This is a genomic window from Streptococcus sp. E29BA, from assembly GCF_041807805.1.
In the GTDB taxonomy this organism is placed as follows: domain Bacteria; phylum Bacillota; class Bacilli; order Lactobacillales; family Streptococcaceae; genus Streptococcus; species Streptococcus entericus.
The window spans coordinates 1-57671 of record NZ_JBGTZA010000001.1; the positions used below are offsets into that span (position 1 = coordinate 1).

A 57671-nucleotide genomic window follows, 5' to 3' on the forward strand; every position below is an offset into this window, starting at 1 on the left:
AACACCTATGGTTAAGCGAGTTATCGCTTAACAAAAACACTTTATAAAAATTGTACAGAAAAGGGGTGCCTTTTCACAACATCCAAGTCTGTCTCCCTGTCAAAGAAAGGACGACCGCTCAAATGGTTCCACATCGCGTTGCGAACTGCACCAGCTGCCAGCCAGCAGTCTGGCAAACGGAGCTCGGCTATTGCCTGCAAAACACACCTCATCTCTTCATCTGATAAGAGGAGTGCTGCTAATTCTGTCGGTGTCATCAGTCTTTCTCCATGGTAGCACCTTCTTCTCCTAAAGGTGATTGTAGTGCCAATCATTATCTTCGTGATAAAAATAAAGCTCCGATACCTGATCATCCTCAAAAATCGGTAACATCTCTGCAAAACCATCTGCCAGCGAATGCTGCATCAGCTCTGAACGCTCTAGCCAGAAAACCTCTCCCTCATCAGACGAGCACAAGTCGCCTGAAAAGGTACTGGTCCTGTAAAGAAAGACAATATAGCGATACAACTCCTCGCTATGGGTCAACTGCTTGATCCCACAAAGTTGCAAATCCGAAACCGTCAATCCCGTTTCTTCAAAGACTTCACGGATAGCGGACGAAACAAAAGGCTCATTAGGATCGATTTTTCCCTCTTATGTCAAGTAACTGACACTATTTATTTGCTAGATTACACATTAATTATACCACAAAGCAACCTATCGAGAAAGAGACTTGATAGGATTCAAGTCTCTTCCTCAACTATTTATAGATAACTGTAAAAAATCCGAGGCAGTCAACAACTACTTTTTCAATGTGAGTGTTAACTATTTCTTTGGTCAACCTATTCTTAGTCGACAACTGAACCTTATTAGCTTCGTTCAGCTGTTCTTCTAAATTCTTAACAGTTTCGTCTATGTCCATTTTCTTAGCAATGTAATCTTTCCTGGTCACCAGGTTATCCTTGTAATCTTGGTAAAAGGATAGTTTTTGTTTCTTCAACCGTTCAATTTCTCTAAGCAATCTAGTCTTAGAAGTAATTTGACAGGGCTTAACCACCTCTTGTCCAAGCTTCTCCTTGATTGATTGCTCAATCCTATCTACTCGGCAGGACTTCATTTTTTCACCTTGTCCTTTACAATAACGACAGGAAAAATATTGGTAACCTTGATGATTGTAGTGCCCAATTAAAGAATGGTCACAGTGTTCACAACGAATCAGGCCTGTCAAAATACTAGGAATTTTAGGAGGCTGAAAGTGTTTTTTCTGAATAACCTTCTTAGCTTTTAATCGAGCAACTTGTTCAAATCGGTCTGGTGAAATAATCGCTTCGTGATTGTTCTCAATTCGCTCCCACTCTGATTCTGGTAGAGAAACATGCTTCCCCCTTATGTAGGTTCGAGTATTATAGAGATAAGTTCCCTTATAGGCTTCATTCTTCAAAATTTGAGCAACGTTTATAACGCTCCAAACATTCCTCTCTTGCTCTCTTGTTAATCGGAGTGACTTTTCGTAACGTGCCTGACTGATTTGCATTTTTCGTTCTGCTGGGGTAATGACTTGTTCTTCATTCAAGATTCGAGCAATCGTTTGGTAACTATTACCTTCAAGGTACAAGGTAAAAATACGTCTGACAATTGGTGCAACTGCCTCATCAATGATAATCTTGAATCGGTCTTCTGGATTCTTGATGTAGCCAAATGGTGGCAACCAACTCATGTTTTTTCCAGAGCGTTTCATGCTGTTCATCGCACTCTTAACCTTTTCAGAAACATCCTTGGCATAGAAATCATTGAGGAGGTTTCTAAACGGAACATCAATATCCAGTCCATTTTGTTCAGATGTCAAACTATCATATTGGTCATTTATAGCTATGAAGCGAACTCCGAGAAAAGGGAAAATATTTTCTAAATAATTCCCTAGTTCCAGATAATCACGCATAAAACGAGACAAATCCTTAACAATGATATGACGGATAATTCCCGACTTTACATCAGCCATTAAGCGTTGGAAAGCAGGTCGATTAAGACTTGTTCCTGAAAAACCATCGTCCACAAACTCCAAGCGTTCCCAATGATTAAAGTCTGATGACTGATCAAGGTACTGATTCAAAAGATAGCGTTGGTTGGTAATAGAGTTACTTTCGTCTGTCCCGTCCTCATCGACGGAAAGACGAAGGTATAAAGCCATTTTAGACATGGTCATCACCTCCCATCAGGCAGGTAAAAGTTACTGTCACAGACTTATCCACTTCAACATCTATCCGTTCTATCACTTCATTAAGCAGTTCTGCCGTTAAAACTGATTGATTTTGGCATTTAGCAAGATGTTTAACCCAACTGACCTGCTGACTGTGTTTCTCCTCAATTTTCATCGCTAAAGCCTCATAATGGGCTATTTCTGTTGAGAGGGTTTCAATTTTTGAGGTAATTGTCGCCTTTTGAGACAAATAAGTCTCTCGTTCCTGAGCCTCAAGGCGATAATTCAGATAAAGCTCGCCTTGCTCAGCTTGTAGACTAGCCAAGGTCCTTTGAAGATTTTTTGTTCTCTTTTGGCAGTCTCTAAGACATTCATCCCTCTTCATTTCTAATTTGGGCAATAAGTTGTTAACCGTGCCAAGCCGATTCATCTCTATCTGAATCAAGCTCAACACAATCTTATCTAAGGCTTGTTCACTGATATAGACAGTTTGTTTCTCTGAAGCTTCTGAACCATGAAGATAGTCCATAAAGTAATAGTAATCATACTCTGATTTGGAATTTGAGAAATGCTTACAGTACCTTCGCATTTGAGTTGATTGCCCCTTGACATAGATAAGCCCCTTATAACGATTAATAGTACGAGGTTGAGTCTGTTTTCTTATGGAACGACGTTCCCTGATTAGTTTTTGAAGGGTTTGATATTCTTCTTTAGTAATATAAGCTTCATGACAATCATCTACTTGAACATAATCTTTCTCAGTTAAGGTTTTATTATGCCGACGTTGAATGAGACTACCATAAAACGCAGGATTTTGAACAAGCCGCTGAAGGTTCGCACCTTGCCACTGTCGTGTATCATTCTCTGTTCTATACATTTCTCCTGTTTGGCGATAGGCCATTGGCGTAGCAACTTTCTCCTGATTAAGGTATTTTGTCACCTGATTGATAGATTGGCCAGCCATTAACTTTTCAAAGACATCTACCATAACAGATTGAACTATCGCATCAATGACTAAACGATTACCACCCTCTCTTCTTTCTAACTTATATCCATAGGGAGCAAAGCCAGCGATGAAATAACCTTGCTTTGCTTTCTGAATATGACTAGCGGTAACTTTCTTGGAAATGTCCTTTGAATAGAGGTCATTGACCAAATTCTTAATTTCCACCTCAAAGGATTTCTTTTCTTCTAGTACTTTGAGAGTGTCTAAGTTATCATTGATTGAAATAAACCGAACCCCCATAAAGGGAAACACCTTATCAATCAGTCGACCCATTTCAATGTAGTTTCGACCCAAGCGTGACAGGTCTCGAATGATAATACAGTTTATGACACCATTTTTAATGTCTTCCATCATGTCCTGATAGGCAGGTCGATTAAAGGTTTTACCAGAATACTCATAGTCAATATAGCACTTGGCTACAATTATCCCCTTTTCCTTGGCGAAGCTCCTAGCCAGACTTTCTTGCGTTTCTAAGGAGTGCGATTTGTTTCGCCAACTTTCTGTACGTTCATTCGACAAACGAATGTAAATGCCTGTCCGATAGGTTTGGAGGGATAACTCTTCCACCGTTTCTTTACGGTAGCGGTTCTTGGTACGTGCCATTAGACCACCTCCGTCACTTTTTGAGATAACTGTTGGAGGATTTCTAATTCTGCCATATTATGAAACACCAGGGTCAACTCCTGATTTTCGTGAACGACAATTCGGTCAAGTAAGGTAACTAGAGTGATACGATTGACTTCTTTGTTTTTTTGCATCTCACTCAACTGGTCTAGCCACTTTTTCTTATCCTGGAGTTTATCATACAAGGTTTGGGCTAACTCTCTCTTTTGAATGATAGTATCTTCAATTTTCTTTAACTTCTGGCGATAGCTTCGCTGAAACTCTCGGTATTCTGTATCATTGATTAGGCCATCGTCTAAATCTAAATACAAAGACTGGAGCAACTGTTCATACTTCTTTCGATTGGCAAACAGCGAAGTAAAGTCAACTTCCAAAAACTGTGCTTTATTCAAATAATCAGGAACAGTTTTAATTAAATAAGATTTCCAGTCAAGGTGTTGATAGATGAGCGTCGAAACCAAGTCAAGTAACATATCTTGCTTAATCGCATGGCGACTACAGCCTCGTCCGTTATTATAAGTGCTACAAATATACTGAACAGTCTCTTTGTCCTTGTAATGGAGTTTTCGCTGCAACAGCTGCGACTGACAATCACCACAGAACAATAACCCTGCAAAGAGGTCAGGTAACATCTTCCCATGTTTGACATCTCTAAGTAAGAGGTTATTAGCTACTTCAAAAGTGCTCTTGGAGATAATCCCCTCATGTGTATCATCAACCCGTACCCAATCTGCTGGATTCACAGCCACAGACTTTTGTGACTTGTAATTGATTTTGGTTTGCTTCCCCTGTTCCAAACTACCAGTATAGACACGATTTGTCAAAATACGATTGACCATTTTCGTATCCCACTTGTAGCGATGGCCATAAAAGCCTTTAATCTTTTCCTGACAGGCTTTTTTACGTTGCAACGGAGTTTCTATCCCTGCTTGGTTAAGAAAGCCTGCGATAGCGTTTGACGAATATCCCTCTAGTTTAAGAGCAAAGATTTTCTCAATAGTAGGGCGTACATTCTCATCAACCACTAGATGATTCCGTTGCTTGACATCTTTGCGATAGCCATAAGGGGCAAAAGCTCCAATAAACTCGCCCTTTTGTCGTTTAGCTTTTTGAGTGCTTCGAACTTTGGTTGAAATGTCTCGACAGTAGCTATCGTTAATTAGACTTTTAATCGGCATGACCAAGTGTGTTTCATTGGTATCAGCCGTCAGGCTATCATAGTGGTCATTGACAGAGATAAACCTAACTCCCATAGCAGGAAAAATTCGCTGGAGGTATTTTCCAGTTTCAATGTAATCCCGACCAAATCGTGACAAGTCTTTGACAATTATAGTATCAATGATCTTATCATTCACCATAGCCATCATACGATTAAAGTCAGGACGATTAAATGTTAATCCACTAATACCATCATCAACAAATTCTTCTAAAATGGTAAAATCATGATTTCTGGCATAGTCTCGCAGGAGCGAGCGTTGGTTGATGATGGAATTGCTTTCCACATTGTCCCCATCATCTCGTGATAGGCGTAAATAAATACAGGCTTGTGTCATGTTTATCTCCTTAATCAGTGTTTAGGTGCTTACCAATTAAGGACTGAGGTTCTACTATTCTATTTTACATAATTTATAAAGACTTGTCCGCTAAAAACTCAAATTTTTTCAAGCTGTCGCCCCAGCAAATCATCTAAAATGTCTGTAAGACTTATTGGTTGATCACTTACTTGTACCGTAATCTTATATCCCTCAATCACAATCTGCGGTAATTCCGCACCTGTTTGTATTTTTTCCATAAACGTTTTTTCCTTTACTTAAAATTTTGACCTCTGTAGGTAGAACCGGTTAAGTTCTTCATGGGAGTTTCACCCGCTGTCCTTTCTCGATGGCAGCCTGAACGTTCAGAAGTATCATTATCCTCATTTGTCTCATGGCAGATAGGTGACCAACCTATTTTATAGCCGATAAGTCTCGCTCATATCACAGCGTACCCAACTAAGTTGCTTTACAAATGATTAACGTCCAACTTTGGTCTATTCAGTTGTCAAAGAGCAATAACAGGAACTTTAGTTCCCCTTCACTATATAGAGTGAAAATGTGACAATTTTTACCACCTTACTCCAATAACTTTTTGAGATGCTTCAAAATTTTATCTCTCCGTCTAGCAACAGTTGTAATAGAAACTTTTGAGGACTGAGAAATTTCATTCAACGTTTTATCCTCGAAAAACAAGTTTTTAACAAGAGCAAACTCATCATCATTAAGGGTAAGCAAAGCATCATAAAGCAAATGAAAGATCTCCCTTGTTTCAAGTATCTTTTCAACATCCATTTTCTCATCAGCCATATAGCTTGTTAATTGTCCATCAACATAATCTGAAAATGGCCTAACATGATATTGGATTTCTAATCGATTGAGGTAATTTTCCCGATTTGTCAACCTCCAATACTCACGGTAAATTTCTTTGGTAACAGGAACTTTCAGGCCACCCACATAGATAAAATAATTCATCTTATTCCTCCTTATATAAATTTGATATAGGAGGAAATGGCGGTGAACGACTTTTCATAAGACACTCTCAATTTCTAGACTTCATTAATAAGAGTGAAAAAACACTAAAATTTCTCGCTGTTTTCACAAAAAAATTAAAATCGATAATGTTGAAAAGCCTGGGATAAAAATATTTTGAGTTTTCGAAATCACATACCATCATCACCTGTTGGAATAATAAAAGCAAAAAAGACGAACAAAGAAAGATTCTGTTTTCAGAAATTCTTCTTTGTTCATCTTAAATATTGGAGTTTAGATTTTTGTTCCAGCCTCGTGTTATGGCTAAAAAAGAATTCGATTCACTAGTATTCTCCTAAAAACTAATTACAGGTTTTTGAAAAGTACATCCTAAGTTCGTTCTTGCACTCAAAAGCATCGGGAAAATCCATTTTTATTCCAAGAAAATTTCAGACTCTTTAAACATCCTAGAGTAAGCAACATATCTGAGATGGCTTTCAAAGAACAATATGCCCATTTCGGAATAGAAAATACTGTTTAAATACTTTAAGATCTCTCCTCAAAAAGTAAGAAAAGTTCACTTTATCATGTTATTGAGCGACAAAAAGAGTCGTATCCAGTGCCCTGTCTCTATGACTATTTCTATTTTCCAAGAACTTCTTACTACATCTGGTTGAATAATCGGAAACCAATTATAAGTAATTCGAGACTCAGTTGTCACAGTTCATTACAGCTATTTGTTATCAGCTTCGAGGGTACTTACAGCTTTTCAGTAACCCTAAGACAGTCTTTCGTTAAAAGCAGTAACTAGGCCTAAGATCTTCTTTTAAAGAAGTATCCTCTTATACACAAAGGAAATAAATGAAAAGGCAAGACACGTCAACTAAAACGTGCTTGCCTAAACTTTTAAGTGGAACCCCTATCCAAAAATTAATAACAGTTATCAACTATGTTTGCCATTCTAATTCTGGGTAAGAGATATTACTATGATAATGACTCACGTGAAATATTCTCTGCTCAGTTTAATTTTGAATCCTTGAAACTCTATCCAGAAGAGGCTAGAGATCCCATTATAAAGTAAATTACGAAGTACATTGATTGGTACACGCTGGAAAATTATAAGAATTCGATTTATCATAATATGTGAATTAATCTAAATAATTATGGCCATCCTAATATGCGTTGCTCAATTAAACGACCTAATCTATAACCAGATACTGTACCGTTTGCAAAACCGAATATAGCTCCCGCAATACCACCAATCGCTGCACCTGAAACTGTGCCAATATAAGGAATAAACGATGCAGCTGCACTACCAGCGGCAGCTCCTTTTAATGCAAAGAAGATTGTTCCTGCAACAGCTCCACCTACAGCAAAGGAATCTGCAATCCAACCCTCGCCTTCAAGGTACATCACTTCTTCAAGTTCTAGTTCAACAAAATTATTTGGCAATATTAATTCCATGATTTTCTCCTTTTATTTTAGATTTCTATAATTTGGTTATGTATTTTTCAAATACTTCTTTTAATGATAATTTATGCTTTCTGCAAAGACGGAACATCATAATCGAACAAATAAGAGTTACTATAGCAGCTATTACAAGCAATAGAAACTGTAGAATCTCATATTTGTTTGGTAAAAAAGTAGTAAGTAGTGTAATAATTATAACTAGATTATAAAGTTTTAATACTTTATCAAAGTCTTTTCTTGCTTTATCCATCAAGATTACCTCCATCCCAATATACGTGTTTCTATTATCCTTCCAAAACTATAACCTGTCGGTAAGGAATCGCATTACTAAATGTAAAAGCGCCTAGTAATACCAATGTAAGCAATTTGTGAATTCCACTATGTTTATTCATGTTGCGAAACCCCTTTCTTTTTTCTCGCCCTCAGTTTAACATAAATATAATTATTTTTCAAGTATTTTTATGCTTTTGAGGCTTTTTTTATATATTATTACCTTGGATGATTTTATTTCTTTTGATTTTGCTTCTTTGAACTAAAATATTGTATAATGGAAGAAAACAAATCGGAGGTAATCTTGTTTTTATGAGTACATTGGCCGAAAAATTCAGATTAAAAAGAAAAGAACTAGGACTCTCCCAACAAACCCTGGCAGAAGGAATTTGTGAACAAAGCCAGATTAGTAAAATTGAGAGAGGACATTTCATACCTTCTGCTGACCTTTTGTTTAAACTCTCTCAACGACTTGAGGTCCCATTAGATTACTTTTTCAATGAACAAATTGAAGTAAAGTCTAGCCTCTCTAATTTCAAGCATTTATCTGCTCGCTTATTGGATGATAGAAATTATAACGATTTAGAATATCTTTATAAAATAGAAATAGAGCGAGGCCACTTTCTAACACTAGAAGATCGAGCTTACATTGAATGGGTTAAAGCTATTATTGACTTCTATCAATATAATCTGCAGTTTGAAGCCATCTCTCACTTGGAAAATATATTGTCCAAAATATCCACAACTACTCTGATTTACTTAAAAGTATTAAACACACTGTCTAATTTCTACTCCCTTGTTGGTCGTGAACAAGAATATGAAATAAACTATTCTCGTTTAGTGGAATTGTATCAGACAAAAAATCTAAATCATCAAGAGTTTTTATTTGGCTACATCAGGGTTCGTTATAACTACGCTCACTATTTAGTGTCTAAGGAAAAATATAGCGATGCCATCCAGGAAGCTCTTGAGACTATCGAACTCTGTAAAGAAAGACAGACAAGTTACCAACTGGCTCCCCTACTCATTCTCGTCGGAAACGCTGGAGCTCACTTTTTAGACAAAGAACAGGTCAAAAATTATTACATAGAAGCAAGAGAGTTATGCAAGATTTATAATAATCTTTTAATGCTGATGAAGATAGAAAATTATTTGAAGGAATTAGATACTGTTTAGTTTATCTTGATATTGGAGTTCTACTTAAGTGTTAAATAACCTGTAAGACTGATAGTTAGATTAGTACTATCAGTCTTATAATCTTTCCAGAGTACCTCAAGCAACTAGATTAATTTAGTTTCCTGTTCTAAATTGGCGATATTTTGATTCCTTGTGTTATCAAGTATGCTTACAAAATTCTCTAACCTCCTAACCTTATATTCGTAGTCATCTATCCATTTCGTCATGGAGTTTTGATTTTCTGCCATCTCCTTCTCCACCTCCTCCAGTTTAATAGCTGAAGTCAGATTCATCTTGCCATAGTCATACCTGGCTAGCCGTCTGTTTTCTGGGTCAGAGTTACTAAGATTGAGCAGGACTTCTGCTACTTTGTTGAGATGAGCAACCTTATCCTGCAACTCCGTGATGGTCAAATCCATCTGGGCGATGTCCTTTATTAACTCGTCTTTGACTTCCTGATAAGATTTGTTGTTGATGTCTAATTCAATAAGAAGATTGAGCTCTGCTATTTTCTCTTTGAGGCTGGTTATGGTCGGTCGTCTGCGTTTAGGGATATGCTTGCTGTCGTGAGTGAGTTGGCGGATTAACTCCCGTCCTCGCATGTAGCGGTTGAGGTCAGAGTTCTCTTTATTGTAGATGAAAAATTGAGCAGTCTCTCGGATAAAGACATGGTAGGACTTGCCCTGCTCGCTCTCATGAATGTCCAAGTTACGGTTTGGGATAAAGACCAAGCCGTCTTTTTTGATGCCGTAAGTCATCTTGATGAAGATACCGTCCTTGACCAACTTGTCAATCTGGTGGTCTGCTAAAACAACTTCAAACTCTTGAATCTTATCTCGTTTCTCCTTGAAATCCTTGTAGGCTGCCAAGAGTTCCTCACTAGGGAGTTTATCCTTATCCTGCTCTTCTTGGTAGGTTTCAAAGTCTGAGACCAGGTTAGTCAAGTCAGGGTCTGGCAGGACTTCTTTTTGGTCAAAATAACCCTCAAAAAACTGGACATCGTAGAGGTGTTTGGTGCTGACCTTTTTATTCTCAATGGAGATGGTTCGGCCCTCCTCGACCAAGGTAAAGGTCACATGTTTTTTCTTCGGAGAGATTTTCAGATTTAACTGCTCTGCTATTTCCAAAAGATGAGACAGGTCACGTGCTCTGGGCAAGAGAAAATCCAGTCGTTGCTCAATGGCTCGTTTGGCAAACTGCTCTCTAAAATAGTCCTCGGTGTAGGGCTGTCGCTTATCCAGCTGATGGCCGCGAATGACCTGCTTCATGTCTCGGTCGGTCATGAAAAATCTGGCGTGCTTGCGAGAGAAATCCACCTCCACGTGTAGAGCTGGAGCTTTGGCCATAAAGTCCTCAAAGCTCTTGCTGTTCTCCATGAGAAAATAGAGCCGCTGCTTGAGTTCAAACTTGTGATTAGTCTTTCGGTAAGTTTCAAACTTCTCATGCGAATAGCGATGGGGCGGAATAATCTTTGCACCTGCTTCCTTGGCCAAGCGGTCAGAAATCAGGCGAAGATTTCTCTCCTGGGCATAGTCCCATTTAAGCTTCTTGTCAGAATGTAGGTCAACAGAGTTTATCAGGATATGATTATGCACATGGTCTCTGTCTGTGTGGGTTGCGACGATGAAACGAAAGTTGCCCCCTGTCAGTTCCTTGATGGTCTCGTAGCCAATGCTGTTAATCTCTTCAGGTGTCAGATTATCTTCAGGAGAAAAGGACTGAATCAAGTGATGGGCGTGGATTTTGGTCTGCTTGATTTGCTGGCGGTCGTTCCTGGAATCATAGAGCCGATCATTGTTGGTCAAGTTGGCCTGATACATCTCCACCAACTCCTCATACGTGGGAAAGTTCAGGTAGTTGCTCATGCCAAAATCAGAGACCAGCTTCAGTTGCTTCGTCTTTTCTGGATTGAGAATGTACTTGATGAGGCTCTTGCGGTACTTGGTGCTATGCACCGCAAAATGTTTAGTGACGACCATAAAACTCCTTCAGCTGCTGGCACTTGATGTTAAAGTCCTTCTCCACTTCCTTTATGAGTTGGCCAATGCCTTGCACCAAAAATTCACGGTCGCTTGGTGTTAAAATCTGAGTCTGGTTGACGGTCCGTGCAATTTGATTGAGGTTGTTTCCGATACGTTTCAGTTCAAAGACCAGCTCTTCATAGTTACTGGTATCAATGATCAAGAAAGTCATGTTGGGATTGAGCAGAACCTTTCTGGCATAAGCAGAGAAATTTTTACAGTCACTCTGTCCGATACGGTCGTTCAAAGTTGCCAACTCCTGGTCTGTCAGAAAGACTTTTTTGAGGTTAGTGCGGTAGCGATTTTCCATATCTAGCCTCCCATGTACTTGTCACGAAAGTCTGGACTGAGTGGGATAGCCTTCTCGACTTCTGCCATCAACTCCTGCACACAGGTTAGAATAATTCGCAAGTGCTCTGCCGTGACCTGCTGGGTCTGTTCGGCCATGATAGTCACCTGTAAAATGTCTCGACTGATTTGTTCAATCTTCTGGGACTGCCAGAGGGTAAACCAGTCAGCTACCGACTGCCTCCCTTCGACTAAATCCATCAGCTTTTGACGAACAAAGGGTGAAAACTGGTCAGCGTGTTCTTTCTTCATTAGTTCCTGAATCCGCTCCAGTTCCTCTGGTGTCAGATTGATTTCCTTACGGATAATGCGATAGTGGTCTGTCATCTCGTTATACTCCTTCTCTACTTGCCTCTATCGGGTCAGCCCCGATACCGTATGGGATACGGGTGCTTCCTAAAAGCCTCAACGCTTCGCTTTTCGGCTTTTGCGAGCTCAGTTATTGTGTCCACAATAACCCAAAATCTAATCGCCAGCTGAACCAAAACCTTACAGGTTTGTCAGCCGACGATAAGAAACTATGGTGGCTTCGCCCCCAAACCCCCAATCAAAAATCAAGGGTTGATTTTCTAAACCTAGATAGAGTGTAACAAGACAGAGCTGGAAAAATTATCACAGGAAAAGAAAAAGAGCCAAATGGCTCTTGGAAAAGAATACTTATCCTTGTAACTCTCTTACATTTTTATAATCAATGTCAACTTGTGAATTTGAATTGACAAATTTATACCCCATAAATAGCGCATTGTAATCACTATAAGTTGATAAGATAATTTGATACTTATCAATAATGCCATGACGTAAAATCTCAATAAACGATAGTACATTCATTGCGTCCATATCTTGAATTGGATCATCTATCATTAAGAAATTCAAGTTATCGGACAACTTAAACATCGTATTTAATGACAGAGTAAACGCAAGTGATACAACAGCCAACTGCCCTGTACTTAGTTGATTCATGACATCATGATCATTATTCGGGTCAGATTTAAATCTAATAATTGCAGTCTTTTCATCACTACTATCCGTCGCTTTTCTATAGGTCAAGAAAATCCCCATGCCTTGCTGATAATTTTGTAACATTTTTGCAGAATAGATAAAGAATGGAATGCGTAGCTTTTTAACAATACTTATTTTGAACTGTTTCACTTCTTCTTTATATATAGTATTAATATGTTCTAATAGTTCCTTCGTTGTTCTCAATATTTCTATCTGACTTGATAAATCTTGGAACTGCTGATTTTGAATCAGTTTATACTGTTTATCTAGATAGAGTTTCTTCTCTTCTAAATCTTTAATACGAACATCCTCTAATACTGCCACTGTACTTTGAAAATATGTAGGAAATATATTTTCAGCATCTACTATCAGATTCTCGTTAATGGCATACTTTTCGTCAATTGCTAAGTGGATAGCCTTTTTTAATTCATGCAATCGACTCTCAATTATATCTATATTTATCTTCGAATATGAATTTGATTCTAATTGGTATGTTTCAAACTGCAATTCAGGAAATTCTACTCTTAAATCGCCCAGTTCTCTCTTCATATTTTCCAGATTGTTAATATCTAGTACTCTATAAACATCATCATCAACCACCAATTTAGATCGAAATTCTTGCAAGTTAAACCGGTACTGCTGGTTATAGCCATCAAATGCTAAACTCCCCAACTCATAAGATACCATAGTTGTGTATGACTGAATAAATGTTTTAAAAACTTCAACATTTTTAGAATATCTTTGATACGAACTGCGTAATTCTTGTAATTTATCTAATAACTTTTCATCTACATCCGTAGAAAAACTATTTATTTCATCAGTGATTTTCTGCTTCAGTTGCTGGATTGATTCATTCAGCCATAATTGAACTTCTTGTAACCGCTGACTATCTCTAGATGAAATTTCAGACAGATAAGTCCCGTAACTATCATAAGCCCTCTTTAAGTCATTGAAAGAAGCAAACTGTGTGTTACAAAATGGACATCCATTTTCATCAACATGATTATGTTGTCTTAGCTGATTAAATTTTTTACCTAGTTCTCTCCGTAACTGTTGTAAATCACTTAAGTTTTTGTCCGTTTGTCCAATACTTTCTCTTAGTGTCTGGTAACGTGTAAATTGAGATTTAAGTGATTCAAAATCATTTGAGAGGCGATCATTTTGAATATACTGAAAAGACTGTGCTGTCATTTGATTGATATCATTAGATAGAACGGCCCAGTATTGATTTAATTGTTGTCTGCGTCTATAATCACGACTTACAGACTCAAATGTTTGAAGATAATTTTCTAAAAGTACATATTCAAATAATATTGGATTCTCTAATGTATATTTTTCCCACTGCCATTGATAATTGGGTCTTTGAACAAGTGGAGATAAAATATAGAAACGTAAAGCATTATCAAGTATGCTGATGTCTTTCTTGCGCTTATCTCTTTCCAATTGTCGTTGATATTCAGGAATTGAAAAATTCTGCTTAAATTCAATAATATTCTGAACTATAGCTTTCAAATCTTCTAACTGATCGAGATTCTCTATAGAAAATGGACTCTCTGTATCAAATGGGAATACCTGATGATTGAACAATCTTTGATAAGGGATGTTAGCTAATTGTTGCTGAGTAAAGCTATTTTTTTCTTTTTCAAGATTACTTAATTTACTAGTAACTTCACTAGTGACTCTATCAATCTTTTCTGTTTTTTCATCTATCTTGTCAGTTTTTACCAAAAAAGATAGATGATTACTTCGTTGTTGCTCATTTTGTTTTAAGAAAAATGTCGTCTCTTCTTGCTGAATATAGTTAAATAGATTGAATATCTTAGCAATGTCATATTTCCCATTTATATTTAGAAATTTATCAATTGTATCTTGATTTATGGTAGATAACTTCACATTATCTACGTTTTTAAAATTTTCATCCGTTGTTTCATCTTGGCGGAATAACTCAAATTGACTAATAGACTTTTTTGGAGCAAATACTTTTCCACTAGCAAGCTTAGTATTAGTCAACTGTCTAACAACAACTAACTGTTCACCATTTCTTTTTTTCAACCATAATTTTATACAAACTGATTCATTTTTATCATTTTGAAAAAAAGGTTTATTATATGCAATATTTTCTCCTGTTACTTTATTTACTCGAGAAATATTGCCTGTCAAACCTAACTCTACTGCATCAAAAATAGTTGTCTTTCCAAAACCATTCGGTCCAACTAAAAAAGTGATCTGGTCGCTAAAATCAATAACCGTTTCATGTCTAAAATTCTTAAAATTATAAAGTAAAATCTTCTTTATTTTCACAAACTAAATCCTCCAAAATGTGTCGCAAACCATCTATTATGGTAGTATCTTCAAGTTGTGAACCGATATTATCATCATGAAACAACTCTAAAATCTCATCCACCTGCTTCTCTTTTTTTACTAGCCCTAAAGAGTGGATTCGTGATTTAATTTTATCATCAATTATTTCAAAGTGGTCTCCTGAATGAGGCAGAGAAATAAATGGTAGCTTAATAATCAATTGCATGGCAATAAAGTAAGTATCATCAAAAAACATATTTCTTTCAAATTTATCAAATAAATTTTCTCCGCCTGAATCTCCCTCATTGTTCTGAATATAATCCAATAAATATTGAACAGATGGTTCAAGTTTTTCAAGACCTTCCTCAGTATAGAAAATAACATACTTCCTAAAATAGTACTCATCTTCTTCAATAGTCACTGTTGTGTTTAAAAACTGATTATAAAATCCATGCATATCATTCACTTTAACTAAAACAAATAGGGAAGTGTTCTTTTGGATTTTATCGTCTTTTAATTCTTGAAACTTTGAAATCAAATCATCCAGACTATCGCTATTAAAAAATTTTTCAAATTCTTTGACTTCAAAATTTTGGATAAGAAAAAATTCATATCCATTGCCAAACAACTTCAATTTGGTATTTTCAATCAAATTGTATCCGCTAGAATCCATAATACTAGCTAAAAAATTATTCATTTTTCTCTCCTCTTAATTTCTCGACCGTATTCTCAATATCAATAAATTCAAGATAATTTGAAAATAGATTATCCTGCATGGAAGGTTGTTGTCCATATGGTGATATAATATCCACATTTTGTAGGTCGTGTTCAAGTAATGGCGAGTTTATTCTCCCATTTACAAGATAATCTACTTCAAAACTTGCTTTTAGAAACCCCCTATTATTTCTAATAGTTTGAATAAGGTTACCCACTTCTCCCTTTTTATACTTTTTGTTGATTAAACTTAATCTGTAACTTGATTTCGTTGAATTATAACGTAGCTCATAAATATTAAAAAATTTCTGATTGATTTCTTTATAAAATTCATAAAATATTTCTTCAAAAACGTCTTCATCAAGTAATGAATCTAGCAACTGTTCTTCTTTCAAAGCATTTATGCTCTTGTGCGGATGTAAGTCGATTATAAAAGATTTAAATTGCTCGGGTGATAAGTTTAAAATTTCATTAAATAAATACGAATCAATATTTTCATCAAAATTTTTATTCCAATAGATTTCAAATAGTCTTTTTAATCTTCGAATTGACTGTTTTTCGCGTTTTTCGGTAGAAGTAACAATCTTATAAATCTCTGAAAATAAAATTACTGGATTTGATCCTCCTCCAGCTTCATGCGCCTCTCTTATTTTTGCACACAGTAAATCCTTCAATTCAAATAAAGTTTCACTAATATGGTCATCATCATCTTTAAGGCTATGACTGCATTCCATAAGAATACTTTTTATTTCTATCTTACAAAAATTATCTATTTTAGATTCACTAACATTAGTCAATTCACAGTACTGGTTACCATCAGGATATTGATACAGTTTTACATTACGAAACTGTATCTGTGGTGTCTTACCTTTTTGCTTATCTTTATACTCTTCAAATCCATCAATTCTACAAATTGTATGCAAATACATTGAATTTTCATCAACACCTTGATTATTAAAATTTACCAATACATCCCTGTAAGAACTAGGAACTTTTCCACTTGTTTTCGCCTTTACTTGATGCCTTGAAATAACTATCTTATTTTGAACGATATCTACATCTTCACCATCCTTTTTTTCAAATTCTATAGAGTAGCCATTATAATCTTCGCCTTTTTGAAGTAGCTCACGCAGTTCCTTCAGAGCTAAAAAAATACCAACCTGTCCTTGATGATTATAGCCGCTCCAACTAGATGTCGCATTATTCTTTCCACCTGCCACTTTCAACAATCTCCTCTAAATTCTTAACTCCCTCAACCGCTCTTGCCCCACCCTCAGCATCTCTTCCTCCACCTTGCTCCACTTTCCGAAGAGACATTCTTGTAGCACTTCTGCTGCTGAACCTTCATCTGTTTCAGAATCATAGACACAGGTTCTATCCCTCTGATATATTTGAATCTGGTCAAAGAGTTTACTAGTCTCTAATTCTCGTAAGTTATCAACTAGACGCTCTACAATACCATCGTGATGCTTTTTAGGGGTTGCTCTAGCTTGGCTTGGATTCACCGCATAGACTTCCTCGTAACGAATTAAGGTGCTGAGATAGGACAATTCAGGCTTAGTTGCTATCAATGCTAGTGAGACTTGATATCCCCTTGATTTCAATAGCTGTGCTGTTTTTCGTGGGACTTCTGTCGTTCTCAAAGTTCCTTCAATTAACAAATGATAGCCTTGTTTGCTCAATTCTTTTACTAGGTGTTCAACCATTTTCCCTGCAAAAACTTTAGTGTAATCAACACTATCTTTACCATATTTTTCTTGTAAAGCAAGGTAATTGGGGTGAAAAGAACGATAGCTATCTCCATCGATAATGATGATATTACCTTGAAATTCTTTCTGCTTGATACGGTGTATCGTTGTTTTACCTGCTCCGCTTTGCCCACCAAGCAAAATTGCTATTGGATTAACTGATGTCGTTTTACCACGAGTTAATGAGCGAACAATCCGTTTTAAGGCTAAGTCAAAATCATCTTGGCCAAATTTTTCTAACCGCATTAAGCCACCACCTGATGACGAGCAAGATCCAACATACGCTCAATACCATCCAAATAACCATTGTAGCGCTCTACTTCATCAAACGTGTTAACCAGGTAAATCCTAGTATTGATAAGATCCGACAAGTCATCACTCATCAAAATCCAAGGATTAGTCTCATCGTCAAAAGCTATTCCTTGACTATCTTGATAGCTATATAGTTGGGATAAAATCGCTGCTCCACGCTCTTTAATAACTTCTATTTTTAGCGTCAATTGATAATCTTCTACTGGAGTTAACATCTTTTCTTCTCCTACAATATCCAAATAAGAGACATTAAATTGATGACAAATGCGATCAATCAGTTCAGTTGATACAGAGCTAATACCGTTCTCGTAACGGCTCAGGCTATTACGGGAAATACCGATCTTCTCCGCAAATTCTGATTGAGATAATTGTTGCTCTTGGCGGAGTGCCTTAATATTTGCTTGAATCATGGGTAACCTCATTTCTATTTTCAACTCTATTATAGCACAAACGCAAAGAACTTGCACCATTTTTGGTGCAAGTTCTATTTCTTACTCTGCTTAAACTGCTCTATCCGATTTTCCAACTCTTCTGTCTTTAACCTTGCTCTGGATGTCTCAATACGGTCATCTAAACTCTCTTCCTGAACAACAAGGCTCGTTGGTTCAGGATAACTTGCTGGCGCTTCTTGCTCCTCTTGGCTAAAAACTAAATTGATTAACTTTTCAACCTTGTCTAACTCTGTATCCGTCATGGCTGATAAGGTATGAATCAAAGACTTGAAACGGTCTGATGATGGTGAAACGTTCTTCTCTTTAGGTTTGAATAGATCTCTTAACATGCTGCTCCTTTCGCAAAAAACAGAGAGTGGGACAAAAATCGGTAACTCGTAGGGTTCGATTTTGTCGTCCCACCTCCGCACAGTTGAGTAGGGCTATAAAAGCTGATGCAATCAGCGTATTAGAGTCCACTCAACCACTGCGTCTTGCAAGTTATACGTTGTCAAACGTTGAAAATGGTGACTTTTTTTGTCTTAGATTCGCTTAGACAAGTGTATCCATCGCCTTTAGAATGGCGGTGATGGTTTTAATGGTGTTACCTTTCTCGTTCACCAATCCCTGCAAACGGTCAAGCTCCAACTGGTAGTTGCTCATGTCTGCTTCATGACTGGTGAGCTGTTTCTGAAGGTGCTCCTTGTAAAGCGTGGTTGGGTCTTTGTCCAAAGTAGGGCTGGGAAGTGCTACTACTGCTGGTGACATTTCGGTATTTTCCTGCGAGGCTTGCTGCTTGTCACCAGCCTTTAGCTTCTGGAATTCTGCCTGATAATCAATACTTTCTGTCGTTGACCCTGCTTCACCCTTACCAAAAAGTGCCGCAATCTTAGCGCGTTCTTGGTCAGGTGTCGTTGGTGTTGCTTGGTCTAGTGAACCATCATAGCTCCAATCTGTTTGTGTCGTCATTCTGTTCTCCTTGTGTCATTAGGTTCTTGTGGGGTATGTGGTTTGGACAGTTTTCCAAAAGCTCGCTCTAAAGCCTCGTCAAAGCGCATATGACTGCTAGCTTGACAAGTGACAAAGGTCGAGTACATGGCTTCCTGGAGTTGATCCTGATAGATTTTGAGGCGCTCTTCCTCCTTGGCCACTTTCTCAGCCTGTTTGCTGACTTTTTCTTCTAGGCGAGCCACTTGGCTCAAACTCATAGGCATTCCTCCTTCTTTGGGTTTGGGTCTAGCTTATCAGAGGACAGTTGATTTTTTCATCACAAGTCAAGAGCGGGAGTTCTAGGAGAATAGACAGCCTGAGAACGCTTCTCATGAAACTGACAGAGCCAATCGTCCAAACTAGGTTCCAGCTTTCGCCTGATTAACTCCTCATTCCAATCAGCTTTGCTATTCAATACATCTAACGGTGGTAAATCCTGCTCAAGGGGAAATCCCTCCTCTATTAGCTTGTCAATAAAGTCTCGTCCTGCCTTATCATGATCGACAGCCAAGGTAATCAACTGCTCATGGGTCTGAAAATGAGTGGTGCTTCGTAAAATCATATCCAAATAGTTTGTTAGTCTTCCCTTGTCCAACTCATCAAGAAAGCTAAAATCTCCCTTTTCCTCCGAAGCTAGACGGATCACATGATAGGCAATAACGCTTTTCTTTAATCCTTCCATCGATACCAGACGGACATCCGATAGCTCTTCCTTATGGCATTCATAATAACTCATCAAATCAATGGCAGATTCCGCAAAGACAAGTCGCTTGGGTTTACCTATAGTCAAACTAATCCCTGCATAACCATGAGATCCTTTCATGATTTTCTTGAGCCGTCCTCGGTCATATCGGTCTGGGTGTTCTTCAATCCCCTGAAGGCTAGCTCCCACCAATCGCCCATGATGGTCCTTACTCTTAAACACAACCACAGGCTCGGTATGGTTGTCGCTCTGCCATTTCCCTTGGGCAAGAAGTCCTTGCCGGCCAAAGGTGTTAATGGTCTCATCAGATAAGTGACGGATGGTCTTGAGATAGGTGCGAGCAGAACCAAAGTCCTTACTTTCAGGAAGATAATAACGAAACGGTTCCAGTTTGAACACCTGCACCTCCTGCTCTGGAAAATCTCCCTTGTCCAAAAAGTGAATGGCTTCCTTGAAACTAACTCCTGCCATCAGCTGCACAAAGTCTATGACATCGCCCTGAATATCCCGCGAAAACCATTTGAAGGTATTGGTGTTGGTAAAAATCTTGAAAGAATCGTGTTCCACCTGCTCATAAAGGGTGTTGGATAAGCGTTTCAAAGGGATACCCAAGGCCCCTGCCACGTCAACGATGGGCTTCTTCTTAATCATCTCTAATGCAATCATCTCATTCTCCTATATGAAAATAAGCAGAAGGCCAGCCTTCTGCTTAGGGTGTTGTGGTTGAAACTGGCAATTCAGGAATCGCTTCTGGCTCTGGTGTCGTCTTTTGTGCTTGAGTAAGAGCTTCTGATAAATCTGTCGAATAGGTTTGAAGATGGTTGACCAAGAGCTTATCTCCCAGTTTAGTGTAGGTCAAGCGTAAGAGGCGTTTCTCCACTTGATTGGTCTGAGCCTTGTCTTTTTGTTCCAAGTCTGGAACGTAGGTCACTGTATAAGACACCTCGGCTAAGACCTCATTTGAAGCATGATTGAGGTAAATATCAGCCTCCTGATACTGATAGTCCAAGATATAGTCCTTGTAGACCTCCTGGAGGGTGTCTTCTTGGCGAGTCAATTCTTCACTGTAGGCTGAATCCGTCAAATAAGGCTTGATACGCTTGTTATTTTCGCCAAGTTGTTTCTTGGTGAAGTAGTGACGGAGAAACGCCTCAACGCTCTCTTGAGATAGCTGACTGGCTTTCTCTTTTTTTGTCTGTTCATCTTGTAGTTTCTTAGCCTCCTGCTTGATAGCCGCCCTGGTCTCATTGGTCACACTTTGCTTACCTAAGCTATAGCCCATAGTCGAGACAAAGGCTAGTAAAGCAAGACTGGCCACACTCACTAGGACAATCTGCTTGGTTTTATCAATCATCTATTTTTCCTCTTTTCTATAGTGATAGACCAAGCATACCATGAGGAGATTGGGGATTTTATCACAGAAAAAAGGACACCCGAAGGTGTCCAAATGTGGGGTTAAGCGAGGCGTTTTGTAAATCGTTTGCTTATTTTTTTAACCAATAATCCAGCCAATAAGACATTTATCCCGACAAAAAAGGTCGGAAAACTGAGCCAGCCATTGGTCTGAAAATCTCTGACAAAGAGGTCTGTTTCAGTAAACAACAGGTAAAGACCATAAACCTCCATAAAGGCTAGAAAGAGACCTCCTCCAATGAGCAATAAACCTGTCGCCGCCAGAAACAAGCGGTAAAGCAGGAGAAGAATCCCTCCAATAGCGATGAGAATGAGAATAATTTGCCCTAACTCTTCAAACATCTGTTGCCTCCCCTAACTGTTTGCGGTAGTAAGTCGCCTTAGTGTTGTCCAGCTCCTCTAACCGTTCAACCAAGTCCAAATACTCTACCCGTGTCCCCTCATCGAGGTCTGGGAAGAAGGTCTCTCGGTTGGTCATGATAACCTCTAATTGGCCAGTCAACTCACGGATGGAAAAACTCACATCACCTGTGGCTGTCTCGTATTGGTCTTTCAAGTCACGATAAGCCTCGTACTGATCAGGAGTGCTAAAACCCTCACTCAAAAGGTTATCTAGTTGGTGTTTCATGTTTTCAAATTGGTCTGTCATCATGTCTCTCCTTTTCTTCTGTTACCATTAGTTTACCGCGTTCCATTCCTTTTGTCAGCTCATTGCTGCTAAATATCCAAAGAAAGTTGGTCGTCAAGGACGATTTCTTGCTGATTGGGCGAATTAAGAAAGGGAGCTAGGGCTTCTTCAATGACCTCTATAGGCTCCCCTGCTTCAATCAGGGGCGAAAGAACATCGTATTGGGCTTTAAGGTTTTGATAATGTTCTTCCTTACTAAAGACCCTCTCAATCTGTTCCTTGGCAACGGCTGCCTTATCCCTCATGGTCTTGGCCAAAGCCTCTGTTGTTTCTTTGTCCTTTTCAATGTCGTCAATCACATTGTTAATCCGCTGGAGGGTACCAATAGGGGATTTCAAATCCAGACTAACCGAATACTGATTATCTCCGACCACTCGCAAGGTGACAATGTCAGGAACAGGCTCGCTCATGCTTCTGGTCGTCACCTTCAAGGCAAATCCTCGGTAATGGGCAAGGGTGCGAAGTTCCTTGGTCTCAGAACGATTCTGACGGATCAACTGGTGCAGGTACTCCCCTGCCTCGCCTTTTTCGGTGTAGGTTTGGCTGCCAAAGGACATGACAAAATCCTTGCCTTTACTATTTTTTGACCGCTCAATGTCCTGGTCATAAAGACTAAGCCGTTTTTCCATAACCGGCAAATCCCGCTCCGCCACCCGTATGGTTTGACGGTAATCGTCTTTAGTTCGCTCAAAGGCACGCCGTTCATTGTCCAAAAGCCCCAACTCATTTTCCAGCTCCATCTTGAGTTTAAGAAAAGGATTGCCTGTAGCCAAAGCCTTGAAATCAGAGGCAGTCATGGTCTGCTCATCAATGTCTTCTGCCGCCCGAACAGGCTCTTTAGAGGTCATAATTTGTTTAATATATCGTAACTTATTTTCTTGTGTTGCCCACAAGTAATTATCGAATGAGCCTTTCGTAATGTAATGGTAAATCTCTACATGTTGGTGCTGATTGCCTTGTCTAATCAAACGTCCATTGCGTTGCTGAATGTCCGAAGGCCTCCAAGGAACGTCCAAATGATGAAAAGCCTTCATCTTAGCCTGAACGTTGAGACCCGTTCCCCCTTTTTCCGTTGAAGCCATGAGAATTCGGACCTCACCGCTATTGACCTGACGAGACAGGCTATTCTTCTTGTCGTCAGTATTGGCGTCATGGACAAAGGCAATCTGGTTGGCTGGAATCCCACGCTCGACCAAGAGGTTCTTCAATTCGTTATATATGTCAAAAACAGTTCCATCTTTCTTGGGTGTCCCAATATCTGAAAATATCATCTGAGTACTTTCTGTCACCATATTTTCCCGATAAATCCGCTCCACATTATCCACCACCTGAAGAAGTTTTTGACTGTCTGACAGCTTGTAGGCAGGGTCAATCAATCGCATGTCAATGGCGAGTTTTCTAGCCTCACCCGTTATTTTGAGCATATTATCCACCGTCGGCTCTACCAGACCGTTCTTGATGTCCTCAGACCGTACCACTAACTCCTCCAAGTAATAGCGTTGGCTATCGGTTAACTCACTCTCTACGGGGATAATCCGTGCTTCTGGCACAGGCAAATCAAGCATATCGGAGGTTTGAATATCAGCTGTTTCCTTATAAATCCGCATGAGTTCAGGCAGGTTGACAAACTTCTTAAAGCGTTTCTTAGGCTGGTACTTATCTCCCGTTGGAGACAATTCCATTGAATTCTCAATCTGGCCAAAAGCTCCTACCCAAGAATCAAAGTGTGCCACCTGATACCGCTCCAGCACATCTGGCTGGACATAGTTCATCATAGTGTAGAGTTCGCTGATGGAATTAGAGACTGGTGTCCCTGTCGCAAAGATGACATGGCGATTGTCATGCTCTGACTGGACTTGCCGCACCTTCATCTCCATGTCCACGTTCTTCTTGGCTGTGATATTGGTAATGCCTGCCACGTTGCCCAAGCCTGTGATGGGACGAATATTCTTGAAATGATGGGCTTCGTCCACAAAGAGGCAATCAATGCCCAAGTTCTCAAACTCGATAAAGCTGTCCCTATCCAGTTTTTGAAGCTCCTCTAGACGTTCTTCCAAAGAACGAATAGCCCGCTCGGATTCCTTAACGGTATAATCGTTCTCACTATTCAGATGAATCTCTCGCATCTGGCCCAACTTATCCAGAATATAGGTCTCTTGTTTGGCCTTACTCATGGGAATTTTCTCAAACTGGCTATCGCCAATGACAATGGCATCATAGTCTCCTGTAATAATCCGTGACACAAATTGCTTACGGCGAGCCTTGACAAAGTCCTTCTTGGTCGTCACAAAAACTTTCTTGGTCGGGAAAAACTTGAGGATTTCCTGACCAAATTGAGCAGTCAAACTAGAAGGGACAACATAGAGTGGTTTATTGACCACCCCCAACTCTTTCAACTTAAACCCTGCTCCAAGCATGGTCAAGGTCTTTCCTGAACCCACTTCATGAGCCAAAAGGGCTCGCTTTTCCTCCACAATCCGTTGAATGGCATTCTTCTGATGGGGGCGTAAGCTAATATTTTGAGCCAAGCCATCAATAACCAAATGGCTACCATCATAGGTCTTAGACACCGTACGGTTATACAGGCTATTGTAGGTGTCCGCAATCAAGGTCTGAACTTCTGGGGAGGACAAAACAAAGTCTTGGAAAAGTCCCTGCATATCCGCTTCCCTACTCCGCAATAGGCTAGTTCTTTCGGCATCCGTCACCTGCTTTTGCTTATCCCCCTCTTTGACCGTCTGTGTAATAGTCGGTTGATTGGAATTAAGCAGGTTCTCAAACACCTTCCGCCCACTATCATAGCGTGACCCCCTCACCCCCATAGCCGCTTCTTGGGCAGACACACGACGGTTGGTAAAGTCCTTAGACAAGGTATAGGTGCCATCAATAGGACTAACCTCAATGACATCTATTAAACTTGGGTCATCTAAGGTTTTCTCCTCGCCCAAAATCACCACATGAGCAAATTGCCCATAAACCTCGTTTGGAATCCAACGAGAGCCAATGCGGTAGGCAATATCTGCCAATCCAATTTGACGAGGTTTAACGGCCTCTAACAAACTCTGATAGTATCCCCAGTCTGCCAGGGCATTGTCCTCTTTTTGAAGCAAATCCACCTGGTCAAGCTTGGTTAAAATATCACCTGATAGAAAATCCTGACGAGAAACATAAACCACTTTTCCTAAGAGGGCATAAGCAGGGTCCAACAGAACCAAATCCCCTAATTCCTCAATCACATCACCTTCTGTTTTGCCTGGATAAAGAGACATCATAAAGGCAATATCCACCCCACGACCATCGGCTAAGCTAGTATTGAGGGCATCTTGGGCAGTCTTGACTTCCTTTAGAATACGGTCTGGACGCACCAAGGCTTTTTCAAAGGCCTGCGACTTCTTATACTTGACCTTCTTATCCACGGGGTCAATGTATTCATCTTCTAAACTAGCAAGAAGAGAATACTTGTCATCACTATCAAATAGATTGCGGTTGACGTTACTATTGAGGTAACCATGCCGTCTGACAAAGCGGTCATACTGGTTGTTTAAGTCCCCAAGTAAACCCTCAAAGACATCACGGTCATAATCATAGTCCCGCTGGAGGTCAATCATCTCCTGATAGGTATTGCGAAGGTTGACCATACCCTTAATACGGGCAACCTCCTTATCAGACAAGGTTCCTTCATAGAAGACCGTTTTCTTAAAAAGTCCCTTGTGTCGTCCTGTCTTCGTCGCTTCTTTGGACAGGTAAACATCAACGGCTGTCTCATCGGTCACATTCAAAGCCACAAAACGGTCAATGACTGCTTGAGAATGTTTGGAATCCCAAGCCACAAAATCCCCAACCTCATTGATATAATAGCTAATTTCTTCTGTCTTAGCCCCTACTCGAATCCCATCACGGTCTCGATAGTAAACAGTATCTCCCTCATAGCCGAAACTATAGAGTTCAAGGCTATCCCAAATGCTTTGTGGAATGCTTTTATCCACCTTTTTCTCCATCAGAATTTGGGATTGGATAAAGATGTTGTCCTTAACTTGTGGAAGTGACACTTGCTTCAAAGCCTCATTTAACTCTAACAATAGGGGATGGTCACTTCCCTTCAAAGATAGTGTACCACCATTAAAATTCTTGACTTCATAAGTTCCCAAAACTTGGGAGTTATGCTCACCATCAAAATAAGGATTAAGCCAAATACGGTCGTCCTTGGCATACCGCTTGCTTCCCGAAAAAGCAAGATCATCTGTGAATGCTCTCTTGTTCAAATCCTTTTGGAAGAAGAGAATATCAGTCGTGACACTCGTTCCTGCGATAGCCTTAAAGGCCGAATCGGGCAGACGAACCCCACCCAAAAACTGGGTCGTGTCCTTGATGTCCTGCAAGACATTGTCCACCCGCTTATCCATTGTTCCCGTTGAGGAAATGACCACCACTTGCCCAGTATCATGAACCACGTCTAGGGACTTTTTAATAAAATAATCATGGATCATATAGGGCTTGTCATAACGGTTGTCCGCGATCCTAAAATTACCAAAGGGAATGTTTGAAATAACCAGGTCAAAACTATCCGTCTGAAAAGGCACATCCTCAAATCCCTGAACGAAAATGGTGGCATTGGGGTGAAGCTGTTTGGCAATAGAACCTGTAATGCCATCTATCTCCACACCGTAAAGGTCGCACTTCTCCCTTAACTGTTCTGGCATGGTCGCAAAAAAATTCCCTGTTCCCATAGACGGATCCAGCACCCGTCCGCCTGTAAACCCATCTGCGACCAACTTATCCCACATAGCTCTCACAATAGCTGGGTCGGTATAGTAAGCAGTCAGAGAACTCTGCTTCATGTCAGAGTATTCCTTATCAGACACCAATCTCTTTAGCTCTGCCCGTTCTATCTCAAACTGAGGATTGTAGTCGTCAAAAAAACTATTGGCTAGACCGCCCCAGCCGACATACTTGGCTAATATCTCCTGTTCAGGTGGGCTTGCCTGCCGCCCAGACTTGTCTAGCTCTTTAACGAGACGGATGGCTGCGAGGTTAGCTTCCACCTTAGCCCGTGTCCCTTTAGGGTAAAAATCGGTCAAGTCCTCTGGAAAGGCAAAATTCTGAACAGGCTCAACCTTAACTAGCTCAGGCTCCTTTTCAAGCACACTAGGCTCGTCTTGAATAACCGCTTGGTCTTTTGGAGCCTCCGTTCTTTCTGCAGGACCTTTGTCTGAAGTGGGGTCTGTTTGACTGTCATCTAGGAAGGAAAAGAGGTCGATGTCATCAGAATCCTTTGTTACTGCAAAGTCATTACTTTCTTTAAAAGCCTCTGACTTTTCTGGTCGATAAACCAGCTGGCTCTTTTCCAATGCACCAAGCGAGCCGACATAAAATACAGGACTGTCTAGCACATCATCATCGGGTAAAGCAGCTAACTCAACTCTAATCTGACCCTGGTCTTCCCTAATATCTGCGACCTCAAACAGATGTTCACCATAACTGGCTAAACTTCCCAGAGGATACATTTTTTGAACCTCTTCCTTGAGTTCTGACAGGCTATCATCAAAGGCACTTTCCGGTTCTTTAGCCTGAAGTTCTTCCAATAATAAACGAGACGCCTTGTCTGGCTCTGCTTGAGCCATTCGCTCAAAGATTTTAGCCTCCTCTAGCTTCAGCCCATCTTTGGTCATCCGATTGCCCACAAAGACCAAACGCTCATAAGGGAGGCTGCTCTCAAGGAAAAATGTAACGCTATCTCTGTCTAATCCCTGGTCAAGCAATTCCACCGCAAGCCTCAATTGATTGACTGAAGCATGAGGATACTGCCCTAAATAAAGTAACTCTTTTCTGGACAAACGGTATTTCCCAACCGCATCTAACAAGACACCTCGACTATCCTCTGAGAAATGCTCAACAGGGAAACCAACTTCCTCTAAAAGCTGGTAGTTTCTTGTCAAGAGCTGACGACTGAGGTCTACCAATTCTGCCAGTTCCTGAGAACCTGGCTCTCTAGCCAATTCATCTGCCGACCCATCCGCTTCCAGATAGGTAAAAATCGTCTCCCCTTCATAGATGGGGGGTTGCCTGCGTTCCTCATCAAAGTCACCCAAACGAAATTGTAACGGTCGCTCTAGTTTGGCTAATTCATCGTAGTGGCTTAAAATGACAAACTTTTGGGTCAAGTTCAAGTGCTCATAGGCCTCATAGTGCTGGCTCTTGCCTAAGCGACGGTCATAAGAAGAGAGTGGTTCAGCTTGATTGGTCAGATAAGCCGTTACCACATTATCAACTTCTTCAAATCTGACGGTTTCTTCCTGCTTCACCTGACTGAGCTCTGCTTTTTTCTGGTCGAACTGAGTAATGATCTCGGCTTTAATGCCCAAGGGCAAGTCCTGATAGGCTGGCAAGTGCGCCACAAGTAAACTCGTCTTATCTAACCTGGCCACCGGTTGACCGTAATGGGCAACCAGATCTTGGTCAGTGGTTTCAAAGGTTAGTTCTGGCTTTGGGATAGTTGGGGCTTCATAGTTCAAAATAAACAAATCAAGGTCTCGGCTAATACGGTCTGCTAGGTTGTTAGCCACCTTAGACACATTGATAAAATCCACCCGTTCCATTTGCGATACCAAACGCTTCAGTGAGACACCATGATAGCTTCCCTGTTGGTCTAGAAGTTGACAATAAACAGCAAGATTATAGGTCGCAACCAATACCACCATATCTTTTTCAAAAGGGGTAAGTTGAGGGATTTGGCGTAAACCAGTTTGGGCAAAATGATAAGCATAAGCGCCCAAATGTTCAAAAGGTTGGTCTCCTTTTCTCAGAAAGGCAACTAGCTCCTCACTCACATCGTAGGGAGTTGGGAAAAGGGGAACATGACCTTCCTGCTCGATAAAGGTTTCCAAAAGCCTTTCCCAAGGCTTATCAAAATGGTGGGCTTGAAAACGTAGAAGAGCCTCTTTAATGGCCAAATCTTGGTGTTGATGTTGACGGAGGCGGTGGCTGATGGCTTGTGTATTCATCTAGTAGTTCTCCTTTGATTTTCTTTAGTCAAAAAGGACTGAGAAAGCTCTCAGTCCCAATCGCTTAGAGGGTCATGGACAGCTCTCGCTGTGCGTCTACTTGAGATCTAGTTAGGTCTGCCATGTAGCTTCGTAAGAACTGGGAACGACTATCCAACCTGTCTTGGGCAAGAGCCAAATGAACTAAGTCTCCGAAATAATCGTCACTATCTACGTCCAGCTGGTGGCGAATCAAATCATCTAAAGTCTCCAAACTATAGGGGTCAAAGTTGCCCAACTCCCAATCATCAGACGACACCAAATAGGCAGACGACCGACCTTGGAAGACCTCTGAGATAAACTCATTCACATCCCCTGTTCGATAGAGCTTGTCTAACAGTCGGGTCAGGTCTTGCCTAATCACTTCGCTCTGCTCATCCGCAACTAGACGGAGGTGTTCATCTAACAGATAAATGTCATCTGTTGCCATATAGTAAGCATAGAGGTCATTAAGAAGTGTTTGACTGGTGATTTGGGTCTCCACACTCATGACTGCCTTAGTAAAGGCTGACGTATCTTGGTCCAAAAAGTGCTGCATGACCTGTCTCATCTCTTGGAATGTTGGAGTGCGACCAGATAGGATTTCTGCCAAATCAGCTACCCCATCGCCATCAGAATCAGGGCTTAAGGGATTGGTTCCTAAAGCCAGTTCCTGGGCATCTGTGAGACCGTCTCGGTCACTGTCTTGGGTGTAAAAGGTCTTAGGCATGGCTATCCTCACTTTCTAGCTCTTTCTTCTTACGGTGTAACCCATACGCCAGACCTAGCATCAAGCCACCTCCAACAAGACTAAGGATAGAAGCTTCCTCTCCTGTTTGTGGGAGACTAGCAACTAGACCAGGTGTTTGTGGAGGAACTGGTGTTGGAATTGGAGTTCCTGGAACTTCTGGCTTTGGAGTAGGAGGTGTCGGTGGGATTACCGGCTCAGGAGTCGTCGTTTTAACTGTATTAGAGGTAATGGTAACCCCATTAACTATATGGCTAAAGGTATTTTCCACTTCCCCAGCCGCAATCCGTTTCATCTGAAGGTAGATATCTGCTTGGAAGGTGGAATCGTCTGAAATGCTGGTCAGAAAAGCCTTATCAAAGGAAATAGACACTTGACCAGATGTGGTATCAACCGTTTGAAGCGTGTACTTGGTCACTTCTGTCCCCGATTTTAGGACTGTCCCATCTGCCAAGGTCACGTCCGTCATCAGGTAAGCCTGATAAACACCGTCATACTGGTCATGGGTTTCATCGTAATCATCACTAAAGCTATACGCTGTAAGAGCTGTCGCACGATTGGCTGGAATATGTGCGCCTTGAAGACGATAGGTAAAGACCTGATTAAGGGCAATCTCCTTGCCATCCAAACTCTGGTCCTTGTGAGATAGGTCGATGACCACATCCTTTTTGGGGTCTAGTTTTGGCACGTTGTTCACAACAGTATCCGTCACATAAGCCACCCCAAAATCCAGCTGGTAAGCGGTGTTGCGATAATCTCCACCTGTCTTTATCATGTCTTTTTTAATGGTCATGGGATTGGTCACGACAAGGGTTTGACCTGTTTTGACATAAGTGTCGTAAAAGGTCTGTGGGTCATCTGCCGAGAAGACCTGAATAGCACCTTTTGGCACAAAGTGTTGACTAGCCATCGCTTCTTGGACGGCCTTGGGTGCTTTAGACAAGGACGTATAAACCTTAACCGATAAGCCCTTAACAGCCTGCCCTTGACCATCAACAATCTGAATACCTTCTGGATTTAACTCCAAGGCCTCTTCTGGGTAATCGTCCACCATAAAGAAACCTTTTGTAATCTGGTCTTTGGTCGCAGACATGCCCTTATAGGCACTGTAATCCATGACAATCTTGTAGTAATTAACGGTATCAGGTAAGACCGTCTTCCCATCAATGGTCACGCCCTTGTCAGTGGTGTTGGATTTTTTAGGCGTAACAATCGAAATGAAGTTGGATACGTCTTCCGTCTCGTAGGCCAATCCAAAATCAACTTGATAGGCTTTATTGGTATAGGTCTGACCCGAGTTATAAAGGCTGTCCTTGACGGTCATAGGGTCAATAATAGTTAGAGATTGACCGGTCTTGACATAAGTCTCATAGAAGGCCTGGTTGTCTTTTGGTCGAAAGACCTGAAAAGCACCCTTAGGACTAATCTTCTTAGCCCGCAAGGCTTCTTTCAAGCTATCTGGAGCCTCTTCCAAGTTCTGATAGGTCTCTACCAGAATATCCCTTACCGTCTGACCGTCTGGTGTTAAAATCTGAATAGCCTTGGTGTCAATCTCTAGGGCTTCTTCTGGGTAGTCATCCACAAAGTAAAAGCCCTTGGCAATAGCATCTTGAGTCGCCACAATCCCCTTGTACTGGTCCAAATCCCAAGACAAGGTATAGAAGTTTTTTGAACCAACAAGCATGGCCTGACCATTGATGTCAACTTGGTCTGCATTAAGGTTCTTCTTGACAGGTTCTGGTGTCACAAGGGTATTGGTCACTTCCTTGGTCGCATAACCATTGCCAAAATCAATCTGATAGGCAGTATTGGCATAGGTTAAGATCTTATCCTTGAGGTCTGTACGAACCGTCATGGGACTGGTCACTAAAAGGCTAGTACCTGTCTTGACATAAGTGTCATAAAAGCCTTGATTATCTTCTGGAACAATGACTTGAAAAGCTCCTTTAGGGCTAATCTTAGCTGTTGTTAGCTGATGTCTAAGCCTTTCTGGAGCTTCTGACAAGTTCTTGTAAGTCGTCGCCACAAAACCAGATAAGGGCTTTCCGTCTAGACTTGTGACGATGACGGCTTTATCATCGGTCATCACAGCTTCTTCTGGAAAATCATCTAAGAGGAAGAACCCTTTGCCAATCGTCTCCTTGGACGACTGGTCCCCCTTATACTGGTCTAAATCCCAGTTCAAGGTGTAATGATTGGTTGAGCCAACCAAGACCACCGTGTCATTGATAACAACGCCATCACTGTTTTTGTTGGTCTTATCAGGGATTATCAAGGTCGTTGTGGTTCCATCACCAGGTGTCCGAACCGTGACAGGGTTTGAGGTGACGGTGTAGGCTGTTGGTGTGCCTTGGTTGATAAAGAGCTTATAAGCATTGGTGTAGGTGGCTCCATCATTAACCACTGTACCGTACAAAACAGGAGCTGTCAGGCGATAGCTCTTCGCTAAGTCCTTATTGACTTCAGAGAGAAGACTGTCTTTAGCTGTCAAGCGAACCAGGTGTTTAGAGCTGTCATAAACAAGATCATAGGCGGTGTTCTCTGCCTTGGTTGTCGTTTCATTCAGGACATAACCTGCGGGTAAGTAATCCTCAAAGATGAGGCTAGTTGTCGTGACACGATTTGAAGACAAGTCCCCTACTTCCAAAGGGTAGTTGACTGGGGAACTCTTAGCGACCTGAGTCTTGTCAATGGACACACGGTCACTATTTTCCACGTCCTTATGGATACCTAGCTTTGTCTCTAAGCGGTAACCATGTACGTGAACGCTTGGAGCCGCTGGTGGCGTAGGCGTTTTCTCATAAACAGGTTGGGTCGGTAAAGCCACCTTCACCAGTGCCAAACTAGGTTCTTCAACAGGAGTGGTCGGTTTTGGGGTGAAAGTTACTAGAGGTTCCGGGGTAAAGGTCTTTGGCGTATAGACAGACGGGGTATAGGTTAAGGGGTCTGGAACAGGGTCAAGGTTAGGTTTGACCAAGGGTTTTGGCGTGTACGGTCGGACGGTTCGTGCCACAGGCAAGGTATTGAGGGCAAACCAATAGGTCTTACCTCCCACCTGAGTGGGCATATCCCCCTGACCAAAGGTTACTCGGTAAGTATTTCCTGAAGTCACCGTTGAGACAATCGCCCCCTTATAAGCATAGTGGCTGGAAGTCGTGTCCCACTCTTCAGGTGTACCAATTTCATGGGCTCGGTTAGAACCAAGCGACCGTGCTAGACCTTCATCCGTGACCTGAACAGTTGACCCATTGATAGGGACAAATTTACCCGATGAATCCTTAACATACTCTAGCCCGATGTTGTTATGGTTGAGTGACAAGTGGGTAAAGACACCTGGCTGCTCCTTTGAGAAGCTCACTTGACTGCCGTCAGCTAGGGTGTACTTGGCGTCTACTCGAAATTCCATCTTGTCATTTCGCCAGTCGCCCGTCCCGTCTCCGCGATAGGCAATAAAGCCTTCTGTCGGGTCATTAGGAACAACCAGCGTCACGCTATTGGTGCCTGCAGGCGAAACAAGGTTGGTGATGTCATAAGTCACACCTGTAATCTTCTTGCCCGCAAAACTAGCGTTTTGAAGGTTGGAATAGTTGAACCGCAAGGTCTCCCCTGTCCGAAATTGGTCATAGACAAAGAAGCCTGTCGAATCAAGAATCCGACTATAGCCTCCCAACATGGCATCCCCCGTGCTAATAATGTGGTCGGGATTACGAGTCGCTGCTCCGTGCTGGGCTTGGGGTTCCCCACGATTAAGGTCGAGAGCCTGGGCAAGAGCTTCTGAAATGTATCCCTCTTCGCCTTTTCTAATCTCCGCCAGTTCTCTATCATAGCGAGCTTTTTCCGAGGCATTATAGGCTTCATTGGCCTTGTTAGTCGCATCGGCTTCTGCCTGTTTCTGGGCATTGCCTTTTTTAATGGCTGCAATCTCTGCCTGACGATTGGTCACTTGGGCTTGCTTGTCCTTATTGGCCTGGTCCACCGCTGCTTGACCACGGCGATTCTCCTCGTCAATGGCAACCTGACCTGCCTGATTTCGCTGGGTAATGGCCTCGTTATCGTCTTTTGCTTTGGCTAAACCAGCTGCATTTTCAGCTTCAATCTGCTTATTTTTAGCCGTTTGAGCGTCTGCTTCCGTTTTTTTAATCACATAGGTGTCAATAGCAGATTGGTTCTGCTCACTAACCCCTTGGACCAGTTTGGTGTAGCCCTCATAGGCTTCAGGAGATGTGCCATCGCCTGATGTGATGGTCTTATCCGTCACCCTTACCTTGACATTTGAAAAACGCTTGGTCAAATCAGAAACACTAGCATTGACGTCCTTCTCAAGGTTTTTCGCCACGTCTTCTGCTTGTTTATGACTGGTTTTCAGAGTTTCGTTCTCTCCGTCAATCCGTGCCACTTCCGCCGCATGATCTGCCTTATCTGACTGGTACTTAGCTGTCACATCTTTCAGCTCGGATACCTGCTTATCCATATCAGCCTTAGCGGTGTCAAGGCCTTGACTGGTTTCTTCAGCTGTCTGGGTAGTTCCAAGGTCCATGTCTTGACCTGATGTAATTGTCACCCCCTCTGCCTTAGCGTCATTGATTGCCTGCTTTAATGTCGTCTCATCAATGGTCACAGGCATGGTTCCTTGCGACTGACCTGTTTCAGAAAGTGACGTTGTGTGTTCACTTGTCTCAGCAGGCTGGGCTTCAGGAAGGTTGGTCGCTGGATTATCCGTCAGAACAATGGGAGTTTCAACAGATATCGTGGCTAACTCATCTGCCTGAGCAACCCCGCCACCTAAAGCTAGCACCGCCGTTGCGACTGTTCCTAGTGCAACAGAACAAAGCGTACGGTATTTCTTACTTTTACGAAAGACATGTTTCTCACCCTTTTCTTGGGTAATAATTGGTTTCACTTGAATGGGTAGGGTCATGGGACACTCCTTTATAGGTTATTTTGTCGATTACCATAAGAACTGGCTAATCTTGCCCCATCATACCAAGAAGGAGTTGCATATTTTATCACGAAAAAAAGCCAGTAGCAAAAAGGCTACTGGCTGGTTGTTGACTGAAATCTCATACTTCAATTAGAGGAACTCAGAAAAATCTCGATTTTCTCTAAGATAATAAATCTCAATCTGATTATTATTTAGATATTTTGCATAAATGCACTGCACAGGTGCACCAATTGGAAAGGTCTTTTGTCGCTTCAAGTCTAACAGAGACTGCGGAACAACTTTAGAACGAGTATCCTTTAGTGTCAATGCTAGAATTTGTTTTTTAGTCCTTAAAGCATAATCAAATTCCAAATATAAATAACGCCCCGATTGGGTTAAATGAACATATTGCCCAATCAATTCTCCTACTGAACCCAAAACTTGTAATTTTTGAAAGGTTGTACCATCTCGCTTAATCATCATATCATCAACAACAAGATGTCGAAGCAAACAATCATCAAAAAAACTAGCAGGTCCTTTACGATAATCAATGCCACACAGGTGCATAAAATTAGTCGTTGAAAAATGAATAGCTACCATGTCATTATCTGTACCATAGTGAACTACCTTATTTCTAAAATACCGATTAAAGAAAGTTGCAGCTTCAAACATCTTCTCAAAATAGCGACGCAAAACGATAATTTCGTTTGAGCTTGGTCTCTTATACTCACTTGATTGTCTTGCCATCATACCTCCAAATTAAAATAAGTGACCTACCGGAAGGCAAGCCACTTATCAAGGTCGGTTTATTCTGGTGTCTGCCACCGCTTAGCCCTTAGGTCTAAGATTTTTATCAGGTTTCATTCTGGTGCCTGCCACCGCCTGACCCTTATGTTCAGGTTTACTATCAGATTGACCATGAGCCGACCACTCATCTACATCATCATTATACACTATATTTAATACTATTTCAAGCTAGACGATTATTAAATCATACAATTAACCAAAAATGACTTCAGTTGTTTTGTATCAGGGAACAACTGGAGTGCTAGTGTTTTAATTCTAACTCAAGAATAGTGATTTGTCAAATCGTTGATTATTTCACCGTATAAGCAAAACTCATAGCTGCGTCTGGTCCGCTGATTTTTCGGAAGGTGTAGTTTGGATTGCCATTGACATTGGTCTCTGAAATCAAGAATGAGCCATCTGGGTAGACTTTCTCGACAAATGCCACATGACCGTAAGGAATAGGTGTGCCGTGACTGCCTCCCGCAAAGGAGATAATAGCCCCTGCTTGAGGCATTGAACCCGTCTCACCTCCTAAAGCTGATGCAGAACCCACCCAATCTTGACCATTTCCCATAACGCTAGTAATAGGAATTTTCTCTCCGTTTCGCCCTTTGAGCTTGAGACCAAGCTGGTTAATGCGTGCCGCAACTCCCCAAGTACATTGGCCGTAGGCATAGCCCATCCCATCACCACCTCCAGGGATAGAATTGTCAAAGAGGTCTCCTCTAACGGCTTCTAGGGCAGCTGGATCACTCTGAGCGGTGCCTCCATTTGGTTGACTAAAACCTTTTTCAATCTGATAGTACCACTCGGCAGCTCTGGTTTGACGTTCCAAGAGCTTGTCACCACTATTGCCCTCCCAATAGGTCAGAAAGACCTGGGCTAGACTAGCTGGACTGCCCGTATGCTGGAAGAAATCTTTGAGCCAATTGGTGTAATAGGGATTGTCTCCCTCAAGCATAAAGTCCAACTGAAGCTCTAAATCATACCAGGGCTTGCCCTTTCTCTTGGCGTACTCCAGAAGCAAGGTGTGGCGACGTGAACCGTCTGCGGTGTCCGTCCATTGCCCTAGACCAAGGCCTCGACGAAGAATGTTGGGATAGCTACCGTTATAAATGGCAGGACCACCCATAGACAGCCAGTTAGGGTCGTCCCATGAGCTATCGCTTGCCCCAACAGGTGGGCTCAGGTAATCCCCTTCTGCCCGTTTTGGGTTAATGCCTGATTCAACTGACCAGTTGCCTAAGATGGCTGCGATAGCCTGATTGGTCGCTCCCTTAGCTTTTAGAAAGATATAAATGGCTTTGGCTCGTTCAAATTCATCCCCACCAAATTGACCGATATTGGGTAAGATAGTGGTCTGGACTTGAACCACCTTGGGAAAGTAAAAGGCTGGATTGACCGCAACTAATTTCTTTTGGTCTGGGTCATATTTCTCATAGGACACTTTAAGACCTGTGTTAGTCTTGGTCTGACCAATTCTATCACCCGCAACGACTCTTTGCCCCTCAACCAAGCGACCGGTGTGAATGCCATACAAACGCAAAGAGACTGAACTGACCTTTTTACCAGCGGTAATAACGACATCATCACCGTCCAGATGAATCGTCCCATCAAGAGGGGCGAGAACCGCTTGATTTTCCTTTGCTTCAAGGATAATAAACTCTTGCATGGTGGGCTTACCGTCCAAATGATAGTAGCCATAGCGATAGGTCATGGGCAAAACATCATCATCTGTCTTGCCCTCAAAAGGGTTCTCAAGTTCCTGCATACTGGCATAGACACCTTCCTCCGACAGTTCCTTGAGGTCATCTTGTTCCTCTTTGGACAATTGATAAGGCGGCCTATTATAAAGCTCTGCCATAGTTTTAAGGCTATCTCCACCATTTAAGTCCTGCCAGAGCGTGGATAGGTAATCTTTATAAGTGCTAGAGGGTGGCAAGACACTTATCCTATCTTCTAAGGCATAATCCTGAAACTGGCTATTCATATAAGCCATGACCTCATCTATCTTGGTGTAGTAGGTAATCCCCTTTTCGCTGGTTCGGGTCTGTTCCGCATCCTCCCACGTCATGTGAGTGTAAGCCTTGGTCAATTCAAACTCATCTTGTTGGATAAGGGTCTGACTGGCAAAGCCTAAAAAGAAAGACATCATTAGAAGCAGAAAACATAAGAGACCAGAAACAATCCAGGTGACAGGATTGCCAATTATAGTCATAAAGGCTTGTTTGAAACTGGAGATGAAACTTTGCACAACCCTACCAACTTGTCTGGTCTGGTGTGCTCGCTTTGCGACTTGCCGTTTAAGACGATAAAGGACCTTCTCATCTTGCTTCGTCAACCGCCACCCTTTTCCAGAACGCCAGTTTTGGTAACGTTCTTTAGTATTTCTAGCCCGTCTGACCATAAATCGTGAGCTGGCTTGCGAGAGCTTGACGGCCACTTTACCTGTGTCAATACCTGTTCTGGAGTAACGTGCCACCTGGTAGCTGGTGTCCACTACTTCCCTAGCACCAGACAAGTCGTCATCTTGACTGGTGAGGTAAAGGGCTTCTCGCCCAATCAGTTTACTTGCACGTTTGACCTTGTTCGTGGGTGACTTGTGCTTGGTGGCTGTCTTAACCTGTTTCAGCTCTCGTTTGCTTTGAGAGACTTCCTGTTCAGCCTGCAAACGCTCAATAGACTTGGCTTGGTAGAAAAAACGAGAGCCTTTGGCATCATCTACTTGGACAGATGCTTTTTTCTTATCTTTAGCCTTTTCTTCCTCCTTGACGTTTTTCAAGTGTTGCCTGGCCTGCTTGTGTCTGGCCTTAGCCTGCGGGAGGCGATAGGCTTTCAATTCCCTGTGGGTCAGGTCATGGGGATTGGCAGTTGATAAGAGGTTATCAAACCGCTTGTCTTCCTCTTCTTTGAGGTCATCAAACTCTTGCTTGGCACTAGAGAGGGCTTCTTGATAGGTTTGTTTAGCAGGAGAAACTTTTCCAGATTTAGATGATACAACACGATGAAACAGAAGGTTTCGTCTGCCCAGATGAGCAGTCAAATTCTTCTTCGCTTCCTGTCGTTTGAGACGATAGGTGCGTCTGCCCTGTCTGAGATTGCTTTTCCTCGTGAGCCTTGCGCGCTTCAGTTCTTTCTTGGTGACAGCCATCCTACTCGTCCTCCTGCTTTACCTGAACCATCTTATCGGGGTCCGTGCTCATCAGGTCAAAGAGTTGGGTATCGGCAGGAATCCGGTTCTTGAAAGGCACAACCGTGTGACCAGCCTTAATAAGACCTGCTCCACGCTCGGGATTGACCAGGTATTTCTCCAATTCCTTAGACAAGCCAAGCAGATGAACTAATTCTTCTCGGTCATTTTTGGCCTGTTTGAGCAGAATCATAAACTCACTATTGGCCAAAATCCGTCGCCCATTGGCATCCATCAATAGGGTTTCCACGTTTTGGGTAATACCCGTTGGAATGGCCCCGTACTTTCTCACCCGGCTCCAGAGCTTGAAAAAGAAATTACTGGCGTATTCATCTAACAATAGGAGCTGCATCTCATCAAAGTAAATCCAAGTGGTTTTCCCCAGTTGTTGGTTTCTGACCACCCGATTCCAGATTTGTTCAAAGACTACCATGAGGGCAATGGGCTTGAGGGCTTCTCCTAGTTTTTTGACATTGTAAATCACAAAGGACTTATCCGTCGTCACGTTGGTTCGGTGGGCAAACATATCTAGCGACCCTTTGACATAGAGTTCCATATCAAGAGCTAGATTACCTGCTTCTGGTTCAGGTTGCTTGGATAAGACAAAAACCCATTCTTCCAAGGTTGGCTCTGTGAAATGTTGGTAGGTCAGCCGCGTCACTCGGTCAATGATTGACTTCTCTCGACCGTCCATCTGTCGGTCTAAGAGCTTGCCAATCCAGGACAAGAGGAACTCTGACTTGAGCTTGACAGGGTCTTCATCAAAGCCATGGCTAGATAAGTCTAAGACATTCAGAAAGGTCTGGCTATCTGGGGCAATAATGATGCTTTCCCCATCAAAGGCTTGACCAATCAAACCATACTCATTTTCTGGGTCAACCACGATAATATCTGTCTTGTCATCGACTTCTTTGAGCCTAGTGGTGGTGATTTCATGCTTGGTTCCCATGCCCTTACCTGCCCCCGATGTCCCTAGGATAAGACCAGACGGGGTATTGAGAGCCTTGCGGTCAATGGTGATGATGTTATTTGAAATCTGGTTAATGCCATAGTATTTCCCTCCCTTGTCTTGCAAATCCACCGAAGTCCAAGGAGATTGCACGGCGATATTGGAGGTCAAGAGGCTGCGAGAAATGCCTTGAAGAAAGTTTTTCCCAAGAGGGAGAAGGCTATTAAAGGCGGCTTCCTGCATATAAGGCAAGGGGTCAATAATCAAGTCGTGAGAGCCAGCGACCTGTCGCATATCATTCAGGGCTTCTTTGAGGGCTTCTGGGCTGTCTTCTAACAGTCCAATCAGAAAGACCGTCTCAAAGAGTTTATCCCCTGTTTTAGTCATGGTGCTGAGGAGGTCATCCGCCTCATCAATGGTGGTTTCTAGAACATGACTAGCCTTTTCCAAATAGATGCCTGAGCGAGCCATCTTTTGTTGCTCACCGATTTTCTGGGATTCCATAAGGGTCTTCTTGGTTCTAACCTTGGCCATAGCTTCTGACTTTTGCGACCCTTGGGCATGAAAACTGATAATGAGTTCCCTATCTGTCTGCATGAGGTCACGGATAAAACCATCCCCTAACTCTGTCCCATAGTCCCTGACATAGACCACCTGTAAATAACGGTCGTCAATAGCCAGATAGTCCTTGTGCTTAAAGGACATGCTTTGTGGCGCAATGAAATGCTTGGTCGTTAGACCTGATAGAGCCAAATCCTTATAGCTAAACGGTAAGTGATTGTCTCCTCGAAGCATATCCGCAAGGTAATTGACCCTAGCTTCTCCCTCTAGGAGATGGAAGGTACAGTCAATTTCAGCCAGACCATTTTTGACATACTCACCAACTTGGGATAAGGAGCGATGAGCTTGTTTGGTTGAGGTATCCGTCCGCCCAAAGGTTATCAATTTGATAGTGTTAAAATTGTTTTCACCATTGTCCAAATTCTGGTTCATCATCTGGTTCAGTTCCTCACGGAAATGATTGTAGCCATCATCATGTAGGGGATAAAGCACACTTGAACGGAACCTATCTAGGTTGACCCGTTGATTAAAGAGGGTTAGCTGAAAATGCGTGCGGTCATCTAAAGCGTTAATCATGTCCGAATACTTGTCCACAATAAGCGCTCGCTCCTCCAGCCCAACGGTCTGGTAATTGACATCACCCAAAAGATAGCTTTGGGAATAATAGTCAGGGGTGACTTGCATGAGGCCATTCTCAAACAATCCTTGATAAGCGATCGTGTTGACGGTTGTTGGTTGAAGTTCTTGACGAAGCTCTTTTTGTCGCTTCTTATCAGTCGCAGATAGCTTGGATTTCGTTGATGGTTTTAGTAGGTTTCGCATGGGTATTTTCCTTTCCAGTTAGGGTACGTACAGGGACAGTAAGGGCAAACCGTAGGCGGTAATGCAGGTAGTGTTCAAAGGCTAGGTGATTGGGGCGATAGACCCCAAATAGAAGCAAGGGAAGGGTAAAACTCCCTGTAAAACCATAGACAAACCAGTCCCCAAACTGCCAAAAAAAGAGATTGAGTCCAAGGACTAGAATGGTTATCGCTAAAGCTGGCAAGACAAAAATGACCTGCCGTGTGGTAAATCCTAACCAAGCTCGGTGCTGGTATTTTGAAATGTCCTTAAAGACACGGGTGTTCATTCAATAATCCTCCATAACTAAGATATGATTGACAAAAACGGAGCAGACCCTCTACTCCGTTATCGTGTTAAGCTGGAACAAGGTCGTCCTACATCCCTAAAATACTTCTGGCTGTGCGTTGAGAGCCAACAAGGGCAATGATAAGCAGAATGGCTTGGACAAAACTCCCAAACATGATGACGAGAACCTCACCATCTCCTGCTCCGTTTGCGACCGCAATTTTTCCAGCCGATTCAAAGAGCGGCATAAGGGATACAATCAAGAAGATGAGAATACCCTGGACACCATAGACCATAATATTTTTCAGGTAGCCAATGCCTACCCCACGCCACTCATCACTCAAGAAGGTTGGGAGAGTGATTGGGGCAAAGGGAAGCATGAGATAGAGCTGAATAAAACGAATGGTCACCATGAGATTAACCATAGCGGCACTAGCCATTCTAACCAGCCAAATCAAGAGGGCAAAAAAGGCAATAATCATTTTCCCGACGATACCAGACCCTTTTAGACCTGATAAGGTGTCATAAGTTTGACCACTTTGGGCAACTACGCCTGCAATTCGGGAGAGGGCATGGCCAGCTAAGCCCAAAATGGCTTCCACAATCACCGTGGTATTAGCCATCACTACACCAACCATAATAAAACTAACGATCATCGGGGCAATGGCCTCAATGGTCATGGCGCCACCAGAGCTGGCAATCTTCTTGGCTAATTTTGAAAACTCCAAGATTAAGATAAGGGCTAAGATAGCCACGCCAATCGGACGCATGACCTGCTCAGTGACGGCTGTCATGTAAGACCAGACGGTTGGGTTATAGTCTGATAGGGATTTGACCAAATCAGCGGTCGATTCCAAGTCTAAGGAGAAGCCCTCAAAGAGGTTATCTGAGGAGACTTTTTCTGAGACCAGAAAAACTAGCTGAGGGAAATTCTTATTCATCACATTGCTGGTCTCCTTCTTAAATGGTAATCTGGGTCACAAAGGCCCCAGCAGCTCCGACCATCACCCCACCAACAATCTCTAAGATGGCATTTCGGACACCTGGTCCACCATCTTTGATGTTAGTTGCGAGGTTAATGACCCCAATCACGACAAGAAAGGCTCCTGTCGCTACCAGCCCTTTTTGAAGCAGGGACATAGCCTGGGCAAACATGGAGCTGGCATCAACCCCATAGGTTAGGTTTGGTAGTTTTTGTATCATCTGTTTTCCTCATTTCTGTTTTAGTGTTGCGGTAAAGCGAGGGTCTTGACTCAGGTTTCGCACTCGGTGTCCCCTTAAATCAAGCGGTGGTTCTCCTGTCAAGGCAAGGTCTGGCTCCCACCACCAGTCGTCCCCTTCCTCATCTGCCAAATACTGCCAGTTGGGGTGCTTAAAGGGGTCATACTTCTTGGCATAGAAGGCAGGGGTATTGGCAATTCTGACCAAGCAATCCCCTCGATCCATGTTTCCCACTTCGTCTGGTGTCATCAGGTCACGGGCAATCTTTTGATGGCTAAGAGAACCAGACCCTGTTTGGCCAAAGGACCGACTGGTGTTTCTGACATCAATAGTTTGTTTCCCTAAGAGAGCCGACATAAACTTAAAGGTCTCCTCATCATTCCCACCAAGATAGAGCAGGCTGTCACAGTTACCCAAGATGGTCTTCCAGGCATCTTTTTCTTTGTAGAGGCCTTGAAGCTGGGCAATGTTTTGTAGGATAGGGACAAGGCTGATATTTCGGGAGCGAACGGTGGAGGTCAATTCCGCAAAATCTGGAATCTCGCCGACGTTCGCAAACTCGTCCAGATAAGCCCGCACGTGAATAGGAAGCTTGCCCTTAAAGTCCACATCAGCTTGTCTGGTCAAGGTGGAAAAGACCGTTGAGAAAAAGAGGGCTGACAAGAAGCGAAAGGTGGAATCATTGTCAGGAATAACTAAGTAGACCATCGTTTTTTGGATCCCCCAACTTTTGATGTCCATGGTATCAGTTTTTGTCAAATCAATGACCGACTGGATATTGAAGAGGGCAAATTTAGCAGTTGTGACTGCAATGACTGAATCCAAGGTCTTGTCCTTGTAGTTTTGAAAATCCGCCCAGTTTCGCATAGTAAAGTTTTCAGTCCCATAGGTCTTTGCGTAGCGCTCAAACATGACCTCTAGGACACTCTTCTCAGCCCCGTCCGCCTTATGAAGAAGCTTAATCAACTTGGAAATTTCCGCAAAAGAGGGATAACGCCCTCGTTTACGACTGTTCTCTAAGTCTTGTTTCTCCCTAGTATGTAGAGCTTTTCTCTCTTTTTTTGACAAACGATCCTCTTCAATCAGCTGTTCTCTAGTTTTAGGTGGATTGTAAAAATCAACCAGGTAAGAAGCAATGGCTCTCACCAAGGTCATCGACGCCTCATCCCAGAAGGGATCGCTGCGTGACCCATTTCCCTTGGTGTTATTGAAGTACACCGTCAGCATACGGTTCAAATCATTCTCGGTTTCCACATAGCGAAAGGGATTGAAGCCATTGCTGGTCATCATGGATACCAAGTCTAAAATCTTTATCTGGTAGCCTACTTTCAGGAAGAACTTTCCTGTCTTTTGAGGCAGATGGTCCTTGGGGTCAACCACAATATTGGAACAGTTAGCTTGAATCAGATTGGGCTTGACAAAGCGAAAAGTCTTGCCTGCACCTGAACCACCGATAACAACCAAGTTTTTATTGCGGTCAAACTTAGGTCGCTTCTTCTCCAGAAGGGTAAGGCGAACGGTCTTAGCCAGTATGGTATCTGAAAAGGGATTTTTACTTGCGAAGGCCTGACTCTCTTGTTTTATACCAAAGCGAGCTGACCCATATTCCTGCCCCTCTCGGTAAACCTTGGCTCCTGAAGTCGTGTAGAGGTAGATCAAGCCCATCGCACCAAGACCAAACAGAAACCAAAGGCTAGAGCGAAAAGTAAAGTGAAAATTCCAAGGCTTATCAGAAAAAACATTTTGACCTTCCATCAAGAGATAAGCCCACCTATCAAAGACAGGCAGATGGCTCATCTCATCATAGAGGAGGCTCAGACGATGGCAGACATAGCCTAGAGCTAGCCCCATCATGACAAAAACAATTATTCTTGCTTTAGACATCACAGCACCATCTCTTTCGTTTTGACGCTAGACTCATCACTCAGGACAATATCTTCCTTGGCTAAAGCAATTTCCTCATCTAAGGTCTTGTCCGTCACCAAGCCCTTGAGCTTGTCTGCATCATTGACCAGTTCTTTTAGGAGGGTGTCTAGGTGGGTATCCAGCAAGGATCTGTCCTTGGTGTAAAAATAGAGGTAGTCATCTTGAAAAGCGATCGCCAAAGGCAAATTGTCCTTAGCCAACAGCTCTTTTAACTTCTCGACATCCACGGGCTTATCTAAGAGTTCTGTTTTTAAGTCAATGCCATCAATGGCAAACGGGGTCTTGACCAAATCTGCCAGAGTTTGAAGGCCAATTTTATAGGCTGTTTCTTGATGAAGGCCACGTTTGACAGACCAGTCCAGAATCTTAAGCAGGGTTCTCAGCGTTAAGAGACTACTTCGCTCTAAATACTGAAAGGCTTGGCGTTCCTGTTGTTCACTCGACATAGCTGCTCCTTCCGTTGTGGGATAGGCTTATCTTAAACCAGTCCCCTCGCCTTTTTTATCACAGAAAAGTAGTTAGTAGCACCAAGCCATTCCACACCAGATGGAGACCTGTCGCCCCTAATAGGTCCGTCTGTTGTCGCATGACCCCCAAGCCCAATCCTAAACAGCCGTAAACTAGCCAACTGCCTAAGCTATCTGGTTGATGAGCCAAGGCAAAAACAAGACTGGTTACCAGTAAGGATTGGTAAGGCTTTGGAAAGAGTGACCAGAGGTATCCACGGTAAACCAATTCTTCAACCAGACTAGCATTGGTTAAAAAGAGGATAAAGATAGCCAAAGGGAGCTGGCTTTGTACAGATATAAGGCTCGTTTGATTGGTGGAAGTGACTGGCCATAGAATCCCGACAAGGACTGACAGCAGAAACATAGAGCCTAGACAAGTCACCAACCAAACAAACCGAACTTGAACAGATATAGACCGTGGAAACTTCTTTAAGAGCCAGATTAGACTCGCCAAGTAAAGGAGCTGACAAACAAGGACTTCCCACAAGAATAGCTGGTCTCCTAAATACAGAGATACTAAAATAGTATTCACATACTGGTAGAGATAGAGAGCAAAAATGTTCCAAATTCTAGCGTCTAAATAGGTCTTCATAGTCCACCTCCAAGACCAGCACAATTTTTTCCACCCACTTAGTCTGAGGCATTTGACAGGTGGACTTGTAGTGCCTGATTTTCTGATAGAGCCGATTGAACTCGCTGGGGTACTGGTAACTGCCCGCAAACATCTGCCGTGTCAACTCAGCCCAGCTCATCTCTTTTTCTGCCAAGAGAAGGGCAAGGTTTTCCCAAAATAATTCTGCCATAGCCCCTCCTACACGCTTAAGAAGGTTTTAAGAGCTCGCCGCTCCTTCTCTTTCCGTTCACGAGGAAGAAAGGATCGCAAGTCTTCTAGGGTTACATCAGGATAGACATGCCCCTTATCGACGATCAGCGGTAAACGAAGACTTCTTGCCCGATGATCCCAGATGATGTCAAGAAATCGGGAAAAAGGGAGATTATCCCTGCGTTTGTATATCAAACAGGTTGGGGTCAGAAAGTCAAAGCAGTCTGGAGATAGCCGCATCCATTCCAGTAGGTCTTCTTTCTTCAGTTGCTCAAAGTCCACCAGCTCATATGCAATGCCATAAGCATCTAGGGTCTCAATCAAAGACTGGTGTCGGTCTTGGTTTTTGCTTAGATAGAGTCGCATGTGACACCCTCCTTGACCTTAGTTAGATCTTCCATCACAAACCCACCAAGGATTCTGGTCATATTGACAGGAACCCTGCCCTCACTAAAGCATTTCACTGTTACTAGGCTAGTCAGGATACCGTCCTTGCCTTGATGGGTGTAATTCTGCCCATAGGCTCTGAAGGCCAAATCCCCAGTGTCTGTCAAGAAGCTGTCCACTCCGTTTTTGATGTCCCTCTCCTCCAAAAATTCAAAAACCCGATGGAGATTGGATTCGTAAAAGAGGGGGAGGTTCATCTCCTTGTGGTAGTCATCCTCAAAGGTCACAATCATTTCGCAATCATAGTTGGGCAAGGTAAGGAGCCTTTCTGTCAGTCGCTCCACCTCTGCTTGATGAATAGCCTCATCCAACTCTGAACAGGTTCTTATGGATTCTTTATGTAGTAATTTCATGGTTCTCCTCCAATTTCTTTAATTCTCGTGCGATAACAGCGATAACAGGAACTGAGACACTGTTTCCAGCCTGCTTATAGAGTTGGCTCTTGCTTGAAACCGCTTCTGCTCGTTCAAATACCCAATCTGGAAAGCCTTGTAGGCGAAAGCATTCTCTAGGTGTGAGTTTTCGGATTCTCAGACGATAAAGTTTATCTCCCACCAAAAATCCTGTCACCTCAAACCATTTGTCCTTGCGATATTCCAGAGCCGCGACAACGACTCCTTGTTGGGAACTGGTCGTAAGGGTATTGGCGATTTGTTTTCCCACCCGTCCACGTTTTGAATTAGACTTTGGATAGGACAGGTTGACCGAATCACCCAACTCTGCCTGGGCAAAACCTTGTTTGGTCGCCTCACGGATTTTTAAGTGTGGCGCTTCGTGACGTAACAAGACTTTTGGAATCTTATCCCCACCCTGCATGGTGGTGAGGGTCGGGGAAAGACCTTCTGTATGATAAACTCGTCCTGCTTGATCAAAGCTAGTCGGCAAATTTCCAGCCACTAGTACCCCATGCCTGTCTTGAGCCGTTAGGGTAAACATGTGGTCTTGATTATCCTTGAACCGTCTGCCATTCTGCCGCTTATTAAGTCTGTCAGGTGATAGAACGGGTATGGCAATCTTGGCACCCTCCCCCTTATTTACGGTTAAGGTTGGCGACAGTCCCGTTGATAGATAGACCTCCCCACTCATCCCCTTTCCAGATGGATTGACATTACCTAGTCGGTCAAGATGAGCTGGGCTACCTTGTCCTCTGAGAGGAAATATTGGTCGGAAACCTCGCTTTCGAGAATGTCCGATAAGAAAGACCCGCTCCCTGTTTTGGGGAAGGCCAAAATCTTTACTGTTAAGCACCTGCCATTCGACATGATACCCCAGTTCATCCAGCGTGGTGAGGATTGTGGCGAACGTCCGTCCCTGGTCGTGACTGAGTAGCCCCTTGACGTTTTCAAAAAATAGATAAGGTGGTTGGATTTCCTTGGCACATCGAGCAAGCTCAAAGAAGAGAGTCCCTCTAGTGTCCTCAAATCCCAGTCGTCTGCCTGCGAGAGAAAAGGCTTGGCAAGGAAAGCCCCCACAGAGGACGTCCACTTGTCCTCGGAGTTGCCTGAGTTGGTCATCGGTGATAGCTGTAATGTCATGGTATTCTAATTCTCCTGTCGTGTCGTGAATGGCTTGGTAGCTTTGTCTGGCGAAACGGTCAATCTCGCAAAATCCGATGCAGGTATGACCCTGGCTTTCCATGCCTAAACGAAAGCCTCCAATCCCTGCAAAGCAATCAAAAAAATTCATCTGTTTCTCCTTTCAGGTATCAAAAAAAGACCTTACTTCTCGTAAAGCCTTGGTTAGATATGGTCGTTCATTTCTGGAGCATTTTTGAACTCAATAGCTAATGCGATGAGCGACAATATCCACATGCCTAGCAAAATTTTCCACCACATGGTTCTCACCTCCTTTCCTGTTCTTGTCGACGTTCCTTATTCCACTCTGCCAGAATGCCATTGAAGACATACTCCGCTATGGCCTCTGTCGTTCTGGCAAATCTCATGTTCTCCAAAGCATACTGATACCTAGTCTCAAAATGCCTCATAACAAATTCTGCACTTGTCTTAGAAAACTTCTCACGAATCAGCTGGTCATAGACCAATTGGTAAATATAATCCTTGTCATAGGTGGTTGGCTTATCCACTTTACGAGTGAGCCCTTTTTCCTCCTCGTCCTCTGAAAGACAATCACTCTCCTTAGCCTCACTATGTTCAGTCTCATTATCTTCAGTCTCACTAGTGGCTGAAATTAAGACGGGGCCCGTCTGATTTTGAGACTGGCCCCGTGTTTTTTTAACACCACCCCCGTCTGAATTTAAGACGGGGGTAAGTTCATGTTCTAACTCACCCAGATAAATCTTGTTTGCGAGCCGTCCTTTTTCACTGGATGACTGTTGGACTTCCTCAATAAGTCCAAAATCTCTCAAGGATTTTTTGATGGACAGGAGTTTGGACTTAGAACACCCTAACAAATCCATCAATTTTGAGTTAGAGTAAATCAAGTAGATAAAACCTTGCTCATCTATCCAGCCCTTACTCAACGATAACTCCAGTCGATCTTTCAAAACAGCATAGGCAACCTTAACCTCCAGCTTCATGTCCTTGTATCGATCACTCTCAAATAAGAGCTTTGGAAGTTTGTAATACCTCTCGGATGTCTGATATTGGTTTGCACTAATGCGTTTCATGATTGTCCTCCAACAATTTGATTTCTAGTTGACCCCCTGTTTTGACGGTAACCAGGCCACTCATTTCTAATTCTTTCAGTATTTCTGTCGCTTTTGGTAGTGTTACTCCCATCGTAAGCATGAGGAAGCCAACGACACCAAGGCGAGTTGATTCTGCAAGTTCCACTATTTTCCTCCCTGTAAAATAAAAAAGGCAAGAACACTCTAAATTGTTCTTGCCTAAGCAATTATATTTTCTAAATGTGATAATATCCTCCTTAGGAACAGATTGTAGAACGCTCAAATCCTTGATTTAACAGCGTTTTAAGCACCTGTCATTATTATGACACAATCCCCACCTGGATAAACTAACCCAGGCCAATCAGGGTCTTTACGGTTTTGCACCAAGACCTTGGTCCCATCTGTCACCATACACATGTTGGTCAATACGACATTTTCCGTTTTTGGCATACAATCCTCCTCAATCAAACACCGTTTCCCAGTGTTCCGCTTGATAAGCCTCATAACAGAGGGCAATCTGTGCTGCTGTGGTCTTATTGACCGAAAGATTTGGCAAGTCATCTAGGGCAAAGTAGCCGCTGGCTAGAGTCTCGTTATTCGGCTCAAAAGCTCCTCCCAATACTCGGCAAAGGAAAAAGAGCTTGGTGACATGATGGGCTGAACGACTGGGTTGGTGTTTGTGCTTGTCAAGCACCGCAACCAATCGGTAGGCGACTACATCTAGCCCTGCTTCCTCTTTGGCTTCCCTGTTCGTGTTGTCCATAGGTGACTGATCCACATCGCACCAGCCCCCCTCCCGGCAAGCTCCATAACCCATCTGCTTCCTGCACCAGCAAGATTTTCCCCTCTTGGAAAATGGCTGCGCGGGTATCAAGCTTGGGGTCTGGTAGCCTGTCTCGCTGGCAAAAAGATCCCTTACCACCTTTAACGGTTGACCAGATGGCTCAACCAGCATCTCTGCTGCCATCTGACGGATTTCCTCAAACCGTTCCTTGTCAAAAGCGTTGGTTGTATAAGCCAGACCGTTTTGCGCGAGCGACTGCAAACGCGTTGCCCAGCTTAACCACTTGTCCTCACTGGCCATCACGCACCTCCCAGTCTATCATAGCTTGGGCATGGAGCTGATCGCCAACCTGTATCTCATGGCGACTGGTCAAGTTCGCCATCTCAAAACACTCTGTCACATGACCTTTAGGAGCAATTTCCTTGATAAACTTGAGTTGGATCCGTTTTGGACGATGTGCCATCAAAAAGTCATAGCCCAGTACCTCGTAGCACCAGTCCAAATACCTGCCATTGTTGACATGTCCATTCATGTCGATGTCAAAGTAACGAACAGGGAAACTCTGGCTATCTGGAGTCGTCAAACTTGGGCATTTTGCCATCTTAGGCAAGCGCTTGACCTGCTCCGACCCATAGGGTGCAATCAAGTTCTCTGGCACAGCCGATAAGCGGCGTGTCTGAAAATCAATCAAGACAAAGTAACAATCAATGCTGAGCAGCTCTGCCATTTCCCCATCAAGAATGCGAAAGCGCCGATGACAGATGAACTTATCATAGGCAACGGCCTCTGTCTCGATGGTAACGGTGTCAGCGTAGCGTGGCAGGCGGTTGATGGTCAGCTGGTAGTCGGTGACCACCCAGACCAAGCCATACTGCTCAAAAACTGCCACATCACTACGACCAATGGCTGCTGACTGACGCCCCGACACCCCCAAGCAATAGGAAATGAACTTGGACAAGACAATCTCCTGCTGGACATCGGTCATATCAAAGGGAATGGTTAGGTGTTCGCTATAAATCTGTGCCATCTAGTCCTCCTTGTCTAAAATAAAGCGTTCTGCTACGGTATCACCCAGAAAGAGCCCTTTCTGGGTCATGCGCAGATGGTCACCATCTAGTTGAACCAGTCCTTCCATCTGCAAGTCACGGACCACCTGACCGTAGATGGTTTCAAAACTAGTCTCAAACTTACGCTCGAAACGAGAAATGGAGACGCCAGTTTTTTTACGCAATCCGAGGAAAAATTCCTCCTCCATCTGCTCGGTTTTGGTTAAGACCTCCTCTGACAGTCTAGCGTTACCCTCAGCCACAGCTTTCAAATAATGCTGAATGGGACCTCGATTACGGTAACGGATACCGTCCAAATAGCCAGACGCTCCAGCCCCACAACCGAAGTACTCATCATTGTCCCAGTAGACCAGATTGTGTTTGCTCTCAAAACCAGGCTTGGCAAAATTGGCAATCTCGTAATGGTCAAAGCCTGCCTTCTTCAGTTCTGATAAAATATAATCAAACATCTCTGCTTCGGTATCCTCAGTCGGTAGATTGAGCTTGCCACGACGCATTTTGTTCATAAAGACAGTGTGGTGCTCCAGTATCAAGCTGTAAAGACTGAGGTGAGGGATGTCCAATGCCAAAGCCTTGGCCACATTTTCCTTGACATCGTCTAGGGTCTGACCAGGCAGGGCATAAATCAAATCAATGGAGATGTTGTCAAAATCAGCACCTTTCAGGGCATCAATACTTTCATAAATCTGGGCTTCATTATGGCTACGACCGATTTTTTTCAGGTGCTTGTTGTTGAAGGTCTGAACGCCCAAAGAGACCCGATTAACTGCCGAATGTTTCAGCACAGCGATTTTATCCGCATCCAAGTCACCAGGATTAGCCTCAATGGTAAATTCCTCCAGCATGGACAAGTCCAAGTGCTTGGTCAGCTCCGTCAAAACATAGTCCAGCTGCTGAGCAGTGATAGCTGTCGGTGTACCACCACCCATATAGAGGGTGCGGAGACGCTTGATGTCGTAACTCTCAAACTCACGCACAAGAACCCGCAGATAGTCGTCCACAGGCTGATTCTGGATAAACACCTTAGAAAAGTCACAGTAATAACAAATCTGAGTACAAAAAGGGATATGCACATAGGCAGACGTCGGTTTGTTCATTTTTTTATTGTACCACTTTTTTGGAAAAATCGCAGAGCTAAATTCTCAACTCACTGAAGAGCTGATAGGAAAAAGAGAAGGGACGTGAAACAAAAATCGGTAATTCTTTAGAATGCGATTGTCCCTCACCTCCCTAATTTTAGGATTCAGGCTGAAACAGTCTATTGGACTATTTTTGACACTTGCGCCGCAAGTGTCATTTCCTGATTAAAAAGGTCTCCCTGACCTTTTTAGCCCACTTCCGCATCGCTCAAATAGTCAGAGAAGTGACTGATTAACGTTTGAAATTTGAGGCTGGAACAAAAATCCCAGCCTCATTTTTGAATTACTCCAACCCAATCTCCGCACGTACAACATCAGCGATGGTATCCACATAGTAGTTCACCAACTCATCAGTCGGCGCCTCCGCCATGACACGAAGCAGGGGCTCAGTCCCACTCGGACGCACCAAAATCCGTCCATTGCCTGCCATTTCTTCTTCCATCTTGGTGATAATGGTGGCGATAGCAGGCACTTCCATCGCCTTGTTTTTCATACTATTATCCACACGGATATTAACCAATTTCTGCGGGAAAATATCAACTTGACTGGCTAATTCGGACAAGGATTTTCCTGTTTCAGCCATGATTTTAGTCAGCTGGATGGCAGTCAACTGTCCATCACCTGTGGTGTTATAATCCATGATAATGACATGTCCAGACTGCTCACCGCCCAAGTTATAACCACCGCGACGCATTTCTTCAACCACATAACGGTCACCAACAGCGGTCACCGCTTTGTCAATGCCTTCACGTTCCAAAGCCTTATGGAAACCAAGGTTACTCATCACGGTCGTCACAATGGTGTTTTGGGCTAACTGACCCTTCTCCGCTAGGTATTTCCCGATGATAAACATAATTTTATCACCATCTACAATATCGCCGTTTTCATCAACCGCAATCAAGCGATCGCTATCACCGTCAAAGGCAAGACCAATAGCAGAGCCTGTCTCACGAACCGTTTGCTGAAGCTTTTCTGGGTGAGTTGAGCCGACACCATCATTGATGTTAAGCCCATCAGGCTGATCACCAATAACAGTGATCTCCGCATTTAAGTCAAGGAAAATCGAACGAGCCGATGAGTAGGCTGCCCCGTGGGCGGCATCCAAGGTCACCTTCATACCAGCCAAATCGGCTCCAGTAGAAACCAAGAATTTCTCGTACTTGCGCAAGCCCTCTGGATAAGCCACTAAGGTCCCGAGACCCTCAGCTGACGGTCGTGGGAGGCCATCGTTTGGAGTGTCCAAGAGTGCTTCAATTTCAAGCTCCGTTTCATCAGCCAGTTTGAAACCGTCTGACCCAAAGAACTTGATACCATTGTCTTGAGCAGGGTTATGACTGGCTGAAATCATGATACCAGCGCTAGCATTTTCCGTCTGAACCAGATAAGACACTCCCGGCGTGGCTAAGACGCCCAGCTGGTAAACCTCGATACCAACTGAAAGAAGCCCAGCCACCAAAGCAGCCTCCAACATCTCCCCTGAGATACGGGTATCACGTGCGACAAAGACCTTTGGTTGCCCTTCTTCGTGCTGACTGAGGACATAGCCACCAAAGCGACCTAGTTTGAAGGCCAGTTCTGGTGTCAATTCAACGTTTGCTTCTCCACGAACTCCATCCGTTCCAAAATATTTTACCATTTTTCTTATGCGGTAACCCGCTTCTCACTTTCTTTTTGTTTTTTGTTTCCTAACTTATGCCATATTTGTTATGGAAAGGTTTGATAACTACTTTTTGGTCACTTTCAGTTTAACGTCGATAACTTCTGGCGTTACTTTGACCCCTTCAGCAGATAAGGTTAAGGTTTTTCGCGTATCTTTCTTGATATCAGAAATATCAATCGTTACTAAAACGCGATCTGTCTCATCTAAGGCTTCCTGACTACCTGAGATAATCACCTCACTGAACCCTAATTCATAATTGATATGAGACAGACTACTATCCAGTTGCCCAGTTAGCTCAACAACCAAAGGAACTGTTTTGGTTAATTTTCGCAAATTAACTGTTAATTCCGCTTTCGCAGGGGTGATGATTGCCGGTAAAACTGAGCCTTGCTCAGAAACAGCTTGCAAGGTGACCGATTCTTTAACTTGGTCTTTTGATAGGCTTGTCTCATCAGGCAAGCTAGCAATCACACGAGCAATCTGACCAATTGTGTTTTCATCACTGGTGACTGCAACATCAGAAACATCCAGACTAGCTGACTCGTATACATACCCTGGCATCACCCGTTCCTCATTAACCACTGCTTCGACAGGGAAATTTTTTGTCACCCGTTTACCGAGCGTAACAGTCATGGTTGCTGGTCGAACTTCAGCGGTCACATCGCTGGGTAAATCCCTCACATCCAAGCTCACTTTAGTGGTGCCTTCAGTCAGTTTGGTTAAATCAGCAACAACCTTAAATTGCCGTGTATCTGGGTTGATTTCAGAATCTAATTTGACACGATTGGTCGATGCCAAATAAACTTCTGCTTCGTAGGAGTAGCCGCTGATAAAATACTCATCGCTATTGTATTTAATATCAATCGGAACATTTTCTAAAGTATGCGTGTAGGTCTCAGTTAACAGATTGATACGATTGCTGCTGCCATTATAGGCAACTATTTTTGCAGTTAAAAATAATAGCAGAGCAAAAACCAAGGAAACAACTGCCAGGCCAGAACGTTTTAGAGTAAACCAATTTCTCATTTCATCGCCCTCCCTTGATAACTGTCGTCCAGAAATTAGTGGTTTCTGGTGGTGTAACTAATTTTTCGCGGAGCACATCTCCCAACTCTTCCCAGGTCATATCATGCGTAAAGACATCCTTGTAGGTGAGGGATATGCCTCCTGTTTCCTCTGATACTACGACGGTCATCGCATCTGAGACCTCAGATAGACCAATCGCTGCTCTGTGCCTGGTTCCAAATTCTTTAGCAATGTAAGAGGAATCAGACAAGGGCAGGTAGGATGATGCAGAAGCAATCTTATTTTCTCTAATAATCACAGCCCCATCATGAAGCGGTGTATTGGGAATAAAAATGTTGATCAAGATCTGACTGGAAATATCTGCATCTAAAGAAATGCCTGTTGCAATATATTCTTGCAAGGTTTGGGTGCGCTCAATCACTATCAAGCCACCAATACGTCTGGGCGCCATGTACTTGACAGCACTGATGACAGCCGTCACTAAATTTTCCTCATGGCTAACTGTCTGTTGTTTAAGCAGGGATTGAGGGGTTCTGCCAAATTTTTCAAGAAAGCTCCTAATCTCAGGAGCAAAAATGACAACACCCGCAATCACACCGTAGGTCGTCACCTGATTCATCAGATAAGTAATCGTTGTCAAATCCAACAATTCCGCGACAAATCGCAAAAGAATAAAAAGACCGACACCCTGAACCAGCGACATAATTTTTGTGCCAGCTAAAGCTCTAATAAATCGATAAATCAACCAAGTGACCAAAAAAAGGTCAACAAGGTTAATAATAATTTCCCACGGGCTGGCAAACAAACTTTCTAATAATTGTTGATCTATCAAACCATTCCCCCCGTCCATCTTCTGTTGTTTCATTATACCATAACCGAAACAAAAAAACCAGCTGGGCTGGCTTGTCATCGCGACAGAAGAATAAGAAAAGGCACTGGCAACTATACATCTGTTACAAGTGCTTTTCAAAGATTTTCAGAACATCAATTTTCGAGACATTGTTGCGTTCATCTAGCTGTCATGACTTTTTTAGATGGGCTTAAAATCTACTAAGTTGAGAACTAGCACCTTAACGCACTTCCATAATCACAGGCAAAATAGATGGGCGACGTTTGGTCTGATCGTAAAGATACTTGCTTAATTTGTCACGAACCAAGTTTTTCAACTCACTCCAGTCAAAATCTGGTTGACTTAAATAAGCCTCAACGGTCTGGTTAACGAGCTCCGCACTGTCATAGAGAATGTCTTTGTTCTTTTTCACATAAACAAAGCCACGCGTATGGAATTTTGCCTTAGAAATAATCTTTTTCTGGCGTTTGTTAATGGTCATGGCAACGATGAAAATACCTTCTTCAGAGAGGATCTGGCGATCGCGGAGGACAACACTTCCCAAATCACCCATGGCATTGCCATCAATCATCACATCACCAGAAGGAACGGAACCTTCGTGCAAGAAACCTTCTTCTCCTAAAACCATACGGTTGCCCTTTTTCATGATGTAGATATGCTCTGGCAAATGACCGATATCCATGGCTAAGTCTGCATGTGCAGACAGTTCACGGTATTCCCCTTGAACGGGAAAGAGGTAGGTCGGTTTTAGCAAGTTAATCAAGAGTTGCAAATCTCGTGCATTAGCATGACCAGATACGCGCATGTGCTTAGCAATGGACTTAACAGAACCGCCTGCCTTGTAAATAAGGTTAGCCACTCTTGCCACCATAGCTTCCTTAGCAACTGACGGTGTAGTCACGATATAAACCAAATCGCCATCTTTAATATTGACATAACGGTGACGACCCTGCGCCATCTTACTCAAAGAGTTTATCGGCTCACCCATGCGACCATTTTCAAGGATAATCAGTTCATGGTCCTCATAGTTCGCCATATCTGCCACTTTGATAATCAAACGCTCATCAGCTAAAGAGAGCTTTTTCAACCGAATCCCTGTGCGAATAATGTTTTCCACATCATAGCCTGTCAAGACGACACGGCGACCGTTGCTGGCGGCAGCATCAAAGACCTGCTGGATACGAGACAAGTTGCTCGCTACAGCAGCCACAATAATTCTGCCTTCCCAATTGCTAATGACCCGATTGATTTCAGCGCCAACTTCTGATTCACTGGCAATTTGAACCTTGCTTTCAGCATTGGCAGAATCTGCCAAGAGAGCCAAAACGCCCTCACGACCAATCTCTGCCAAGCGGGCAAAATCAGTCTGGTAAAGCGGGCTTGCCGCTTGGTCAAATTTAAAGTCCCCTGTGTAGACAATATTGCCTTTAGGCGTTGACAAAACAATTCCCAGGCTCTCTGGAATAGAGTGAGTTGTCTTGAAAAAGGATACCGTACTATCGCCAAACTCAATTTCTGTCTCTGCATTGACCACATGATAATCTTCAAAGCGCTTAAAGAGATTAGCATTTTTCACAAAGAGTTTGGCTAATTCAATGGTCAATTCTGACCCAAAAACAGGCACCTTGATATGCTGGAGCACATACGGCAGGGCTCCGATAGCATCCGCATGACCGTGGGTGAGGAAAATCCCTTGGACACGCTTTTTGTTCTCAATCAAATAGTCCAGGTTAGGAATCACAACATCAACACCTAACTGCTCACTTTCAGGGTACTTAACACCTGTATCAAGGATAAAAATCGACCCACGGATTTCCACCACATAAAAATTCTTTCCGATTTCACGGACACCACCCAAGGCGATGATATTAACTGCTGTCACACTATTCTCCTTTATCATTTTGCTAAATACTTGAAGATCGAGTTTGTTTTAATCAGACCAACAAGCCTCGACCACTTCTTCAGACAAACGGTCCTTAATCAGCTGTGCTAGCATTAAGTCGATTTACTGTCGCGCAAACAAAAAGTTGCATACATGGTTAGTATACAACTTTTCACAAATTATTTCAAATCCTAAATCATCTGAGATTGCCTAGGTAATGCTTCGCGCGGTCTCTGAGCGACCTTCTCCAATAGAAAAAACATACTTGTGCCCTTGTGTCAAGCTGTGGTAGAAACCAACTCCCTCATAAAGCTGGAAAACTTCGATGTCTTCCTGCTTCTCATGATTTGGGTAAACATAATTAACATAAGGATTGCCAGCAAGTAAATCGTAAAGTCGGTCAGGACCAACTGGTCGTACCTTTCCCTCTATACGAATGACCTGAATCAAATAGTCTTCTTGGCTCATCGCCGTGACAGCCACATTTGGATTTGTCGCCACCTGCTTGAAAA

The 57671-nt window shown here is 42.8% G+C and carries 50 protein-coding genes and 3 pseudogenes (1 of these 53 running past the window's edge); 1 reads left to right on the plus strand and 52 read right to left on the minus strand.

Features of this window, described 5'->3' with window-relative positions; translation table 11 throughout:
* Window positions 1-41: 41 nt before the first annotated feature.
* From ACERC8_RS00005 to ACERC8_RS00050, 10 genes are all read right to left on the minus strand, one after another.
* Window positions 42-257: a nucleotidyltransferase family protein gene (locus ACERC8_RS00005; RefSeq protein WP_373657844.1), complete on the minus strand. Its 216-nt coding sequence runs from the start codon at window positions 255-257 to the stop codon at window positions 42-44.
* A 31-nt stretch (window positions 258-288) separates the two neighbouring features.
* Entirely contained in the window at window positions 289-624 is a 336-nt protein-coding gene (locus ACERC8_RS00010) for an 8-oxo-dGTP diphosphatase (RefSeq protein ID WP_373657930.1), read from the minus strand.
* A gap of 115 nt (window positions 625-739) precedes the next feature.
* Window positions 740-2182, minus strand: a complete 1443-nt coding sequence (locus ACERC8_RS00015; protein WP_373657845.1) for a recombinase family protein — start codon at window positions 2180-2182, stop codon at window positions 740-742.
* Window positions 2169-3785 carry a recombinase family protein gene (locus tag ACERC8_RS00020; RefSeq protein ID WP_373657846.1) on the minus strand — a complete coding sequence of 539 codons (1617 nt, stop codon included), beginning with the start codon at window positions 3783-3785 and terminating at the stop codon, window positions 2169-2171. The genes ACERC8_RS00015 and ACERC8_RS00020 overlap by 14 nt, the downstream gene beginning before the upstream one ends.
* Window positions 3785-5359 carry a recombinase family protein gene (locus ACERC8_RS00025; RefSeq protein WP_373657847.1) on the minus strand — a complete coding sequence of 525 codons (1575 nt, stop codon included), beginning with the start codon at window positions 5357-5359 and terminating at the stop codon, window positions 3785-3787. The genes ACERC8_RS00020 and ACERC8_RS00025 overlap by 1 nt, the downstream gene beginning before the upstream one ends.
* 98 nt (window positions 5360-5457) lie before the next feature.
* The gene (locus ACERC8_RS00030) at window positions 5458-5598 is read right to left on the minus strand and encodes a hypothetical protein (RefSeq protein WP_373657848.1); all 141 of its coding nucleotides are present in this window, start codon (window positions 5596-5598) and stop codon (window positions 5458-5460) included.
* 319 nt (window positions 5599-5917) lie between these two features.
* Window positions 5918-6313, minus strand: a complete 396-nt coding sequence (locus ACERC8_RS00035) for a sigma-70 family RNA polymerase sigma factor (RefSeq protein ID WP_373657849.1) — start codon at window positions 6311-6313, stop codon at window positions 5918-5920.
* A 1158-nt stretch (window positions 6314-7471) separates the two neighbouring features.
* Window positions 7472-7774 carry a hypothetical protein gene (locus ACERC8_RS00040; protein ID WP_373657850.1) on the minus strand — a complete coding sequence of 101 codons (303 nt, stop codon included), beginning with the start codon at window positions 7772-7774 and terminating at the stop codon, window positions 7472-7474.
* Between the two features lie 25 nt (window positions 7775-7799).
* Complete coding sequence (locus ACERC8_RS00045; protein ID WP_373657851.1) at window positions 7800-8030, minus strand: hypothetical protein; 231 nt, start codon at window positions 8028-8030, stop codon at window positions 7800-7802.
* Window positions 8031-8064: 34 nt separating this feature from the next.
* On the minus strand, window positions 8065-8172 hold the full coding sequence (locus ACERC8_RS00050; RefSeq protein ID WP_373657852.1) for a PhrA family quorum-sensing system peptide: 108 nt from the start codon (window positions 8170-8172) through the stop codon (window positions 8065-8067).
* Between the two features lie 190 nt (window positions 8173-8362).
* Here ACERC8_RS00050 and ACERC8_RS00055 point away from each other — a divergent pair, with 190 nt between their 5' ends.
* On the plus strand, window positions 8363-9226 hold the full coding sequence (locus ACERC8_RS00055) for a helix-turn-helix domain-containing protein (protein ID WP_373657853.1): 864 nt from the start codon (window positions 8363-8365) through the stop codon (window positions 9224-9226).
* A gap of 104 nt (window positions 9227-9330) precedes the next feature.
* Here ACERC8_RS00055 and ACERC8_RS00060 read toward each other — a convergent pair whose 3' ends face one another.
* The 42 genes and pseudogenes from ACERC8_RS00060 to ACERC8_RS00265 form a co-directional block, all read right to left on the minus strand.
* Window positions 9331-11205, minus strand: a complete 1875-nt coding sequence (locus ACERC8_RS00060) for an SAG1250 family conjugative relaxase (protein WP_373657854.1) — start codon at window positions 11203-11205, stop codon at window positions 9331-9333.
* Window positions 11192-11557, minus strand: a complete 366-nt coding sequence (gene mobC / locus ACERC8_RS00065) for a plasmid mobilization relaxosome protein MobC (protein WP_373657855.1) — start codon at window positions 11555-11557, stop codon at window positions 11192-11194. The genes ACERC8_RS00060 and mobC overlap by 14 nt, the downstream gene beginning before the upstream one ends.
* 2 nt (window positions 11558-11559) lie before the next feature.
* Window positions 11560-11922, minus strand: a complete 363-nt coding sequence (locus tag ACERC8_RS00070; protein ID WP_373657856.1) for an SAG1252 family conjugative relaxosome accessory protein — start codon at window positions 11920-11922, stop codon at window positions 11560-11562.
* A 330-nt stretch (window positions 11923-12252) separates the two neighbouring features.
* Window positions 12253-14895 (minus strand): AAA family ATPase, encoded by a 2643-nt coding sequence (locus tag ACERC8_RS00075; RefSeq protein WP_373657857.1) that lies wholly within the window; start codon window positions 14893-14895, stop codon window positions 12253-12255.
* Window positions 14867-15592, minus strand: coding sequence for an ABC-three component system middle component 1 (locus ACERC8_RS00080; RefSeq protein WP_373657858.1), 726 nt, complete (start codon window positions 15590-15592; stop codon window positions 14867-14869). The genes ACERC8_RS00075 and ACERC8_RS00080 overlap by 29 nt, the downstream gene beginning before the upstream one ends.
* Window positions 15585-16829, minus strand: coding sequence for an ABC-three component system protein (locus tag ACERC8_RS00085; protein ID WP_373657859.1), 1245 nt, complete (start codon window positions 16827-16829; stop codon window positions 15585-15587). Before ACERC8_RS00085 ends, ACERC8_RS00080 begins: the two co-directional genes overlap by 8 nt.
* Window positions 16830-16844: 15 nt before the next feature.
* Window positions 16845-17603 carry a type II toxin-antitoxin system toxin PezT gene (gene pezT / locus ACERC8_RS00090; RefSeq protein WP_373657860.1) on the minus strand — a complete coding sequence of 253 codons (759 nt, stop codon included), beginning with the start codon at window positions 17601-17603 and terminating at the stop codon, window positions 16845-16847.
* Window positions 17603-18079: a type II toxin-antitoxin system antitoxin PezA gene (gene pezA, locus ACERC8_RS00095; protein WP_373657861.1), complete on the minus strand. Its 477-nt coding sequence runs from the start codon at window positions 18077-18079 to the stop codon at window positions 17603-17605. Before pezA ends, pezT begins: the two co-directional genes overlap by 1 nt.
* A 74-nt stretch (window positions 18080-18153) precedes the next feature.
* Entirely contained in the window at window positions 18154-18450 is a 297-nt protein-coding gene (locus tag ACERC8_RS00100; RefSeq protein WP_373657862.1) for a hypothetical protein, read from the minus strand.
* A gap of 202 nt (window positions 18451-18652) precedes the next feature.
* Complete coding sequence (locus ACERC8_RS00105) at window positions 18653-19069, minus strand: DUF5945 family protein (RefSeq protein WP_373657863.1); 417 nt, start codon at window positions 19067-19069, stop codon at window positions 18653-18655.
* Window positions 19066-19302, minus strand: a complete 237-nt coding sequence (locus tag ACERC8_RS00110) for a DUF5965 family protein (protein ID WP_373657931.1) — start codon at window positions 19300-19302, stop codon at window positions 19066-19068. The genes ACERC8_RS00105 and ACERC8_RS00110 overlap by 4 nt, the downstream gene beginning before the upstream one ends.
* Before the next feature lie 65 nt (window positions 19303-19367).
* The gene (locus tag ACERC8_RS00115; protein ID WP_373657865.1) at window positions 19368-20459 is read right to left on the minus strand and encodes a DNA primase; all 1092 of its coding nucleotides are present in this window, start codon (window positions 20457-20459) and stop codon (window positions 19368-19370) included.
* A 43-nt stretch (window positions 20460-20502) separates the two neighbouring features.
* A complete protein-coding gene (locus ACERC8_RS00120) occupies window positions 20503-21147 on the minus strand; it encodes a hypothetical protein (RefSeq protein WP_373657866.1) in 645 nt (214 codons plus the stop codon).
* Window positions 21148-21248: 101 nt separating this feature from the next.
* The gene (locus ACERC8_RS00125; RefSeq protein WP_146565826.1) at window positions 21249-21548 is read right to left on the minus strand and encodes a DUF5966 family protein; all 300 of its coding nucleotides are present in this window, start codon (window positions 21546-21548) and stop codon (window positions 21249-21251) included.
* A complete protein-coding gene (locus ACERC8_RS00130; RefSeq protein ID WP_373657867.1) occupies window positions 21541-21855 on the minus strand; it encodes a DUF5962 family protein in 315 nt (104 codons plus the stop codon). The genes ACERC8_RS00125 and ACERC8_RS00130 overlap by 8 nt, the downstream gene beginning before the upstream one ends.
* 68 nt (window positions 21856-21923) lie before the next feature.
* Window positions 21924-28895: a DEAD/DEAH box helicase family protein gene (locus ACERC8_RS00135; RefSeq protein ID WP_373657868.1), complete on the minus strand. Its 6972-nt coding sequence runs from the start codon at window positions 28893-28895 to the stop codon at window positions 21924-21926.
* A gap of 601 nt (window positions 28896-29496) precedes the next feature.
* Window positions 29497-29643 (minus strand): annotated as a pseudogene (locus ACERC8_RS00140) (calcium-binding protein); the annotation flags it as partial.
* On the minus strand, window positions 29636-34579 hold the full coding sequence (locus ACERC8_RS00145; protein WP_373657869.1) for an SspB-related isopeptide-forming adhesin: 4944 nt from the start codon (window positions 34577-34579) through the stop codon (window positions 29636-29638). The pseudogene ACERC8_RS00140 and the gene ACERC8_RS00145, both read right to left, overlap by 8 nt.
* Window positions 34580-34732: 153 nt before the next feature.
* A complete protein-coding gene (locus tag ACERC8_RS00150) occupies window positions 34733-35329 on the minus strand; it encodes a PBECR4 domain-containing protein (protein ID WP_228025472.1) in 597 nt (198 codons plus the stop codon).
* 349 nt (window positions 35330-35678) lie between these two features.
* Entirely contained in the window at window positions 35679-38522 is a 2844-nt protein-coding gene (locus ACERC8_RS00155; RefSeq protein WP_373657870.1) for a phage tail tip lysozyme, read from the minus strand.
* Between the two features lies 1 nt (window position 38523).
* The gene (locus ACERC8_RS00160) at window positions 38524-40893 is read right to left on the minus strand and encodes a VirB4-like conjugal transfer ATPase, CD1110 family (protein WP_373657871.1); all 2370 of its coding nucleotides are present in this window, start codon (window positions 40891-40893) and stop codon (window positions 38524-38526) included.
* A complete protein-coding gene (locus ACERC8_RS00165) occupies window positions 40844-41200 on the minus strand; it encodes a PrgI family protein (protein ID WP_373657872.1) in 357 nt (118 codons plus the stop codon). The genes ACERC8_RS00160 and ACERC8_RS00165 overlap by 50 nt, the downstream gene beginning before the upstream one ends.
* A gap of 88 nt (window positions 41201-41288) precedes the next feature.
* On the minus strand, window positions 41289-42140 hold the full coding sequence (locus ACERC8_RS00170) for a conjugal transfer protein TrbL (RefSeq protein ID WP_373657873.1): 852 nt from the start codon (window positions 42138-42140) through the stop codon (window positions 41289-41291).
* 19 nt (window positions 42141-42159) lie between these two features.
* Entirely contained in the window at window positions 42160-42402 is a 243-nt protein-coding gene (locus tag ACERC8_RS00175; protein ID WP_029175065.1) for a hypothetical protein, read from the minus strand.
* A 9-nt stretch (window positions 42403-42411) separates the two neighbouring features.
* Window positions 42412-44304 carry a VirD4-like conjugal transfer protein, CD1115 family gene (locus ACERC8_RS00180; protein ID WP_373657874.1) on the minus strand — a complete coding sequence of 631 codons (1893 nt, stop codon included), beginning with the start codon at window positions 44302-44304 and terminating at the stop codon, window positions 42412-42414.
* A complete protein-coding gene (locus tag ACERC8_RS00185; protein ID WP_373657875.1) occupies window positions 44304-44792 on the minus strand; it encodes a hypothetical protein in 489 nt (162 codons plus the stop codon). The genes ACERC8_RS00180 and ACERC8_RS00185 overlap by 1 nt, the downstream gene beginning before the upstream one ends.
* Window positions 44793-44850: 58 nt before the next feature.
* A complete protein-coding gene (locus tag ACERC8_RS00190; protein ID WP_373657876.1) occupies window positions 44851-45129 on the minus strand; it encodes a lysostaphin resistance A-like protein in 279 nt (92 codons plus the stop codon).
* Window positions 45130-45424: 295 nt separating this feature from the next.
* Window positions 45425-45658 carry a hypothetical protein gene (locus ACERC8_RS00195; RefSeq protein WP_029175061.1) on the minus strand — a complete coding sequence of 78 codons (234 nt, stop codon included), beginning with the start codon at window positions 45656-45658 and terminating at the stop codon, window positions 45425-45427.
* 8 nt (window positions 45659-45666) lie between these two features.
* Window positions 45667-46044 carry a hypothetical protein gene (locus ACERC8_RS00200; RefSeq protein ID WP_373657877.1) on the minus strand — a complete coding sequence of 126 codons (378 nt, stop codon included), beginning with the start codon at window positions 46042-46044 and terminating at the stop codon, window positions 45667-45669.
* Window positions 46029-46478 carry a hypothetical protein gene (locus tag ACERC8_RS00205; RefSeq protein ID WP_373657878.1) on the minus strand — a complete coding sequence of 150 codons (450 nt, stop codon included), beginning with the start codon at window positions 46476-46478 and terminating at the stop codon, window positions 46029-46031. Before ACERC8_RS00205 ends, ACERC8_RS00200 begins: the two co-directional genes overlap by 16 nt.
* Window positions 46462-47811, minus strand: coding sequence for a DNA cytosine methyltransferase (locus ACERC8_RS00210; protein ID WP_373657879.1), 1350 nt, complete (start codon window positions 47809-47811; stop codon window positions 46462-46464). Before ACERC8_RS00210 ends, ACERC8_RS00205 begins: the two co-directional genes overlap by 17 nt.
* A gap of 153 nt (window positions 47812-47964) precedes the next feature.
* Window positions 47965-48751: pseudogene (locus ACERC8_RS00215) on the minus strand (replication initiator protein A); the annotation flags it as partial.
* Entirely contained in the window at window positions 48738-48917 is a 180-nt protein-coding gene (locus tag ACERC8_RS00220) for a hypothetical protein (protein WP_373657880.1), read from the minus strand. The pseudogene ACERC8_RS00215 and the gene ACERC8_RS00220, both read right to left, overlap by 14 nt.
* Before the next feature lie 137 nt (window positions 48918-49054).
* The gene (locus tag ACERC8_RS00225) at window positions 49055-49201 is read right to left on the minus strand and encodes a DNA mismatch repair protein MutT (RefSeq protein ID WP_373657881.1); all 147 of its coding nucleotides are present in this window, start codon (window positions 49199-49201) and stop codon (window positions 49055-49057) included.
* Between the two features lie 10 nt (window positions 49202-49211).
* Window positions 49212-49835: pseudogene (locus ACERC8_RS00230) on the minus strand (NUDIX hydrolase N-terminal domain-containing protein).
* Entirely contained in the window at window positions 49825-50562 is a 738-nt protein-coding gene (locus tag ACERC8_RS00235; protein WP_373657882.1) for an acyl-ACP thioesterase domain-containing protein, read from the minus strand. The pseudogene ACERC8_RS00230 and the gene ACERC8_RS00235 overlap by 11 nt, the downstream one beginning before the upstream one ends.
* The gene (hemW, locus tag ACERC8_RS00240; RefSeq protein WP_373657883.1) at window positions 50563-51699 is read right to left on the minus strand and encodes a radical SAM family heme chaperone HemW; all 1137 of its coding nucleotides are present in this window, start codon (window positions 51697-51699) and stop codon (window positions 50563-50565) included.
* A gap of 325 nt (window positions 51700-52024) precedes the next feature.
* The gene (glmM, locus tag ACERC8_RS00245) at window positions 52025-53377 is read right to left on the minus strand and encodes a phosphoglucosamine mutase (protein ID WP_373657884.1); all 1353 of its coding nucleotides are present in this window, start codon (window positions 53375-53377) and stop codon (window positions 52025-52027) included.
* A gap of 87 nt (window positions 53378-53464) precedes the next feature.
* Window positions 53465-54427: a YbbR-like domain-containing protein gene (locus ACERC8_RS00250; RefSeq protein ID WP_373657885.1), complete on the minus strand. Its 963-nt coding sequence runs from the start codon at window positions 54425-54427 to the stop codon at window positions 53465-53467.
* A 1-nt stretch (window position 54428) separates the two neighbouring features.
* A complete protein-coding gene (gene cdaA, locus ACERC8_RS00255; RefSeq protein WP_373657886.1) occupies window positions 54429-55292 on the minus strand; it encodes a diadenylate cyclase CdaA in 864 nt (287 codons plus the stop codon).
* Window positions 55293-55497: 205 nt separating this feature from the next.
* Window positions 55498-57159, minus strand: a complete 1662-nt coding sequence (locus ACERC8_RS00260; RefSeq protein ID WP_373657887.1) for a ribonuclease J — start codon at window positions 57157-57159, stop codon at window positions 55498-55500.
* A gap of 210 nt (window positions 57160-57369) precedes the next feature.
* Window positions 57370-57671, minus strand: the 3' portion of a protein-coding gene (locus ACERC8_RS00265) for a pyridoxamine 5'-phosphate oxidase family protein (RefSeq protein ID WP_373657888.1). It continues 154 nt past the right edge of the window; the window shows 302 of its 456 coding nt (coding positions 155-456); its start codon lies off the right edge, out of view; the stop codon is at window positions 57370-57372.

Bases quoted from the DNA above. Each gene is read 5' to 3' on its own strand.
- ACERC8_RS00070 (WP_373657856.1), bottom strand. From the start codon at position 11,922: ATGACAGACCACTATCGCATTATCCGTAAGGAAATCAATCTGACACCA.
- ACERC8_RS00120 (WP_373657866.1), bottom strand. From the start codon at position 21,147: ATGATTGATAAAACCAAGCAGATTGTCCTAGTGAGTGTGGCCAGTCTT.
- ACERC8_RS00050 (WP_373657852.1), bottom strand. From the start codon at position 8,172: ATGAATAAACATAGTGGAATTCACAAATTGCTTACATTGGTATTACTA.
- ACERC8_RS00200 (WP_373657877.1), bottom strand. From the start codon at position 46,044: ATGCGACTCTATCTAAGCAAAAACCAAGACCGACACCAGTCTTTGATT.
- ACERC8_RS00115 (WP_373657865.1), bottom strand. From the start codon at position 20,459: ATGATTGCATTAGAGATGATTAAGAAGAAGCCCATCGTTGACGTGGCA.
- ACERC8_RS00235 (WP_373657882.1), bottom strand. From the start codon at position 50,562: ATGGCACAGATTTATAGCGAACACCTAACCATTCCCTTTGATATGACC.
- ACERC8_RS00150 (WP_228025472.1), bottom strand. From the start codon at position 35,329: ATGGCAAGACAATCAAGTGAGTATAAGAGACCAAGCTCAAACGAAATT.
- ACERC8_RS00040 (WP_373657850.1), bottom strand. From the start codon at position 7,774: ATGGAATTAATATTGCCAAATAATTTTGTTGAACTAGAACTTGAAGAA.
- ACERC8_RS00060 (WP_373657854.1), bottom strand. From the start codon at position 11,205: ATGGTCGTCACTAAACATTTTGCGGTGCATAGCACCAAGTACCGCAAG.
- ACERC8_RS00135 (WP_373657868.1), bottom strand. From the start codon at position 28,895: ATGAATACACAAGCCATCAGCCACCGCCTCCGTCAACATCAACACCAA.
- ACERC8_RS00195 (WP_029175061.1), bottom strand. From the start codon at position 45,658: ATGGCAGAATTATTTTGGGAAAACCTTGCCCTTCTCTTGGCAGAAAAA.
- pezA (WP_373657861.1), bottom strand. From the start codon at position 18,079: ATGATTCAAGCAAATATTAAGGCACTCCGCCAAGAGCAACAATTATCT.
- ACERC8_RS00030 (WP_373657848.1), bottom strand. From the start codon at position 5,598: ATGGAAAAAATACAAACAGGTGCGGAATTACCGCAGATTGTGATTGAG.
- ACERC8_RS00160 (WP_373657871.1), bottom strand. From the start codon at position 40,893: ATGCGAAACCTACTAAAACCATCAACGAAATCCAAGCTATCTGCGACT.
- ACERC8_RS00035 (WP_373657849.1), bottom strand. From the start codon at position 6,313: ATGAATTATTTTATCTATGTGGGTGGCCTGAAAGTTCCTGTTACCAAA.
- ACERC8_RS00145 (WP_373657869.1), bottom strand. From the start codon at position 34,579: ATGACCCTACCCATTCAAGTGAAACCAATTATTACCCAAGAAAAGGGT.
- ACERC8_RS00005 (WP_373657844.1), bottom strand. From the start codon at position 257: ATGACACCGACAGAATTAGCAGCACTCCTCTTATCAGATGAAGAGATG.
- pezT (WP_373657860.1), bottom strand. From the start codon at position 17,603: ATGCGGTTAGAAAAATTTGGCCAAGATGATTTTGACTTAGCCTTAAAA.
- ACERC8_RS00105 (WP_373657863.1), bottom strand. From the start codon at position 19,069: ATGACGACACAAACAGATTGGAGCTATGATGGTTCACTAGACCAAGCA.
- ACERC8_RS00025 (WP_373657847.1), bottom strand. From the start codon at position 5,359: ATGACACAAGCCTGTATTTATTTACGCCTATCACGAGATGATGGGGAC.
- ACERC8_RS00205 (WP_373657878.1), bottom strand. From the start codon at position 46,478: ATGAAATTACTACATAAAGAATCCATAAGAACCTGTTCAGAGTTGGAT.
- ACERC8_RS00225 (WP_373657881.1), bottom strand. From the start codon at position 49,201: ATGCCAAAAACGGAAAATGTCGTATTGACCAACATGTGTATGGTGACA.
- ACERC8_RS00170 (WP_373657873.1), bottom strand. From the start codon at position 42,140: ATGAATAAGAATTTCCCTCAGCTAGTTTTTCTGGTCTCAGAAAAAGTC.
- ACERC8_RS00015 (WP_373657845.1), bottom strand. From the start codon at position 2,182: ATGACCATGTCTAAAATGGCTTTATACCTTCGTCTTTCCGTCGATGAG.
- ACERC8_RS00045 (WP_373657851.1), bottom strand. From the start codon at position 8,030: ATGGATAAAGCAAGAAAAGACTTTGATAAAGTATTAAAACTTTATAAT.
- ACERC8_RS00250 (WP_373657885.1), bottom strand. From the start codon at position 54,427: ATGAGAAATTGGTTTACTCTAAAACGTTCTGGCCTGGCAGTTGTTTCC.
- mobC (WP_373657855.1), bottom strand. From the start codon at position 11,557: ATGGAAAATCGCTACCGCACTAACCTCAAAAAAGTCTTTCTGACAGAC.
- ACERC8_RS00165 (WP_373657872.1), bottom strand. From the start codon at position 41,200: ATGAACACCCGTGTCTTTAAGGACATTTCAAAATACCAGCACCGAGCT.
- hemW (WP_373657883.1), bottom strand. From the start codon at position 51,699: ATGAACAAACCGACGTCTGCCTATGTGCATATCCCTTTTTGTACTCAG.
- ACERC8_RS00180 (WP_373657874.1), bottom strand. From the start codon at position 44,304: ATGTCTAAAGCAAGAATAATTGTTTTTGTCATGATGGGGCTAGCTCTA.
- ACERC8_RS00155 (WP_373657870.1), bottom strand. From the start codon at position 38,522: ATGGCTGTCACCAAGAAAGAACTGAAGCGCGCAAGGCTCACGAGGAAA.
- glmM (WP_373657884.1), bottom strand. From the start codon at position 53,377: ATGGTAAAATATTTTGGAACGGATGGAGTTCGTGGAGAAGCAAACGTT.
- ACERC8_RS00020 (WP_373657846.1), bottom strand. From the start codon at position 3,785: ATGGCACGTACCAAGAACCGCTACCGTAAAGAAACGGTGGAAGAGTTA.
- ACERC8_RS00175 (WP_029175065.1), bottom strand. From the start codon at position 42,402: ATGATACAAAAACTACCAAACCTAACCTATGGGGTTGATGCCAGCTCC.
- ACERC8_RS00210 (WP_373657879.1), bottom strand. From the start codon at position 47,811: ATGAATTTTTTTGATTGCTTTGCAGGGATTGGAGGCTTTCGTTTAGGC.
- ACERC8_RS00100 (WP_373657862.1), bottom strand. From the start codon at position 18,450: ATGTTAAGAGATCTATTCAAACCTAAAGAGAAGAACGTTTCACCATCA.
- ACERC8_RS00055 (WP_373657853.1), top strand. From the start codon at position 8,363: ATGAGTACATTGGCCGAAAAATTCAGATTAAAAAGAAAAGAACTAGGA.
- ACERC8_RS00125 (WP_146565826.1), bottom strand. From the start codon at position 21,548: ATGTTTGAAGAGTTAGGGCAAATTATTCTCATTCTCATCGCTATTGGA.
- ACERC8_RS00185 (WP_373657875.1), bottom strand. From the start codon at position 44,792: ATGTCGAGTGAACAACAGGAACGCCAAGCCTTTCAGTATTTAGAGCGA.
- cdaA (WP_373657886.1), bottom strand. From the start codon at position 55,292: ATGAAACAACAGAAGATGGACGGGGGGAATGGTTTGATAGATCAACAA.
- ACERC8_RS00130 (WP_373657867.1), bottom strand. From the start codon at position 21,855: ATGACAGACCAATTTGAAAACATGAAACACCAACTAGATAACCTTTTG.
- ACERC8_RS00080 (WP_373657858.1), bottom strand. From the start codon at position 15,592: ATGAATAATTTTTTAGCTAGTATTATGGATTCTAGCGGATACAATTTG.